Origin of the sequence: Aureimonas ureilytica, from assembly GCF_001475935.1 — a bacterium.
Classification (GTDB): Bacteria; Pseudomonadota; Alphaproteobacteria; order Rhizobiales; family Rhizobiaceae; genus Aureimonas; species Aureimonas ureilytica_A.
Map to the genome: position 1 here is coordinate 57,201 of NZ_LDQA01000025.1, position 56,638 is coordinate 113,838.

Consider the following 56,638-nt stretch of genomic DNA (forward strand, 5'->3'; position numbering starts at 1 on the left):
CGGACCGTTCGGCACGCGCTTCACCGTGATGGAGCAGGTGTCGGGGCGGGTCGGGGAGGCCGAGATCGTGTAGCAGCGGTAGATGGTCTCGCCGTCGATCTCGAACTCGAAGGTGAGAAACTGGCCGGGGTCGAAGACGAAGCGGCGGCGGGTGCGCGGGGCGAAGACGAAGGTCTTCACATCGTGCGTTTCCTCGCGCACCGCGCGGCAGACGAGGATGTCGTCCTCTTCGGGGTCCCAGAGATGGAAGCCGGTGGGCGCGGGAGCGGTGGCCTGATCCATGGCGGCCTCTCAGAGCGACGGAGAGGTCGTGTCGAAATGCGCGCGCATCCGGCCGATATACCAATTGCAGAATTTCTCGACGAGCATCTCGGTGTGGGGCGAGTAGGGGCCGGGCTCGTAGGCCGCCGTGCGCGCGCCGGACTGGCAGAAGCCGACCAGCTCGGAGTCCTGCGCGTTGGTCGACATCCAGACGCTGATGAGATTCTCGAGGTCGTAATCGACGCCTTCCACCGCGTCCTTATGGACCAGCCATTTGGTGCGCAGGAGCGAGCGCTCGGCATCCAGTGGGATCACCGAGAAGGTGACGGCATGATCGCCCATGAAGTGATGCCAGGAATTGGGCTGCGTCCAGAAATGTAGCCCGCCCATCTTCGCGCTGGGGAAGCGTCCCATCGGAATGCGGCAGGCGGCCTTGGTGTCCATCGTGTGGGACTCGCCGTCGCCGTCGAGCGGCAGGCGCTCTGTGCGATAGCCCGTCACCATGTCATCGAGATGCTCCAGCATCCGGCTGGGAATGCCTTCGTTTTCCCATGCCCGATGGCTGTCGGTCACGAGGCAGCCGTAGCGCGCGGCCTGCTCGCGTTCGGCTTCATCGAGCTCTTCCGGCGCGAAGCCGAAGCCATAGGCAAACAGCGGCACCGTCAATTCGGGATGGTTGGCCCCGCAATGGTAGCACTCGCGGTTGTTCTCCATCGTGAGCTTCCAATTGCCCGGCTCGATCAGATCGTGCTGATAGGCAATCTTGGCCTCGCGAATGTTATGCGGCGCTATATAGGGGCCCATCGCCGCCGCCATCTCGTCGAAATCGGCCGGCGGCTCCTCCGCAAGGCAGATGAAGATCAGGCCTTCGAGCGAGCGGACATGAACCGGCTTCAGCCCGTGGCATTTGCGATCGAATCCTTCGCCCATATGCTCGGCGTGAATCAGTGCGCCCGAGAGGTCGTAGGTCCAGGAATGGTAGCGGCAGACGAGATTGCCGACCGTCGTCTTCTCGTCATGCACGAGGCGCGCGCCGCGATGGCGGCAGACATTGTGGAAGGCGCGGATCTCGTTATCGTCGTCACGCACGATAAGGATCGCATTCGCCCCGATGTCCACGGTCATCGCATCGCCGGGCTCCGGCACATCGGGCTCGACGCCGACGAAGATCCAGGTCTGCTCGAAAATCGCTTCCAGATCGGCCGCGAAAATCTCGGGGCTGGTATAGAACGGCGCTTCCAGCGAATAGTTCGGCCGGCGTCGACGGATCAGCGACAGGAGCGGCGTGGTGGTGCGGTCGAGCATTGACGGTTCCCCGTGAGAGGGTGGCGACATCACTCAGTCTGGAACCATTCCGAAGTCATAACTTCCATGTTTGCGACACAAACTGTCAAAAACGCGACATGCTCGAACATAGTCACATCGCTAATTCTTTGTGCAATGCGAAGGGCTTAGCAGTTGCGAGGGGCTCGAAATGCAAGCGGCGCCGGCCCTAAGGCCAGAGCCGCCGAATGGAGCGTGATATTTCGCCTGTCAGTCGTAGGAGCGAGCTGCTTCGATGAGATAGCCGAGCGTGTAATTGGCGAAGGATCGCCAGACGTCGATCTGGAATTCCTCCGCACCGATTCGCTGCAGGATGATCTCCGTCTTGGCCAGAACCGTGCGGGTCGCCATGCCGACCGGGAAAGCGCGCAGGTCGAGATCGAGGGGGCAGCCGGAGGCGAGGACGCTGGCGGCTTTCGGACCCGTCAGTGCGAAGCCGAGCGAGCGATGGCTGACCTCGACCATCGAATGTGGAATACCCGCCAGCGCGGCCTGGACCTCGGTGACGATCGCGCCGGCCTGATCGTAAGGCGCGACGAGCAGCCATTCGTCCGGCCCGAGCCACAGGGCGCGCCGATCCGCTCCCTCGTTGAAGCGGCAGGCCTCCCGCGGCAGGGCGAGGCCGAAGCTTTCCTCTACGCGGGCGAAGCCATGGTCCTGGCGCAGGCGGAGCGCGAAGCGGGCGCGCGGGCCGAGGCTCTCGATTCGGACGGGCGAACCGGGGCCGCCGAAAGGCAGGGCGATCGGCGCGGGGCCGGGGGAAATCGCGGCGTCAAGCATTGAGGCGCTCATTCGCTTTGTCGTGGAACACGGGATCGACGATGGTCGCGGCGATACGCCCGCCCGGCATCGGAATATCGACCGTCTCGCCGATCCGGGCGCGACCGTTGCGCACGAGAGCGATCGCGATGGAGCGGCCAAGCGTTTCGGAGCGATAGGACGAGGTGACATGGCCGAGCGCGGGGATGGAGGCGGGAGCGGCGGGATCAGTCACGTGATTCACGACCTGCGCGCCTTCTTCCAAAACCGTCTGCGGCTCCAGCGTCAGAAGGCCCACCATCTGCTTGCGACCGGATGCCGAGAGGGCGGGACGCGCCAGAGAGCGCATGCCGACGAAATCATGCTTCTTCTTCGCAACCGCCCAGGTGAGGCCGACATCGTCGGGGACGGCCGTGCCGTCCGTTTCCTGGCCGACAATGATGTAGCCCTTTTCGGCGCGCAGAACGTGCATCGTTTCCGTGCCGTAGGGCGTGATCGCGAAGCTCTGGCCCGCCTGATGAACGGCTTCCCAGACCTTGCGCCCTTCGCTGGCCGGCACGTTGATTTCGAAGCCGAGTTCGCCGGTGAAGGACACGCGCCAGAGCCGCATCGGCACGCCGGCGATCCGCCCTTCGCGCCAGGTCATATGCGGCATGGCCTCTTTGGAAAGATCGACCCCGTCCACCAGCGGCTCGATTACCCGCCGCGCATCCGGCCCCTGTACGGCGATGACGGCCCATTCCTCGGTGGTCGAGGTCAGCCAGACATCAAGATGCGGCCATTCGGTCTGGAGATAATCTTCCATATGGTTGAGAACGCGCGGCGCGCCGCCCGTTGTCGTCGTGATGTGGAAGCGGTCTTCCGCGATGCGGGCGATCACGCCGTCATCCATCACGAACCCGTCCTCACGCAGCATGACGCCATAGCGCAGGCTGCCGACGGCGAGTTTCTTGAACGGGTTGGTGTAGAGCCGGTCCACGAACTCGGCGGCATCCGGTCCGACGACCTCGATCTTGCCGAGCGTGGAGGCATCGAACATGCCGACCGACGTGCGCACGGCGCGGCATTCGCGGGCCACCGCCGCATGAATGTCCTCCCCCCCGCGCGGGAAGAAATGCGCGCGCTTCCAGATGCCGACATCCTCGAATTTCGCGCCATGCTCCACCGCCCAGCCGTGGATCGGCGTGGTGCGCACGGGGTCGAAAAGCGGCCCGCGCGCGATACCGGCGAAATTCCCGAAGGTCGTGGGCGAATAGGGTGGGCGGAAGGTGGTGAGGCCGATCGCGGTTTCCGGCCGCTTCAGTTCCTTCGACACGATGGCGAGCGCGTTGATGTTGGACAGGCGCCCTTGGTCGGTCGCCATGCCCGTCGTCGTGTAGCGCTTCACATGCTCGATGGAGCGGAAGCCTTCCTGCGTCGCGAGGCGAACGTCCTTCGCCGTCACGTCGTTCTGGAAGTCCACGAAAGCCTTTACCTTGCGCAGATCGCCCGCATGGAAAGTCGCGCCCCGGAACGCGCCATGGCCGACCGGCATCTCCTCGACCCTATAGGGGGAGGCGCCACCGCCGCCCGCCGCGTGCCCGTCCGCCAGCGCGCCGGCCAGATCGAACACGCCCCGGCAGGCGCCGGCCGAGCGTTCCTGCTCGACCGATTCGGCCGGGATATAGGCTTCGATCGTCTCGTCCCAACGCATCTTGCCGCGCGACTGCGAGAAGAGCGAAATGGTCGGCGTGAAGCCGCCCGACATCAGAAGGCAATCGCATTCCAGCGTTTCGCCCGTCTGCTGACCCTCGCGAACCAGGGTCGCGGAGCGGATGCGAAGACGGCCCGAGGTCGCCGAAACGGCGGTGCCAGGATGGATAGCGATGCCGGCTTCGCGCGCCTTCTGCACATAAGGCCCATCGGGCGCGGCGCGCAGATCGGCGATGGCGGCGATGGTGACGCCGCGTGCCTTGAGGTCGAGCGCCGCGCGATAGGCGCTGTCGCCCGCTGTGACAATGACGGCGCGGTGGCCGGGCAGGACGCCGTAGCGCACCGCATATTGACGCGCGGCCTCGGCCATGATCACGCCCGGCCGGTCATTGCCGGGGAAGACGAGCGGGCGCTCGATGGAGCCCGTGGCGAAGACGACGCGGCCGGCGCGCACCTGCCACATGCGCTCGCGCGGCAGATGGCCGGGCGGGTTCGCCAGATGTTCGGTCACCCGCTCGGCGAGGCCCAGCAGATTGTGCGGGTAGAAGCCGAAGGCCGTGGTGCGCGGCAGAAGCGTCACATTCGGGCGCGAGCGCAGCTCATGCAGCATGTGCATAGCCTGGATCGGCGCGGTGTGCCCGTCCACCACCGCCTCACTCTCGTGCAGAAGCGAGCCGCCCATTTCGCTCTGCTCGTCGCATAGGATCACACGCTGCGACGGGTCTTCGGATGCTGCCAGCGCGGCGGCAAGGCCCGCCGGGCCGGAGCCGACCACGAGCACTTCGCAATGGGCGAAGATCTGCGCGTAGCGATCGGGGTCGGGCAGGGTCGGGGAATGGCCGAGACCGGCCGCGCGGCGGATGATCGGCTCGTAAAGCTTCTCCCAGGCCGAGCGCGGCCACATGAAGGTCTTGTAGTAGAAGCCGGCCGAGAAGAACTTGCCGAGAATGTCGTTCGCCGCGCCGACGTCGAAATTCAGCGACGGCCAACGGTTCTGGCTCAGCGCGTTCAAGCCGGAATAAAGCTCCACTTGCGTCGCGCGCAGGTTGGGCGCGACCCGCGCCGCGTCACGGCGGATATCGACCAGCGCGTTCGGCTCTTCCGAGCCCGCCGTGACGATGCCGCGCGGGCGATGATATTTGAACGAGCGGCCGACGAGATGGACGCCGTTGGCAAGCAGCGCCGAGGCCAGCGTGTCGCCCTGATAGCCGCGATAGCTCTGCCCGTCGAAGGTGAAGCCGAGCGAGGCCGTGCGGTCGATCCGGCCGCCGGAGGAGGTGCGAAAACGGTTCATCGAGCAACCTCCCCGGACCATGTGCCGACATTGTCTCCGCTGAGCGCCGGGCGATGCTCTTCGACGCCGTCCGGTCGGGGCTCGCCGATCTTGTAGGTCGTCACGAAGAAGTCGGTTCTCGTATCGCGCACGGCGTTGAAGAAGCGCGCGCAGCCATGGATATGGCGCCAGCGCTCGGCATGAAGCCCGCGCGGGTTGGAGCGTGTGTAGAGGAAGGCGCCCCAATCGTCCGCACCCACGTCCGACGGCGTTTCCGCGCGCATCACATGCGCTTCGCCAGCGTAGCGGAATTCGAGTTCGGGGCGGGGGCCGCAATAGGGGCAGGTGATCAGAAGCATTGGTCGGCCTCGCGGGGGAGCAAAGGGCGGGTCAGTGCGCGACGGCGGCGGCCGCCGCCTCGTCGATCAGGACGCCGTCGCGGAAGCGCTCGATCGTGAAAGGCGCGTTGATCGGATGCGGCTCGTCGCGGGCGATCGTGTGGGCGAAGAGATTGCCGGAGCCCGGCGTCGCCTTGAACCCGCCCGTGCCCCAGCCGCAATTGACGTAGAGACCTGGGACCGTCGTCTTGGCGAGAATGGGCGAACGGTCGGGCGTGACATCCACGATGCCGCCCCAAGAGCGCAGCATCCGCACCCGGCGAAAATCGGGAAAGAGATCGCAGATCGCATCCAGCGTGTGATTGGCGATATGGAGCCCGCCGCGCTGCGTATAGGACGTGTAGGCGTCCGTTCCCGCGCCGATCACCAGCTCGCCCTTGTCGGACTGCGAGATATAGGCGTGGATCGTGTTGGACATGACGACGCAGGGCACGACGGGCTTCAACGGCTCCGAGACAAGAGCCTGCAGCGGGTAGCTTTCGAGCGGCATCCGCAGACCGGCCATGTCCATGACGACCGAGGTATTGCCAGCGGCCACGACGCCGATCTTGCCGGCCTCGATCGCGCCGCGCGTCGTCTCGACGCCCGTCACCGCGCCGCTGGCCCCGCGCCGGATGGCCGTCACCTCGCAGTTCTGGATGATGTCGACACCCAGCGCCGAGGCCGCGCGGGCATAGCCCCAGGCGACGGCATCGTGCCGCGCCGTGCCGCCGCGCCGCTGCAGCGCGCCGCCGAGCACCGGATAGCGCATGGTCGAGGCGTCGATATTGAGCGGCGGGCAGTAATCCTTGCACTCCTGCGCGCTCAGCCATTCGTTGTCCACACCCGCCAGACGGTTGGCATGGACGTGGCGTTTGAAGACCTGAATGTCGTGAATGTTATGGGCGAGCATGAGCACGCCGCGCGGGCTGAACATGACGTTGTAGTTCAGATCCTGCGACAGGCCTTCCCAAAGCTTCACGGCATGGTCGTAGAGCGCCGCCGACTCTTCGAACAGGTAGTTCGAGCGGATGATCGTCGTGTTTCGGCCCGTATTGCCGCCGCCGATCCAGCCCTTTTCCAGAATCGCCACATTGCGGATGCCGTGCTCCTTGGCGAGGTAATAGGCCGTCGCCAAGCCATGGCCGCCACCGCCCACGATCACCACGTCGTAGCGGCTCTTGGGCGACGCGTCGCGCCATTGCGCTTGCCAGCCCTTGTTGGAGCCGAGCGCCTTGGCGATGATGGAAAAGCCGGAAAACTTCTGCATGGATCGATCCGATCTGCGGTGTCGGACATCACACTCGCACCCGCGAAACCGCCGCCGCGATGACGGATGCGGCGTCGGCTTTGTACGAATCCGACATGTGTCTTGTCTGCGACATCGGGCTCCGGGCAAGGTGCCGACAGGGTGAGCGGTGGCACCCGAAAAACCCTTCGTTCGAAGCGTCTTTTCTGCTGCATCGGCCGGCCCCATCGCCTAACACCGAAGGGTTGCCGCGACACTGGAGTCGTTTCAAACGCCGGGAGCCGTCGACCATGCTGCACGACATGCCGCTGATCGAAACCATCGTCGCGGGTCTGGGCCTTGCCTTTCTCCTGGGCACGCTGGCGCATCGGCTCGGCGCGTCCCCGATCGTCGGTTATCTCCTGGCCGGTGTCGCGGCCGGCCCCTTCACGCCCGGCTTCGTGGCGGATCAAGGCCTGGCGGGCGAGTTGTCTGAGCTGGGCGTCATTCTTCTGATGTTCGGTGTCGGTCTGCATTTCTCGCTGGGCGATCTCCTGTCCGTGCGGGCCATCGCGCTGCCGGGCGCCATCGCGCAGATCGCGGCGGCGACGCTCTTCGGCATGGCGCTGTCCTGGCTTCTGGGCTGGGGGCTGGGGGCGGGTCTCGTCTTCGGCCTCGCCCTTTCGGTCGCCTCCACGGTCGTGCTCTTGCGGGCCATGCAGGAGCGACGGTTGATCGAGACCGCGCGCGGGCGCATCGCCGTTGGCTGGCTGATCGTGGAAGACCTCGCAATGGTTCTGGCGCTGGTGCTGCTGCCGGCCTTCGCGGGGCCGCTGGGGGGTGACCCGTCCGCCGTGCATGGCGCGAGTTCCGATCTGGGCTTCGGCGTTCCCGGCATCATTCTCGTGACGGTCTTCAAGCTCTGCATCTTCGTGGTCTTGATGCTGGTGGTCGGCCGGCGGGTCATCCCTTGGCTCCTGCAACTCACCGCTGCCTCCGGCTCGCGCGAGCTGTTTCGCCTGGCTGTGCTCGCCATCGCGCTCGGCGTCGCCTTCGGCGCGGCCTCGCTCTTCGGCGTTTCGTTGGCGCTCGGCGCCTTCTTCGCCGGCATGATCATGAGCGAATCGGAGCTCAGCCATCGCGCGGCCGAAGATTCGCTTCCCCTGCGGGACGCCTTCGCCGTCCTGTTCTTCGTCTCGGTCGGCATGTTGTTCGATCCGGCCTCGCTGATCTCCGATCCGCTGCCGGTTCTGGCGACGCTGCTGATCATCGTCGTCGGCAAGTCGCTCGTCGCCTTCGCTCTCGTGCGGCTGTTCGGTCATCCGACCTCGACGGCGCTCACCATTTCCGTCTCGCTGGCGCAGATCGGCGAGTTCTCCTTCATCCTCGCCACGCTGGGCCTGAACCTGAAAATTCTGCCGCCCGAGGCGAAGAACCTGATTCTCGGCGGCGCGATCCTGTCGATCGTCCTCAATCCGTTTCTTTTTGCCTGGGTCGATCGCTGGCGGCAGGCGGAGGGCCGCTCGGCTCTCGAGGGCGGCGGTGACGAGGGGAAGGATACGACTTCGGGTGAGACGAGTGAGAGGCAGACGCATATTCCGAGCGGCAGTGTCGCCATCGAGGACGGCGCGCTGAGCCGCACGGAGCTAAGCGACCATCTTGTGCTCGTCGGCTATGGGCGTGTCGGCTCCAAGATCGCGCGTCGGCTGGCTGACGCCGGTCGGGCCTTCCTGGTGATCGAGGACGCCGATAAGCGCGTCGCGCGGGTGCGCGCGGCCGGGTTCGAAACGGTTGTGGGGAACGCCGTGAAGCCCGAAGTGCTGGACGCCGCGCATATCGGCGGCGCGCGGGACCTCGTACTCGCCTTTCCCAACAGTTTCGAGGCCGTCGCCATGATCGCGGCAGCCCGCACCGCCAATCCCGACATTCGCATCACCGCCCGCGTTCATTCCGGCGAACAGCGCGAACGCCTGATCGATGCGGGGGCCGATACGGTGGTCAATGGCGACGAGGTGACGGCGCAGGCGATCGCCGATCATGTCCTCTCCTTCGGGCCGGATGCGCCGGGCGCAAAAGGGCCGATCTTTGCCGATGACCACGGGCCGCTGCCGGAACCGTCCGATGGTGATGAGTTGACAGAGCCAGCCGAACGCTTACCCTGAGAAGCATCCAGGGGGAGTTCCAGCAGCGGAACTGAGAGGCCGGAGCACGATCCGGCGACCCCACGAACCTGATCCAGTTCGCACTGGCGTAGGGATGGAGCGTTTGCGCCTCCGACAGGGATGCACCGCTCGGCCAAGAGGCCGACGCCGCGCGTGGACCTGTTGGAGCGAGCGTTCCGCTCCCGTCCTGCGAGCGGCTCGCGCTTTGGCGGAGACGATGATGGCCTCGACGCAACGCTCTTTCGTTTTGGACGCTCGTTCGCGCGCATGGTGATCCATGTCCTGGGGGCCGGTGTCGCCGGGCTGACGACAGCCGTTCGGCTGGCCGAAGAGGGGCGCGCCGTCGTCGTGCACGAGGCCGCAACGGAACTCGGCCAGCGCGCGGCCTCGTGGCTCGCGGGGGGAATGCTCGCGCCCTATTGCGAGGCGGCGACGGCGGACCCCGCCATCATCGAGCCGGGTCTGCGCGGCATCGACTTCTGGGCGGACCGGGTGCCGGTCGAGCGGCGGGGAACGCTTGTTCTGGCCGCGCCGCGCGATGCGGCCGATCTTCGCCAGTTCGCCGCCCGCACAGAAGCTCACCGCCTGCTGGATGCGGACGGCATTGCCGCGTTCGAGCCCGATCTCGCCGGGCGGTTTCGCCAGGGATTGTTCTTCGAAGACGAAGCGCATCTCGATCCGCGCCAAGCCATGGCCACGCTCGTTCGGCGCATTCAGGATCTCGGCGGTACGTTGCTGTGGGGCTCGCAAGCCGAACCTGCCGCGTTGTCGAGCGAGACCGTCGTCGACTGCCGAGGTCTCAAGGCTCACGCGCCGGGTCTTCGCGGCGTGCGCGGGGAGATGGTGCTGGTGCGCAGCCGCGACGTCAGTCTGGCCCGGCCGGTTCGCCTTCTGCATCCGCGCTGGCCGATCTATATCGTGCCGCGCGAGGACGGTGTTTTCATGATCGGCGCGACCATGATCGAAAGCGAGCGCGATGGGCCGATCACCCTCCGCTCGGCGGTGGAGCTTTTGACGGCCGCCTTTGCCTTGCATCCGGGGTTTGCCGAAGCCGAGATCCTGGAGACGGGCGCTGCCTGCCGCCCGGCTTTTTCCGACAATCTGCCGCGCGTGACGCAAAGCGGACGCCATGTCTGCTTCACCGGGCTCTATCGCCATGGGTTTCTCCTGGCGCCCGAGCTGTCGGGCCAAGCGGCCCGCGCCGTACTATCCCTCATGGAGGCCGCATGATCCTGCATTTGAACGGTGACCCGTGCGAGGTCGAGGCGGGCTCGCTCGATGCGCTGCTTCGGGAACTCGGAGTGGAGCCCGAAGCGGTGGCGACCGCGCTGAACGGCGAATTCGTGCCACGCGGCGAGCGGGCGGACACCCCGCTCACGGCGGGCGACAGGATCGAACTTCTCAGCCCGATGCAGGGAGGGTGACGCGATGCGCATCTACGATCGGACCTTTTCATCCCGCATGATGTTGGGCACGGCGCTTTATCCCTCGCCGGCGATCATGCAGGCGGCCATCCGCGCGGCCGAGCCGGCGCTGGTCACCGTGTCGCTTCGCCGCGAGCAGAATCTCAGCGCGCCGCGTGGGCCCGGCTTCTGGGACGAGCTGCGCGCGCTCGGCGTCGCCTTTCTGCCGAACACGGCCGGCTGCCACACGGTCAAGGAAGCGGTGACAACGGCGCGGATGGGCCGCGAGCTTCTGGGCACCGACCTCGTCAAGCTCGAGGTGATCGGCCATGCCGACACGCTGCAGCCCGATGTCTTCGGTCTGGTAGAGGCCGCGCGCGTCCTGTCGGGCGAAGGCTTCCGCGTCCTGCCCTACACGACCGAAGATCTGGTCGTTGCCGAACGGCTGGTCGAGGCGGGCTGCGAGGTGCTGATGCCTTGGGCCTCGCCGATCGGCTCGGGTCTCGGGCTCAACAATCGCTATGGGCTGCGCTCGCTGCGCGCGCAGTTCCCCGACGTGACGCTGATCGTCGATGCAGGGCTCGGCCGGCCGAGCCATGCGGCCGAGGCTCTGGAACTCGGCTATGACGGGGTTCTGCTCAACACCGCCGTTGCCACATCGGGCGATCCGGTCGCGATGGCACGCGCCTTCCGTCTGGCTGTGGAAGCGGGGAGGCTCAGCTTCGAAGCGGGCGCGATGGAGCCGCGTGACATGGCCGCGCCCTCGACACCCATTTTCGGAAAGGCGGTTCTATGAGCGCCTCTCGGCTCGTGCTCGACCCGTTCTACCCCGTGATGCCGGATGCCGCCTGGATCGAGCGGATCGTGCCGCTCGGGGTCAAGCTAGTGCAACTTCGCGCCAAGGATATGCCCGACGCCCGCCTGCGCGGGGAGATTCGCCGCTCGCTGGCGGTCTGCAAGGCCCATGGATGCCAGCTCGTCGTGAACGATCACTGGAGGCTGGCGGCCGAGGAGGGCGCGGATTTCGTGCATTTGGGCCAAGAGGATTTGGCGGAGGCCGATCTAGCCGCGATCCGTGCGGCCGGACTCAAGCTCGGTCTGTCGACGCATGACGAGGCCGAACTCGAAACCGCCCTGTCGGCCCGGCCGGACTATGTGGCGCTGGGTCCGGTCTGGCCGACCATTCTCAAACAGATGCCCTGGGCGCCGCAGACGCCGGAACGTCTGCTGACCTGGCGCAAGCGCATCGGCGATCTTCCCTTGGTGGCTATCGGTGGTCTCCGGCCCGAGCGTGCCGAAGCGGTGTTCCAGAATGGCGCGGACAGCGCCGCTGTCGTGACCGACATCACCCTGCACGCCGAACTGGAAACCCGTGTCCGGGAATGGTTGGCCATCACGCGCAGATGACATGTCGATGCAACCTGAATGCAGCTAATTAGCCAGCGGTTTGCACTTTTTAGTTGATCTTTCATGCAACCTAAAGCATGTTTCCTGCATAGGTTATCTATCAGGGGACGTAGATGTCGGTCGCGAAATCGTTCAACACCCGGCCGCTCTATCAGCAGGTGGCGGACGAGTTCGTCGCGCGCATCGTGTCCCGCACCTGGGCGCCCGGCCAACTCATCGAGAACGAAGCGGAGATCGCGCGATCGCTCGGCATCAGCTTGGGGACGGTGCGCAAAGCCTTCGACATCCTGACCGAAAACAAACTGCTGGAACGCCATCAAGGGCGCGGCACGGTCGTGGTGGATTACGAGGCGGAGAAGACTCGCAGCCGCTTTTCCAACATTCTCGATCGCTCGGGCAATCGCGTCTCGGGCGATGTCACCGTCTCGGGGCATGATCTGGCCGTCCCGCTGGCGCCGATCGCGGAGCGCTTGGGTCTATCGGAGCGTGTGCCGGTCCTGACCTTCGAGCGGCGCCGGACCTATGCCGGGCGCTTGTTTCTGATCGAGACGGTTTATCTCCGCGTCGCCGCTGCCACGGCAACGATGAGCCCGGCCGAAATGGTGCAGCTGTCGAAAAGCCGCTGGATGGGGCACGACATCGCGACCTACAAGGTGGAAAAGGTTGCCAGCGCGACGGCGGAGGACGAGGACCGAGCCGCGTTCGGTCTGAGCGGTGAGGCAGCGATCCTGACGCTGGACCGCGTGATCTACTCCTACCAGAACAAGGCGCTGGAACTGCGCATCGGCCGCTGCCATCTGGGCGCCGATCTCCTGTATTGCTCCGACTGACGTGACGTGCCCAAGAGCAGGGCAGGCGGTCAGGCGCCTTTCTGACGTCGCTGCCCGCTCGGCAAGAGGCAGCGATCGATAAAGGCGCGCAACTGCTCGACCGCTTCGCTGCGCATCGGCTCGATCTCCAGAAGCACCTCGTGCCGTGCGCCCGGCACGACATGGCAATGCACATCGAGACTGCCGGCTTGCTCCAGGCGAGCGGCGAGGGATCGGACCGCAGCGCCTTTCGCGGTGGCCGGGTCTTCGCTGCCGCCCAGACAATGGATCGGCAGGCGATGCGGCAGATCGCCGAGCGGAGTCACACTGGCTCCTGCGCTCTGCCAGTTCAGAATGTCTTCCACCATGGAAATGGTGGGCGTCCATCCGCAAAGCGGGTCCGCGATGTAGCGATCCACTTCGCTTTCGTCATGGGTCAGCCAATCGAAGGGCGTGCGTCTCGGCTGAACCGAACGGCTCCAAACGTCGAACGTGGCGCGCGCAAAGAGTGCGCTCGCGACATCCGAACCTTTCAGCGCCTTTTCCGCCTTGAACGCTACGGTACCGAGCCGCTCCGACCAACCGCGCTCGAAGCTGGCGTTCCAGAGAGCCAGCCCCGCCAGACCTTCGCCGAAGGTGCGCGCATGGTTGAGCGCGATATAGGCGCCCATCGAATGACCGAGCACCACGACCGGCTTTCCCGGACAGTCGGCTTCGGCCTGATGACGCACGGCCTGCACGTCGCGCAGGACCTTCGCCGCGCCATTGCGCCCTCCGAAGCGGCGGAGCGGCGCGTCGAGAGCGGTGGTCGATCCGTGTCCGCGATGGTCATGGGCATAGACGGCGATACCGAGATCCGCCAGTTCGTGCCCGAGCCTGACGTAGCGTCCCGAGTGCTCGGCGAGCCCATGCAGGATGAGAAGCACGGCTCGCGCCTCGCCCTCGGGAAGGAAACGATGAAGACGCAAGGCCGCGCCGGTCGGACTGTCGAGAAGGGTAGAACTGGCGAGCACGGGATAAAAGCCGATATGCAGACGGAAAACTGACGCAGACTTGGCGTAAGCGCGGAAAAACGCAATCCGCTGGTCTCAAACTCGGGGATGGATCATGGTTCGACGCTTGGGCTTCCTGCTGATGGGAGCCGGCCTCCTGTTCTCGGTCTCGTCCGCCAAGGCGCAGGTCCCCATGAGTGGGGAATTCGTGGCGGAGGCGAGCTGCTTCGCGACACCCTCCATCCGCTCGGACAACAATCCCGGTCGCATCGTGACCGAGCCCGGACGGCACTATGACCTCATCGGGCGAAACGCGATGCCGGGCAGTCATTACCTGATCCGCGTACCGGGGGCGGACCCTGAGCGGCGCTGGGTGCCTTACGGATGCGGGCGCGTGACGGATGGGAACTCGTCGGCTGATCGCGGCGCTTCGCCGCCACCGGCTGGAGGCAAGGCAGATTCCTTCGTTCTGGCCGCAAGCTGGCATCCCGCCTTCTGTGAAACGCGGCCGAAGCGCACCGACTGTCGCTCGGGCGGGGTAGCCGGTCATGGTTTATCGCTTCATGGACTATGGCCGCAGCCGCGCGGACGCGAATATTGCGGCGTGTCCGCTGCCGTTCGGGCCGCCGACGAATCCGGGCGCTGGCGCGATCTGCCACCGGTCGAGATCAGCGCGGCGACCCGGGAGGCGCTGGCGCGTGTCATGCCCGGCACGGTTTCTCAGCTCGACCGGCACGAGTATTGGACCCACGGCACTTGTTACGATGGCGATGCGGAGGCGTATTTCGTGCAGTCCATTCGACTGATCGATGAACTCAATGCCTCGCCCGTTCGCGATCTCTTCGCCAACGCGATCGGACGCGAATTGAGCGCGGCCGAGATTCGGGCGGCCTTCGACAAGGCGTTCGGTGCGGGGGCGGGGGCTCGCGTCCTCTTGGACTGCGAAAGCGACGCGGCGGGGCGCCGGCTGGTCGGAGAGTTGCGGATTTCGCTGCGCGGCGCACCGGGGCAGGGCGCGAGTCTGGGCGAACTCATCCGGGCCGGCGATGCCACCGCGCCCGGTTGCCGCGCGGGACGCGTGGACGCGCCCGGTTTCGGCTGAGCGTCACGCCCGGTCGGGCACTTCGTAATCGGCCGAATAACGGATCTCGCGTAGGGGACGGACGCTCCGCGTGGAGGCGTCGTAGATCGGGTCGGCCTTGTAGGCCGCGAGCGCTTCACGATCCTTGAACTCGGCATAGACGACCAGATCGACATCATTGCCCATCGGGTCGACGCGGGCGTTCTCGACGACCTCGAAATGCTCGTGATGCCGGATGGCACCGAGGGTTTCGAGCCCGGCTTTGATGCGAGGCAGGTCGGTCTTGTCCTTTGCACTGAAGAAGACGATGTGCCGGATCATGTCGGCTCCGCTTTCGAGAAATCGATCCCGCGCTGCATCCGCTCTTCGATGCGGTGCGTCAAGCGGGGAGTGGGGCGCAACCCGGCCCGACGCATTTTCCTTGCCGCCTTTGTTGCTCATCGGGACGCCATGGCTTACCTGTGCGCCAACTCTTGCCCAAGTCATTTCTACGGGGACGCGCGCTCGATGGCACGCCAATTCATCTACCATATGGCCGATCTCACGAAGGCCTACGGCACCAAGAAGGTTCTGGAGAACATCCATCTCTCCTTCTACCCGAACGCCAAGATCGGTATCCTGGGCCCGAACGGCGCCGGTAAATCGACCCTGCTGAAGATCATGGCCGGCGTCGACAGGGACTATACGGGCGAGGCCTGGGCCGCCGACGGCGCGACGGTGGGCTATCTCTCGCAGGAGCCCAAGCTCGACGAGTCGAAGACCGTCTTCGAGAACGTCATGGAAGGCGTCGCCGACAAGAAGGCGATCCTCGACCGATACAACGAACTGATGATGAACTACTCCGACGAGACCGCGGAGGAGGGTGCCAAGCTTCAGGACGTGATCGACGCGCAGAACCTCTGGGACCTGGAAAGTCAGGTCGAGATGGCGATGGACGCGCTGCGCTGCCCGCCGGGCGATGCTTCCGTCGCGCCCCTGTCGGGCGGTGAAAAGCGCCGCGTGGCGCTGTGCAAGCTGCTTCTGTCGAAGCCCGATATTCTGCTGCTCGACGAGCCCACCAACCATCTCGACGCCGAGACGATCTCCTGGCTCGAAAAGCACCTGCGCGAATATGAAGGCGCGGTGCTGATGATCACGCACGATCGCTACTTCCTCGACAATGTGACGGGCTGGATTCTCGAACTCGATCGCGGTCGGGGCATCCCCTACGAGGGCAACTACTCGGCCTATCTCGAGAAGAAGTCCAAGCGCATGGTGCAGGAAGGCCGCGAGGACGACGCGCGCGGACGCGCCATCGCCCGCGAGCGCGAGTGGATTCAGCAGGGCGCCAAGGCTCGCCAGACCAAGTCGAAGGCCCGCATCAAGGCGTATCACGAGCTGGTCGAGGCAGCTGAAAACCGCAGGCCGGCCGATGGTAAGATCGTCATTCCGACCTCGGAGCGCCTGGGCAACCGCGTCATCGAGGTGGAGAATCTATCCAAGAGCTATGGCGACCGGCTTCTGATCGAAAATCTCTCGTTCCGTCTGCCCGCCGGCGGCATTGTCGGCATCATCGGCCCGAACGGCGCCGGCAAGACGACGCTCTTCAAGATGATCACGGGCAAGGAAACGCCGGACTCCGGTGCCGTCCATATCGGCGAGACCGTGGATCTCGGCTATGTCGACCAGAGCCGCGACCATCTCGACGGATCGAAGACCGTCTGGGAGGAAATCTCGGGCGGCGTCGACATCATGAAGCTCGGCAAATACGACATGAACAGCCGCGCCTATGTCGGCAACTTCAACTTCAAGGGCCAGGACCAGCAGCAGAAGGTCGGCACGCTCTCGGGCGGTCAGCGCAACCGCGTGCACCTTGCCAAGATGCTGAAGTCCGGCGGCAACGTCATCCTGCTTGACGAGCCGACCAACGATCTCGACACCGAAACGCTGGCCGCCCTTGAGGACGCGCTGGAGGAATATGCAGGCTGCGCCGTGGTGATCAGCCACGATCGCATGTTCCTCGATCGTCTGGCCACGCATATCCTCGCCTATGAAGGCGACAGCCATTGGGAGTGGTTCGAAGGGAACTATGCCGATTACGAGCAGGACAAGATCCGTCGTCTCGGACCGGAATCGGTCAATCCCAAGCGCCCGACCTACAAGCGTCTGACGCGTTAAGCAGCTGAATGGGGGAAAGCCACTTTCCAAATCGGACTTCCCCCTTACGTCTGACAAATTGGCCTTGCCAGGGAGCAGGCGTAGGGGGAAAGGAGAGAGGAATTGGATCGCATCGGCTTTCAACAATTCTTCCAAGCTCTTCCCAGCCCGCATATGCTGCTCGACCGTGACTTGAACTTCGTCGCGGTCAATCGCGCCTACGAACTGGCGACCGAGCAGACCAGCTCAAGTCTGGTCGGCCGCTACCTGTTCGAAGCCTTTCCCAACGATGGGGACGCGGGCCGGCGCCTCCGGGAATCGCTCGATCGCGTTCTGGCATCGGGGGAGCCCGACACACTGGCCTATATCGAGTACGACATTCCGGTGCCCGCTTCGAAAGGCGGGGGGATGACGAAGCGATATTGGACGGCCATCCATGCTCCGCTGACCGACGACAGCGGTCAGGTCGCCTACATTCTCCAAAATACGGTGGACATTACCGAACTCGTGCAGTTGCGCGAGGCGGCGTCAGCGCCCAGCTCGCTGTTTTCTGGCGGCGTCGCTCTCGTCCAGCGCGCGAGAGAGGCGGAGAAAGTCATTCGCGACGGCGTGGGGCCGACACAACAGTTCCGCTCGCTGTTCGAGGACGCGCCGGGAATGGTGGCCCTGCTCTATGGGCCGGACCATGTGATCACCTATGCCAATGCGGCCTTGAAGCGTTTTTTCGGGCAGCGCGAGCTTCTGGGGCTTCCGGTTCGGAAGGCGTTTCCCGAATTGGAATGTGAGGAGCCGAGCGGGTTACTCGGCCGGCTGGACAAGACCTACCAAACGGGCGAGTCAGCGGTCGGGTTCGCGACGAGTATTCGACTGCGCGATCCAGGGTCGGATCGGCTCCGAGAGTATTTCGTCGATCTGTCGCACCATCCCGTGGCTTCGCCGACCGGTCAGGTGTCGGGCATCTTCATTCAAGGGTATGACAGAACCGATGCTGTACGCGGACAGCGTCACCAGAAGTTCTTGCTGGATGAACTGAATCATCGCGTCAAAAACACACTATCCACGGTGCAGTCTCTGGCCCGGCGAAGCTTCCGCGCGACGATCGACCGCGAGGATGCACGCCGTGTGTTCGAAGGGCGAATTCTGGCGCTTTCGAACGCCCATAATCTCCTGAGCCAGCATCATTGGGAGGCGGCCGATCTTGCCGCCATCGCTCGGCTGGAATTCGCGGCCCTGCCGCCCGAGCGAATTACCACAAAGGGCGGCCGTTTCGATCTCAGTCCGAAGGCCGCCATCGCCCTGGCGATGGTGTTCCATGAGCTGGCATCGAATGCCTTGAAATATGGATCTTTGGCGAAGAATGACGGCCGCGTCTGCGTGCGTTGGGAGACACGCGGTGAGACGCTGGAGTTGGTCTGGCGGGAAACCGGTCCGGATCTTCCTGAAACGCAGGATGAGTTGAAGCCCGGTTTTGGGATGCGCATGTTGGAGCGCATCGTGACGGGCGAGCTCGAAGGGCGACTGGAACTCGGCCTCGGACCGTCCAGCCTGACCTGGACGCTCGCCATCCCCCTGTCCGAACTCGAAGTGGCAAAGGCCCTCTTGGATGACTGAACCAAAGGGGCTCGAAGGGCTTCGCATCTTCGCGGTGGAGGACGAATCCCTCGTCGCCATGCAGCTCGAGGACATTCTGGACGAGCTGGGCTGCGTCGTGGCGGGGCTTGCGATGCGTGTCGATCGCGCGCAGGCCATGCTGGATGCAGAGCCCGGCATCGACGCCGCCATCCTCGACATGAACATCGCCGGCGTGAAGGTCTATCCTGTGGCCGAGCGCTTGCGTGAGCGCAACGTGCCGATTGTCTTCGCGACGGGTTACGGGCTGGAGGGGATCGAAATGGAGTGGCGCGTTTTTCCCGTCCTGCAGAAGCCCTACACCGCCGAGCAGATCGCGCGCGCTCTGCTGCAAGCTATTCCCTTGACGAACAAGTGATCTGAAGACCGCCGCAGGCTCGTGTTTCCGGCGTCTTGCTGACAGCTTTGCCATGTCCAAGCGGAACGGCCGTGCTATCTCAACGGCCAGTTCATCGCTTCGGCCAAGCTAGGATCGCATTCGCCTATGGATCAGTTCGTTCAGGGTCTCATGCAGGATTTCGGCGTGGTCGGAATCGCGTTCCTGATGTTTCTGGAAAACATCTTCCCACCTATCCCCTCCGAAATCATCATGCCTCTGGCTGGCTATCAGGCAGCCACGGGTGAGCATTCGATCTGGGCCGTTATCATTGCCGGGACGATCGGGTCACTCCTCGGCATCTTGCCCTGGTATTATCTTGGCCTTGTGGTCGGCGAACAGCGTATCGTGCGGCTGGCGGATCGGTTCGGCCGCTGGATCACGATGACCGCCGAGGACGTGGAGGCGGCGGACCGCTGGTTCCGTCGCTACGGAATCTGGGCCGTGCTGTTTGGCCGCCTCGTGCCGACGGTGCGAACGCTCATCTCCATTCCGGCCGGCCTCGCGCGGATGCCGCTCCTCACCTTTCTGGCCTTCTCGGCGATCGGCACGCTGGCCTGGACGGCGGGTTTGGCCTTTGCCGGATACCTTCTGGCGCAGCAATACGATCTGGTGGACCAATATATCGGCCCGGTCTCGAACTTCGTCATCCTTGCCGTGGTCGCGATCTATCTGTACCGCGTCATCACCTTCAAGCCGAGCCGGCGCACGCAGCCGATCGACCTGAAGTCCGATGAGCATCCGCATCGACAGGGCTGACATCACTCATGCGCAAGCCGGCCATCAAACTGAAGGGCACCGTCGCGGGCCTTTACCGGACCGAAGGCAAAGGCTTCGTGACATCTTCGGTCGATGGGCTGGACCTCGGCTTCGATGGGATTGCAGCCGATGCGCATGGCGGGCCGACCCGAAAAACGGGTGGCCGCGAGCCCTGGTATCCGCGTGGCACCGAAATTCGCAACGAGCGTCAGCTTTCGATCCTGAGCCTGAATGAACTCGCCGAGATCGCCGAGACCTTGGCGATCCCCGAGCTGCGGCCGGAATGGATCGGCGGCAATCTCACGCTGGAGGGCCTTCCGCGTCTCAGCGAACTGCCGCCGCGCACCCTCCTGTTTTTCGAGAATGGCGTCACGATCAAGATCGACGGCGACAACGGGCCTTGCCGTCTGTCGGGGCGATCCATCGCGCAGCATTATCCCGAGCGAACCGACATCGAATTCGGCTTCGTGAAGGCGGCCCAGCACAAGCGAGGCCTTGTGGCCTGGGTGGAGAAGCCTGGCAGCATCAGCCTGGGCGAGGCATTCGAGGCGCGTTTGCCGGAACAATGGATCTACGATCCGAACGAGCCGCGATGACGCCTTTCAATCCGCGTCCGGTCTCGGGCGCGCTTTGGGCGGCAGCGGAGGGGATGCGTCCTCGCTCGCATCTTCCTGCGGCTCACCGTCCTTATCGTCCCAACCTTCATCCTCGTCCGCTTCGGACACGAGGTGGCGTGTTGCGCCCCATCGATCGAGCACCTCGTTAATCGCCTCGACCACGAAGAACCGCGCCTCGTCCTTCTCGTAGCCCTCGTCGCGAAGCTCGTCATAATCGGTGTGCTGATGCCGGATATGGGCCAGCGTCGCCAGCCAGACAGCGCTGGCCGGCGACAGGCTCTTCATGTGGCGCGACCCCGCCGCCGTGCGGATGGCCTCCGCGTCGAGATAGGGGACGCGAGGGATCAGAAGCGTCAGGTTTCGCGCGATGGACTTCTGGCGTTCCGTGGCCATCAATCCTCGCTCGGACGATCGACGGTATCGAAATAGGGTTTGATGTCGAGAAGGGGCGTCCCGTCCAGAACATCGATCGCGTCGATCACCAGCTGCCCCGACGCCGGATCGACGTCCAGAAGACGCACGAGATGTAGGCCGATCGGGTTGGGGCGGACGGGGGACCGCAGAGCGAATGTGCCAGATGCGGTCTCGGCAGAGCGAGGCTTCTGCACGGCCAGATCACGCCGCGATTGATGCAGCCATGTCAGGAGATGGATGTGGCGTCCCGCTTCCAGGTTTTGCAGCGCGGCGCGGAACGGTGCGTCGATTTCGACCCTCGCCTTCTGGTTGGTTTCGCGGGCGACCCGCATGTTCTTGGGGCAGTCGGTTCGATCGGTCCAAGGGGAGCGGATGCGGCCGATAAAGGCCAGCCGCGCATCATCCGCCGTCGAGGCGTCGAAGGGCAGGGTCGTTTCGCCCGGCCGAATGGAGGTTTTCTCAAGAGTCATAGGCGAAAGAGTATCGGGCTCGTGAAGCCCGTGCAAACGCGATGGAACCCACTTGCATCTTTCGCCTGCAACACATAAACATATCTTTATGTGTTGGCGCGAAGGAGGCGCGTTCATGGCGGCGTCTTTCGATGCGACGGTGGAAATTCTGAAGGCTCTCGGAGAACCGACGCGCCTGCGCCTCGTCATGCTCTTGTCGAGCCACGATCTGACCGTTTCCGATCTCACTTCCATTCTCGGCCAATCGCAGCCGCGCATTTCGCGTCATTTGAAGCTCCTGGTCGAGTCGGGCGTCGTGCATCGCTATCAGGAGGGGGCCTGGGCCTATTTCCGGCGTAGCGACGATGCGCTGATCGCGACCCTGGTGGACGCGCTTCTGTCCGGCGTCGTGGACGAAGACGGGCGCTTGGCGGGCGACCGCGAGAAGCTCGAACATGTTCGCCTTGAGCGAGCGGAGCGCGCGGCCCATTATTTCAGCCGCAACGCCGAACAATGGGACCGGATTCGCTCGCTTCACGTGCCGGATGTCGAAGTCGAAAGCGCGCTTCTGGATGTGCTTGGCGACGAGAACATCGAGTCCGTCCTCGACATAGGCACGGGCACGGGCCGGCTTCTGGAGCTCCTGTCGCCGCGCTGCGAGCGCTCGCTGGGGATCGACGCGTCTCGCGAAATGCTGTCGATCGCCCGCGCCAAGCTCGACGCGGCGGGTCTCAGCCGCGCCAGCGTGCGGCAGGGCGATGCCTATCGTCTCCCGGTGCCGCGCGGCAGTTTCGAACTCGCGACGCTCCATCAGGTCCTTCATTATCTCGACGATCCTGCCGCTGCCATTCGCGAGGCGGCAGCGGCGCTGGCACCGGGCGGGCGTCTTGCCATTGTCGATTTCGCGCCGCACGGGCTGGAAACACTGCGCACGGAACATGCGCATCTGCGGCTCGGCTTCAGCATTGAGACACTCAGCGCCTATGCCCAAGCCGCCGGCCTTCGCGTCGAGACCATTCGCGCGCTTCCGCCGAAAGGCGAGAGGACTGACGCGCTCACCGTTCTCGTTCTCCTGGCCCGACGGCCGCACGCCGCCATCCCGCTCGATCCGGCCGCGCGCCCGGTCGAGGCAGCCTGAAGGAATGTCCATGATCCAGCGTCGTTCGCAGCGCTCGCCCTTCCGCGTGTCGTTCGAGTTCTTTCCGCCCAAGACACCGAAGATGGAAGAAGGGCTCTGGGACTCGATCCAGCGCTTGGCTCCGCTCTCGCCCGATTTCGTGTCCGTGACCTACGGTGCCGGGGGTTCGACGCGCGAGCGCACGCATCACACCGTCAAGCGCATCCTGAGCGAAACGCCGCTGAAGCCGGCGGCACATTTGACCTGCGTCGATGCGAGCCGCGACGAAGTGGATGCCGTCGTGCGTCAATATCGCGAAACCGGCGTGCGCCATTTCGTGGCCCTTCGCGGGGACGGTCAGGCGGGTGCGGGTGGTGCCTACGAGGCGCATCCGAACGGCTATCGCAATGCGGTCGATCTGACTGCCGGTATCAAGGCGATCGATCCCGAGATCGAGATTTCCGTTTCGGCCTATCCCGAGAAGCATCCCGAAAGCCCGGACTTCGCAACCGACATCGACCTCCTGAAGCGCAAGGTCGATAATGGTGCGACGCGCGCCATCACGCAGTTCTTCTTCGATAATGATGTGTTCGAACGCTATGTCGAGCGCGTTCGGCGGGCCGGCATTTATGTGCCGATCGTTCCCGGCATCGTTCCGATCCACGACTTCACCAAGATTTCGCGCTTCTCGGCCGCAACGGGCGCCTCCATTCCGCTCTGGCTGGCCGAGCGTTTCGAAGGCCTGGAGAACGATCCGCAGACGCATAGCCATGTGGCGGCGGCGGTCTGCGCCGAGCAGGTGCTCGATCTCGTCGAACGCGGGATCGGCGATTTCCATTTCTATACGATGAACCGGGCCGATCTCGTCTATTCGATCTGCCATATTCTCGGCTTGCGTCCGTCGGCCGGCGGCGATGACAGGACGGATCGTATCGAGCAAGCTGCGTAACGAGAAAGGGCCGGATGAACCGGCCCTTTCTGTTTCATTCGCACCCTGACGCTGCGATACGGCTTACGCGTAAACCGTCCGGCGTCAGGAAATGAAACCGACGACCATGGCACCGACAAAGGCGAAAGCCGCCGTCGCCATGATCAGATTCAGAGAGCGTACCCGTTCCATCACGATCTCCTCCTCACAGGATGTTACCAGTCTTCATGATCTGTTTAACATCGTAAAGAGGGATTCGTTTCCCAAGGCTCGTCCGAAAATATGCGGCTCGGTGAAGCCGATGAGTTTCAACGGCTTGAGCTGTCGTCGTCATGCTGAAAAAAGTGTGAAACGCTGTCATCGAGGGATCGGAGCAACGTTCTACAGGTCCTGAAGCTGCCGCTCCAAGAGAGCGGCACCGGCAAGCGCCCGCGCATCCTGCCCGAACCGGGCGATGATCGTGACGCCGAGAGGAAGGCCTTCCCGTGATCTGCCAGCCGGCACGTTGACGCAAGGCACGCCAGCGACGGTCCAAAGCCGGTTGAAGGCGGGATCGCCCATCCCGTCCTGCCGCAGGGGAGCGGGGCCGGGAGCGGAGGGGGCGAGGATGATGTCGCAGGCCTCGAACAGGCGCGTGACCTCTCGCCGTCCCGCGCGAGCTGCGCGGCGGGCGCTGTCATAGTCCGCTGGGGCGATCGCCGCGCCGGCCGTAAGAACGCTGAGGAGTCCCGCGTTGAGCTGTTCGGCATGGTACCGCCGTTCATGAAGCAGGGAGACCGCGCCTTCGAAAAGCTGGATGCGCTCCTGCGCGTCTCTCGCGGCGGCCAGAGCGTCGGTTTCGTCAATGTCCAGGATATCGCATCCCGCGCGCTCCAGCCTGCGCGCGGCGTGGGCCATGGCATCGATCATGCCCGGATGCAGAAGATGGTCGATCCGCGAGCGGTAGAGGCCGACGCGAAAGGGCGGCGTGTCGTCCGCAATCCGCATCGGGCGGCCCGACAGGATGTCGCCCAGCAGCGCGGCGCTCGGCACATCGGCGGCGAAGAGTCCGGCCGTGTCCAGCGACCAGGCGAACGGTTTCATGCCAACGGTCGGCAGAAGGCGAAAGCTCGGCTTGAAGCCCACCGTGCCGCAGAAGGCGGCCGGACGAATGATCGAGCCCGCCGTTTGCGAGCCTATAGCCGCCGGCAGGAGACCGGCCCCCACGGCGGCGGCCGAGCCGGCCGACGATGCGCCGGGGGTGTGCGCGGCACCATGCGGGTTCAGCGTCGGCACATCGCTGGCATGGGCGAATTCGGTCGTCACCGTCTTGCCGATGATGGCTGCCCCCAGCGCACGGGCCTGCGCGACGAGCGCTGCGTCCGCGCGCGGTCGGTGGCGGGCATAGAGTGGGGAGCCGTAGTCGGTCTCCAGATCGAACGTGTCGAACAGGTCCTTCACGCCGAGCGCCACGCCCGCCAGCGGTCCATCGCGCATCGAGGCGGAAAGGGACGCGCGGTCTGCGACTCGGGCAAAACTTCGAAGCTCCGGGTCGAGGGCCGTGATGCGCTCGAGAGCCCGATCGGTCTCGCGCATCGGGCTGGACCGGCCGGACGCAACCCGTTCGATGAGAGCGGTCAGGGACTGGGGAGCAAAGCCGGCCATGCGTTCGTCCTGTATCGACTGTGCGCTCTTGTGGCAGATGGTTCACAAGCCTGCCATGCGTTTCGGTGCAGATAGCAAGATGGCTTTTGCTGGATTCGCCGCGCCCTATCTGTCGCAGCGGTTCGGCCTGAAAGGAGTGCCTTGTTGCAGAAGTTCGAAACGGCCCGCGATGCGGCCCTCTCGCTCCGCCCGGACGTTCCGGTCTACTGCTTCCGTCCCGATGTGCTGCGCGCCGACGCGCGCGCCTTCATGGACGCGTTTCCGGGCGAGACCGCCTATGCAGTGAAGACCAATGGCGAGCCCATGGTTTTGGAAACGTTGGCACAGGCTGGGGTGAAGGTGTTCGACGTCGCCTCGCCCGGCGAGTTCGCCGCGGTGCGCGCCGTCGCGCCGAATGCCGAGATGCTGTACATGCATCCGATCAAGGCCCAGTCCGACATTCGACTCGCGCTCGAAACCTACGGTATCAGAACGCTTTCGCTTGATCACGAGGACGAGGTCGCCAAGATCTTGCGCATCGTGCGGGCTATGGATCTCGATCCCGCAACGCTCACTATTTTCGTGCGGCTCCAGACCAAGGGCCATGCGATGTACGAACTTTCGAAGAAGTTCGGCGCAGCGCCCGCCCATGCGGTTGAGCTTCTTCAGCGCTGCCATCGCATCGGCTTCAAGGTCGGCCTCTGCTTCCATGTGGGCTCGCAGATCGAAGACCCGGACACTTACGAGCGCGCGCTCGCCTCCGCCGACTGGGTGCGCAATCGCGCAGACGTGCCGCTGGCCGGGCTCGATGTCGGCGGCGGCTTCCCGGCGGAATACGGCCATGATCCGCGCCGCAAGAAGCCGGACATTCCGGGCATGGACGAAATCATGTCGCGCCTTCGCGCGGATATTTCCGAATGGGGCTTTGCCGACATGCCGCTCGTCGCCGAGCCCGGCCGCGTCGTGGTCGCCCGCGCCTTTTCGCTGATCGTGCGCGTGCTTCTGCGCAAGGGGCGACGTCTTTATATCAATGACGGGATCTGGGCGTCGTTGTCGGATTCCTGGACCGGCAAGATCACGCTGCCGGCCCGCTTCATTCCCGACCCCGCGCGGGTCGCGCGCAAGGGCGATCCGAAGGTGATCAGCGCGTTTCGCGTCTGCGGGGCGACCTGCGATTCCGTCGACATTCTATCCCGGCCCTTCTGGCTGCCGGAAACGGTCGATACGGGCGACTGGATCGAGATCGGCCATATCGGGGCCTATTCCCTCTCGCTGCGCACGCGCTTCAACGGGTTCTATCCCGACACGTTCGTGGAAGTGGCCCGGCCCTTCGAGGAGGGCGGGGCCGTCGAGGGCTTTGCGAGCCTCGAAACCATGGCGGACTGAACGTCCGTCAATGGCGCTGCGGCGTGACGTCCTTCATGATGTCGCGCCGCGCGAGGTCGAAATGATCCAGAATGATCTGGATGTTTCGCTTGTGCGCCTTGAAGTAGACGTCGAACATGTCGCCGGCGAGCGGCACCGCACCGACCGCCGCGTCCAGTCCAAGATTGGCCACCATGCGCGCGAGCTTGCGCTTGGGCAGGCCGAGGCGGCGCGCCTCGTTGACGATGAAGAGGCCGATCAGCGCGCCGCCCGCGTCGCCGATGCCCGGCACCAGGCCGATCAGCGCATCCGCGCCGAACCGGATATTGGTGCCGGGAACTCTGAGTGCCGTGTCCATCAAGCGCGCGAGGCCGTTCAGCCGCGCCAGGCGACGGGTCAGGTCCAGCTCTCCCGCTGCGGTTTCGAAGCCAGACGCATAAGCGGTGGCGATCATCGTCTTTGTTCTCCAAGGGCGCGCGAAGGGCGCCAATCAAACAAGAGATGGTAGGTCGCCGCCCGGGTTGCGAGGGGTTCGATTTGTAAGCCATTCCCGATCCGTAAGGGCCGCCTATCTCACTCGTCACGAAAACGCGAAGGGCGAACGGGGAGAGCGACCATGGAATGGCGAGGCCGACGCGAAAGCAGCAATATCGAGGACCAGCGTGGCAGCGGCGGTGGCTTTGGCGGTGGGGGCGGCGGAATGCGCATTCCGATCCGTGCCGGGGGCGGTGGCATCGGTCTGCTGATCATACTTGGTATCCTCTGGATTGGCTTCGGCATCAATCCGATGTCGGTGATCGGCATGGACGACGGAACATCCTCCAGCCAGACGCAGACCGCGCAGCGCGGACCTGGCGTCGATGGCACGGCCGACGAGACCGACAACTTCATCGCCGTGGTGCTCGGCGATACCGAGGATGTCTGGAACCGCCGCTTTCAGGACATGGGCCGTCAGTACCGCGACCCGACATTGGTGTTGTTCACCGATCGCGTCTCGTCTGCCTGCGGCAATGCCAGTTCCGCGTCCGGCCCCTTCTACTGCCCGAACGACCAGAAGCTTTATCTCGACACGAGCTTCTTCCGTCAGCTCGATCGCGATCTCGGCGCGTCCGGCGACTTTGCGCAGGCCTATGTGATCGCGCACGAGGTCGGCCATCACGTCCAGAACATGACCGGTATCCTTCAGCGCACGACCGAGATGCGCCAGCGCATGTCGGAGGCCGAAAGCAACGCCGTCTCCGTCCGCGTCGAGCTTCAGGCCGATTGCTATGCCGGCATCTGGGCACATGACACGCAGCAGGCCGGCTATCTCGAAAAGGGCGATCTCGAGGAAGCACTGAACGCCGCCAGCCGGATCGGCGACGACACGTTGCAGCGCCGCTCACAGGGCACGGTCGTTCCCGATAGCTTCACCCACGGCACCTCGGCCCAGCGCGTCGAATGGTTCCGCCGGGGCGCGACCTCGGGCGACATGAACCAGTGCGACACGTTCAACGGGCGGATTTGACCGCTCGAAACGGCTATCGGCTTGCAATCGGAAGATCGGCATGGTGAGACGCGGCCAAACGCGATCCAGCCACGAAGCGAACCATGCCCGATCTTCTTCTTGAACTCCGCTCCGAGGAAATCCCCGCACGCATGCAGCGCAAGGCGGCGGGCGATCTTCGCAAGGCGGTGACGGATGCTCTGGTGGAAGCGGGCCTCACCTACGAGGGCGCGCGCGAATACTGGACGCCACGCCGCCTGACGCTCGACATTCGCGGCCTCGACGCGCGCTCCAAGGACGTGCACGAAGAGCGCAAGGGGCCGCGCACCGACGCCAACGAGAAGGCGATCGAGGGCTTCCTGCGCTCCGCCGGCCTCACATCGATCGATCAGGCTCACAAGCATTCGGATGGCAAGAAGGGCGAATTCTTCGCCGCCCATATCGTAAAGCCCGGCCGCGCGGCAGAAGAGATCATCGCCGAGATCATGCCGGCGATCATCCGCGAATTCCCCTGGCCGAAATCCATGCGCTGGGGCGCGGCCTCGCGCGAGCCGGGCTCGCTGCGCTGGGTCCGCCCGCTCCAGTCGATCCTCTGCGTCTTCGGGCCCGAGGTCGGCGAGACCGTCGTGGTGGATTTCGAAGTGTCCGGCATCCGTTCGGGCGACCGTACGGTCGGCCATCGCTTCCATGCGCCCGCTGAGATCAAGGTTCGCCGCTTCGAGGACTACGCCCAGAATCTCGAGCGCGCCAAGGTCGTGCTCGACGCCGAGCGCCGGAAGGACATCATCCGCACCGACGCGCAGAACCTCGCCTTCGCGCAGGGGCTGGAACTGGTCGAGGACGAGGGTCTTCTCGAAGAGGTGTCCGGCCTCGTGGAATGGCCGGTCGTGCTGATGGGCGAGTTCGAGGAGGCCTTTCTCGCCATCCCGCCCGAAATGATCCAGCTGACGATCCGCACCAACCAGAAATGCTTCGTCACGCGGCGTCGGGGCCAAGCGGGTCTGGCGAACCGTTTCCTGCTCGTTTCCAACATTGAGGCGGTGGACGGCGGCACCGAGATCGCGCGCGGCAATGGCAAGGTCGTGCGCGCGCGCCTGTCGGACGCGCTCTATTTCTGGCACACGGACCAGGGCGCGCTTCCCGATCTGGCTTCGCTCGAAGCGTCCGCCGGCCGTTTCGGGCTGAACTTGGCCAAGCCGCTGGATCAGCGCATGGCCAAGCTCGACGCGCTCGGCGTGACCTTCCATGCCAAGCTCGGCACGCAGGGGCAGCGTGTTGCGCGGATCGCGGACCTTGCGGCCGTCATCGCACCGCTGGTCGGCGCGGATGCAACGCTCGCGCGCCGCGCGGCGGTTCTGGCCAAGGCGGATCTCACGACCGAAGCGGTCGGCGAGTTCCCCGAGCTTCAGGGCCTGATGGGCCGCAAATATGCGCGGCTTCAGAACGAGCATACGTCGGTTCAGGCCGCCGTCGAGGATCATTACAAGCCGCAGGGGCCTGGGGATCGCGTTCCCAAGGACGCCATCGCCATCGCCGTCGCGCTGGCCGACAAGCTTGATACGCTGGTCGGATTCTGGGCCATCGACGAAAAGCCGACCGGCTCGAAGGACCCTTATGCGCTGCGCCGTGCCGCGCTCGGCGTGATCCGCATCATTCTGGAAAACGAACTGCGGCCCCGTCTGGGGACGCTGATCACGTCCGGCGATCTTCTGTCCTTCTTCCATGACCGGTTGAAGGTCCAGCTTCGCGATTCCGGCGCGCGGCATGATCTGGTGGACGCCGTGCTCGCGGGCGGAACCGACGGCGCGGTGAAGGACGATCTCCTCGACATCTCGCGCCGCGTCGCCGAGCTCGGCCGCCTTCTGGAAACCGAAGATGGCCGCAACCTTCTGGCGGCCTATCGCCGGGCCGCCAATATCTTGGCCGCCGAAGAGAAGAAGGGAACGCGCGTCGCCGAAGCGGTCGATCCCGCGCTTCTGACGGAGGACGAGGAGCGGGCGCTGGTGGGCGCTGTGGACCGCGCGGAAGGTGAACTCGACACTGCGCTCTCGACCGAGAATTACGCGCAGGCGGCCGCTGCCTTGGCGCGTCTGCGCGGCCCCGCCGACGCCTTCTTCGAGAAGGTTCTCGTGAATGCAGAAGATGAAGCCGTGCGGGCTAACCGCTTGGCTTTGCTCGCTCGCATTCGCGCGGCGACGCAGCGCGTCGCGGACTTCTCCAAGATCGCGGGCTGATCTTGGCGGTCTGGAGCGATAGCCGCCGGATCGGCGAGATCCAGTGGCTTCGGGCGATCGCCGCCATCATGGTGGTGATTGCCCATATCAAGATCGCGATAGACCTACGCTTCTACGGGCTGAGCTTCGCCGAGTTTCCGCTCAGCCCGTTTCCCTTCGTGGCTGGCGTCGACATCTTCTTCGTCATCTCCGGCTTCGTCATGGCCCATTCCTCGCGCGGCCTGCATGGCAAGGTGGGCGCCTGGAAGAGCTTTCTCCTGCGCCGCTTGGCGCGCGTCGTGCCGCTCTACTGGCTGATGACGGCGCTGGTGATCGTGCTCCTGGACGTCATGCACGTGCCCGTTTGGGCCGATACGACGCTTACCCAGATCGTCGCGTCGTTCTTGTTCTTCCCCGCCGCCAATCCTGACGGGGTTCCGCTGCCCGTCCTCGATATCGGCTGGAGCCTCAATTACGAGATGCTCTTCTACGCCGTTTTCGCGCTTTTCGTGGGTCTCAGGCAGCGCTGGGCCTTGGGCGGCGTGTTTCTGGTTCTGGCGCTGGGCGTGGCGGCCGGGCGTTGGTTTCCGCCCGCCAGCCTCGCGCTGCGCTTCTGGAGCGACCCGATCGTTCTGGAGTTTCTGCTCGGCATCATTGTCTATCTCCTCGTGTCGCGAGGATTTCGAATGCCGGACCCGGCTCGCTGGCTGGTGGGTCTTTGTGGCCTCGGCCTGTTCCTCGCCTATCCGCAAATCGACTTCACCTGGCGCTTCCTCCAATGGGGATGCCCGGCCGCGTTGATGGTTCTGGCCGCCGTGTCGGGCCGCCGCGAAACGCGCTCGAGTATCGCCGAATGGGCGGGGAACGTGTCCTATGCGGTTTATCTCTCGCATTTCTTTGTGATCCGCGCGCTTCTCTTCGCGCTGGAGCGTGGCGGCATTCGCCATTCCGGCGCGTGGCTCGTCGGGTTTCCGCTGGGCGTTGTCCTTGGAACGCTCGCCGCCTCCACTGTCCTTCATTACGCGTTCGAGCGTCCGGTGCTGCGCTGGATCAGGCGCCATGCCGACCGCGACCTTCTGACCGGCGTCGGCGCTCCGACCGGGCCTTGATCGCTGAATTTTCCTGTGGCGTCAGGCTGGGGCAAGGCGGGAATCGTTTTCTAAAGACTGGCGAGCGAACTGTTCGTCGAAGAGACGACCGCCGGATCGCAGCGATGATCGCTTCGACGGCGTCAAGGATCCTTTGCGGTTGCCTGTTCGGAACCGCGGTCGATCCCTGACGAGGAAGCGATTGGGTCTTGAGCCGAACGCTTTTTCAGGTGGTCGCTAAGTCATGAGAAAGCCTAGTTTTCTCATTTTATGACGAACGCTCATGATGAGTGATCTCCATCGCCTTCGGCCCGCCCGATTGGTTGTGGAAAACGGTTCCGGTTGGCGAAGGGGACGCGCCCCTTCAGGACTTGAGGGACAAGCGACGCATTCTCGGCGTCGTTTCGCGCACATTGTATCGCCCAATGCCGGCCTGCGGGCCTGCTGGGTGACGACGAGGGGACGAACCCGAATGCCTGACCTGAGCGCCGCTCACGCGGCTGCCCTGCGCTTGGTGACTGCAATTGCTTTCGGCGCGATTTTTTTGGGTGCGATGCCTGCCAGCGCCGACTGGAACAAACCATGGAAAGATAGCGAGCGCGCGCTCGTGATCGATGCCTACGAGTTCAATCCCATCAACTGGAAGCAGATGACCAGCGACAAGCGCATCGCGGGTTTCATCAGCAAGGCCTCCGATGGTCTGCCGCCGGAATGGTCCTGCGCCAAGCTGTCGGGCGATCTGCTCAATCTCTGCAAGAACCGCTGGTGGAAATATTCCGTCACGCAGGAACTCTACATGACCCGCCGCGAGATGGCGAAGACGCTGGGTCTGAAGTGGGGAGCCTATCATCTCGGGCGTCCCGGCAATCCGCGCGAGCAGGCCGATCATTTCGTGGATTTCGCCCAGCCCGAGCCCGATGATTTGATCGCGCTCGACATTGAGGACAACACGTCGGACTGGATGTCGCTGGCCGACGCCGAAATCTTCGCGCAGCAGATCAAGATCAGGCTAGGCCGCTATCCCGTGCTTTATACGAACGGCAACACCGCCGATTACGTCGCCCGCAACAAGGCGCAATATCCGCTTCTGTCGCGACTGCCCCTCTGGTACGCGCGCTATCGCGACGACATCACGGGCGTGTTCCCGAACGGGAACTGGGACAATTACGCGCTCTGGCAGTTTTCTTCGATGCACAATTGCGGCTCGCGGTCCTGTCCGTATCGCGTGGCGGGCGCCAAGAATGACATCGACGTCAACGTTTCGCCGCTCACCGTCGCCGAACTCCAGAAGGCTTGGCCCTTCGACGGATTGGTTGGACAGGACCCTGCGCCGAGCGAGGACCCGGGTGCTTTGATCGCCTCAGTCTCGCAGGGCACGAAGCAGGCTGTAGCCACCGACGATGAGACGGAACTGGCGGCCAAGACCGACAACGCCGCCGTGCCGGGCACCTTTGCCGCCGCCTTCGGTCCGAGTGGGCGGGCGACGATCGATCCGCTGGCGCTACTGACCGAGACCGCGCGTCAGGAACATGCGGGTAAATCGGCTTCTCCGGTGCTTTCGGCTTTGACCGACAGTCGCAAAGTCAATCCACCCATCCCGGGCGATCGGCCAGCTGCAACCGAGATCGTTTCGACTCAGCCGGGCAATATCGCCGATGCGGTGACGCAGCTGCGCGAGGAAATGCAGGCCGTCCGGGACATTCTTCAGGATACGGCGGAGCCGTCTCCCGCGCCGGAGCGGCGGTCGGACTTGCCTGATCATTTGAAGTCCCATCTGGCGACCCTTCTGGAGAAGGCCGCCGTGACGGTGAAACGGGTTCCCATGATCGGGCCGCAGCGGCCCGACAAACGCGCGGAGCTTAAGGACGGCCGCGACAGCTGGACGTCGCTGGCGTCTCTGACGCTCGCCGATCGCCGCGTCGTCAAGGCCTTCGATACGACGCGCTGACGAGTTTTCGCGCTTCGCGCCTGCAGTCCTTGTTTGTCACTCCCGCAACCGCCTTGCATCCGGCAGAGGCGGTTTTAATTTTTCTCACAGATGGGTTCAAAGGGGGCGGGCGGGCCTGCGATGGCGCCGCTTGCACCGCCCTGTTACCATTCCCGGCGAGTTTCCTTGGCACGGGACGCGCGACGTCATAGGTGTTGGGCCATGCGACAGACCAGACGGATCGATCTGAGGGACGACGGCGCGGGAGCGGCCGTTCTGATGTGCCTCCGCGAAGGCGGCCTTGCGGCGGTGCCGACCGAAACGGTCTATGGTCTGGCGGCGGACGCTGCCAATGGTGTGGCGGTTGCCTCGATCTTCGAGGCGAAGGGCCGGCCCCGCTTCAATCCCTTGATCTGCCATGTGTTCGATCTGGCCATGGCCGAGACCTATGCCGAGTTCGATCCGATCTCGCGACGGCTCGCTGCGCGGTTCTGGCCGGGGCCTCTGACTCTCGTTCTTCCGGTGCGTCCCGAGTCCGGTTTGCATCCTCTGGTGATGGGTGGGCTCGACACGGTGGCTCTTCGCGCGCCGCAAGGCCCGCTGCGCATGGTCATCGATTCGCTCGGTCGCCCGATCGCAGCTCCCAGCGCCAACCGATCCGGCCGCGTCAGCCCGACCAGCGCCGAGCATGTCCTGAAGACGCTCGACGGCCGAATCGATCTCGTCGCCGATGGCGGCGCCTGCGAACAAGGGCTCGAATCCACGATCATCCGCGTGATGGACGATCACATCCTGCTCCTGCGGCCGGGAACGCTGACGGCCGCGCGCATCGAGGAGGAGGCGGGTCTGCCTGTTCGCCGACGTGAGGAAGGCGACGCCATTTCCGCGCCGGGTCAGCTCCTGTCGCATTACGCGCCAAGTGGACGCGTGCGGTTGGGCGCAAGCGCGCCGGAGCCGGGCGAATATTGGATCGGCTTCGGCCCCGATAGCCCGGACGATCTGACGCGGGCAGGGGGCGTCTTCAACCTGAGCGAGACGGGCGACTTGAAGGAGGCTGCGAGCCGTCTGTTCGCCGCGCTTTCCGCCTTCGACGCACCCGATATCGAGGCCATCGCTGTCGCCCCGATCCCTGACGACGGGCTGGGCGAGGCGATCAACGACCGACTCCGCAGGGCCGCCGCCGAGCGCTGACCTATCGACGTTAACCTTGATCGAGGCTAGCGTCTGATCATGGACACGATCGATTCTTCGCCCCTTTCCGACACGCTTCTCAGCGAGTTCGCCGCCCTGCTTCCGGCCGGGCGCGCCCTGACAGAGGCCAGCGACATCGCGCCCTTCGTGCATGAAGAACGCGACAAGTTCAAAGGCCGGACGCGGCTGGTCCTTCGCCCGTCCACGGTGGAGGAAGTCTCAGCCATCCTGCGCCTGGCCTCACAGACGCGCACGCCCGTCGTGCCGCAGGGTGGCAATACCGGATTGGTCGGCGGGCAAGTGCCGCGTTCCGACGCCGAGATCGTTCTGTCGCTGTCTCGGATGGACCGTATCAGAGAGATCGATCCGTTGGGCCGGACGATGACGGTGGATGCCGGGGTCGTCCTGAAGCGGGCGCAGGAAGCAGCCGATGATGCGGGCTTCCTTTTCCCATTGTCCCTCGGGTCCGAAGGCTCGTGCCAGATCGGCGGCAATCTGGCGTCGAATGCGGGGGGAACCGCTGTTTTGGCCTATGGGAACACGCGCGATCTCTGCCTCGGCGTCGAGGCCGTGCTCCCTTCGGGCGACATCTTCCACGGGCTGCGGCGTCTCAAGAAGGACAATCGCGGCTACGATCTGCGCCATCTCCTGATCGGGTCGGAAGGCACGCTCGGGATCATCACCGGCGCGGTGCTTAAGCTCTTTCCCAAGCCCGCCGGCCGCGAGGTCGCCTATGTCGGTCTCGCCAGCCCGCAACAGGCGCTGAACCTTCTGGCAAGGGCCGAGTCGCTGGCTGGAGGGCGTCTCACGGCCTTCGAGCTCATGCCGCGAATCGGATTGGAATTCACCGTCCGGCATACGCAGGGCGCGCGCGATCCCATGGCTGAGCCCCATGCCTGGTATGTACTAATCGAGATTTCCTCGCCGCAATCGGGGGAGGACGCGCGCGCGGTGCTGGAGTCCATCCTGGAGGTCGCCTTCGAATCGGGCGAGATCGAAGACGCCGCCATTGCACAGTCCCTCGCCGAGGCTGCGTCCTTCTGGCGCATGCGCGAAGAAATGAGCTGGGCGCAGAAGCCGGAGGGCGGGTCGATCAAGCACGACGTGTCCGTGCCCGTCGCTCTGGTGCCCGAATTTCTGGATCGTGCAAACGCGCTGGTGCTGGAGGCCATACCGGGCGCGCGCATCGTGTCGTTCGGCCATCTGGGCGACGGCAATATCCACTACAACATCTCTCAGCCCGTAGGCGCCGATAAGGAAGTCTTCCTGGCTCGCTGGACCGAGATCAACACGTTGGTGCACGGCGTCGTGGCCGAACTCGGCGGCAGTTTCTCGGCTGAGCACGGCATCGGCCAGCTCAAGCGCGAGGAACTCGCGCGCACCAAGGACGCGGTCGAACTGGGGCTGATGCGCGGTATCAAAGGGCTTTTCGATCCTTTCGGGATTATGAACCCGGGCAAGCTCCTTTAAAGTTTTATTTGAAGTTACGGTTTGAAAACCTTGGCGAAGGTCAGGAACACTTAACCGCATTTGTTAGGTGAGGCGAAACAAGCGTCGGATAGTCTCCAAGCATCGAAAGCCGGGATACATCGGCTAATCAGGAAGTATCTCTCAATAGGGAGCTTCCGGCAGAGAGACGGAAGGCGCGATCATGAGCCTGGTTACCAATCCGACGTCGTTGAAGCCCGAGTGGGCCCGTATGCCGATCCGCGTGGATCCCGCGCATGCCGACCGCAAGCAAGTTTTCGAAGTGCAGGACGGGGAGGAGACCGTCACCTACCGCGTGGATCATCGGGGCGCAGTGGTCCATCGCCGGCTGGAGATGTCGGGTATTCCGGTCGCCATCGCTCTGGCGCCGCGCTCCTTCAAGGGTATCGCCGCCCGCGCGATGGAAGACAGCAATGGCGAAGTGACCGTTACCCTCGAGATGCACCATGAGAATCCGAAGCTGTCGGTTCCGCTTCTGGTGGCCTGCGATCTGTTCGACGTGGCCGCCGACTGGCGCAGCTGGTCGGAGCTGTTCGATCTGCCCATGCTGATGGTCGAGTCGGATGGCCGTGTGACGGCTCTCGAGGAAACCTTCGGCAAGCTGCGCACGAGCGAACCCGCCTCGCGTCGCCGCTCCAGCCATCGCGGACGCCGCCCGCGCTTCTTGGCACGTCGCAAGCCCGGCGGCCTCGGGATGCGCATGATGTTGGAAGGCGAAGAGATCATCGCCCGCAACTAAAGGCGTCAGACGGGTTTGGGGAAGGACAGGACCCAGAGGCTGGAAAAGACCAGCCCGAGGAAGATGATCCACCCGAACAGTCCGTTTGATTTGAACAAGCGCAGGCACTGATCGACATCGTCGATATCGAGGCGCTGTATCTGCCAAGCCATGTGGACCGCGCCCATCGCCAGTGCGGCATAGGCTGGCCAAGCCGGCCCGGACGCGTCTGTTCCCGTCGCGATGAAGGCGAGCGTAAAGCAGAGGATCGTTCCGCCGTAGAGAAGGGTGAGGGCTCGTTTGGTGTGGTGCCCGAACAGCCGCGCGGTGGAGCGTACGCCGACCAGCGCATCGTCCTCGCGGTCTTGGTGCGCGTAGATCGTGTCGTAGCCGATCGTCCAGAAGACCGAGCCCACATAAAGGAGAATCGGCGCCAGCCCGAGCGTGCCCCAGAAGGCGGCCCAGCCCATCAGCGCGCCCCATGAAAAGCACAGCCCGAGGCCGAGCTGCGGCCAGTCCGTGACCCGCTTCAGGAACGGGTAGGTCGCGACGATCAGAAGCGAGGCGATGCCTAAGCCGATCGCGAACGTGTTGAACTGGATCAGCACCAGCAAACCGATCAAGGCCTGCGCGACCAAGAAAAGCTTGGCTTGGCGGCTCGTGACGCGCCCCGAAGGGAGCGGGCGGGAGCGAGTCCGCGCGACTTTCATGTCGATGTCGCGATCCACCAGATCATTATAGGTGCAGCCCGCGCCGCGCATGGCGATCGCCCCGATCAGGAACAGCGCGAGATGGCGCAGGTCCGGCAGGCCCGTATGAACGGCCGAAGGCGCGGCCCATTGCGGTGCCAGCGCCGCCGACCAGAGGCAGGGCCACAGTAGCAATTGCCAGCCGATCGGTCGGTCCCAGCGCGCCAGCTGCGCATAGGGCCAGAGCGCGCGGGGAAGGACGCGGTAGACGAAATTGTCGGACGGTGCGTCCGAAACGCGGTCTGCCGAACCGTTGGGTGATGCGTCGGGTCTTTGCATAGAGCGGAGAAGCCCCGCAGCGCGCCCGTCGTCAAGCCCTTTGGGCCTGCGTCTCAGGCTTGACCCTGCCTATCCCGGCCCCGTAATCGAGCCCTCGAGAACGCGGCCTCGGCCGCCGGCACGATAGGGCCCTGCGGAGGCGAGAATGACCATGGATGTTCTTCTGATCGGTTCGGGTGGTCGCGAGCACGCGTTGGCCTGGAAACTGGCCCGCTCGCCGGATCTCGGCAAGCTCTTCGCCGCGCCCGGCAATCCGGGGATCGCCGCTGTCGCCGAATGCGTCGCGCTCGACCCCGCCGATCATGATGCCGTGATCGCTTTCTGCCGCGAGAAAGGCATCGGCTTCGTGGTCGTCGGCCCCGAAGTGCCTCTCGTCGCCGGCCTTGCCGATGCCCTGACTGATGCCTCGATCCCGGTCTTCGGCCCGAGCGCGGCCGCCGCGCGTCTGGAAGGGTCGAAGGGCTTCACCAAGGATCTCTGCACACTCCAGAACATCCCGACCGCGCGCTATCAGCGTTTCACCGAGTCGGATGCCGCGAAGGATTATATCCAGCGCGAGGGCGCTCCGATCGTCGTGAAGGCGGACGGACTCGCGGCCGGCAAGGGCGTGACGGTGGCGGCGACGATCGAAGAGGCTTTGGCGGCGATCGACGATTGCTTCGCCAGCGCTCTGGCCGGCGCGGGGATCGAGGTCGTGGTCGAGGAGTGCATGGAAGGGCCGGAAGCTTCGCTCTTCTGCCTCTGCGATGGTGAGCGGGCGATTCTGTTTGGAACCGCCGAAGACCACAAGCGCGCTTATGACGGCGACAAGGGACCGAACACCGGCGGCATGGGCGCTTATTCGCCCTCCTATCTCATGACGCCCGAAATGACCGAACGCGCCATGGCCGAGATCGTGCGCCCGACGCTGGCGGGAATGCGCGCGCATGGCGCGCCCTTCCGGGGCGTTCTCTATGCCGGGCTGATGCTGACGAAGGACGGTCCGAAGCTCATCGAATACAATGTGCGCTTCGGCGACCCGGAGTGTCAGGTCTTGATGATGCGCTTGGAAAGCGACCTCCTGCCGGTTCTCTTCGCGGCGGCGACGGGCTCGCTCGACGGTGTGTCGCTCGACTGGTCGAACGAGCCGGCCGTGACGGTGGTTCTAGCCTCCAAGGGCTATCCCGGCGCTTACGAGAAGAACACACCGATCCGTTCGCTCCCCGATGTCGGCGAAGGGGAAATGATCTTCCATGCGGGAACCAGCCTGATCCATGGCGAGTTGGTCGCCAATGGCGGCCGCGTCCTCAACGTGACGGCGCGCGCGGCGAATGTGGCTCAGGCCGTCGAAAAGGCCTACGCTCTGGTGGATCGTGTCGAGTGGAGCGAAGGCTTCTGCCGCCGCGACATCGCGCACCGTGCGCGCCACTGACAAAGGCTTGATTGCCCATCTCGCGATGGACGCTTGGTGATCGTCTGTTTGACGATTACGTAAGATGCAGCCATGGTGAGGCGGAGTGCTTCAGGCGAGGGAGGAAGCTTATGTCGTTCCGCAAGGACCGTTTGACCCGGCCGATTTTCCGTTGGGCCAAGACGGCCCTGCCGGCCATTTCCGAGACCGAGGAAAAGGCGATCGGCGCTGGCACCGTCTGGTGGGACGGCGAGCTTTTCAGCGGCGCGCCGGAATGGGACAAGCTCCTGGCCATGGCGCCCGCGCGTCTGTCGGACGAAGAGCAGGCCTTCATGGACGGGCCGGTGGTGGAGCTCTGCTCCATGCTGGACGATTGGCAGATTACCTGGAAGGATCGTGATCTTTCGCCGGAGGTCTGGGATTTTCTCAAATCCCGCAAGTTCTTCGGCATGGTCATCCCCAAGCAATATGGCGGCTTGGGCTTCTCCAACACGGCGCATTCGGAAGTGGTGCGCAAAGTGTCCTCCGCCAGCGTGGCGGCGGGCGTCACGGTCATGGTTCCCAATTCGCTCGGACCCGGCGAGTTGATGCTCCATTTCGGCACGCAGGCGCAGCGCGACCACTGGCTGCCGCGTCTGGCCGACGGACGCGAGATTCCGTGCTTCGGCCTGACCTCGGCGGATGCGGGTTCGGACGCGGCCGCGATGAAGGATCACGGCATCGTCACCTATGGCGAGCATGAGGGCCAGCGGGTGCTCGGCATCAAGCTGAACTTCGACAAGCGCTATATCACGCTGGCCCCGATCGCGACCGTGATGGGCCTTGCCTTCAAACTCTTCGATCCCGAGAATCATCTGGGCCGTGGCGAGAACCTCGGCATCACGGTCGCGCTGCTGCCGACCTCGACGCCCGGCGTGCGCCATGGCGACCGGCACATTCCCCAGTTCACCTTCTTCCAGAACGGACCGATTTCCGGCCGTGACGTCTTCGTTCCGCTCGACTGGGTTCTGGGCGGACCGGAGCGGATCGGCGAGGGCTGGACCATGCTGATGACGGCGCTCGCCGCCGGTCGCAGCATTTCGCTTCCCTCGCAGGCGGCCGCCGCCGCCGCGATGACCGCGCGTCTGACCGGCGCCTATGCCCGCGTTCGCTCGCAGTTCAACCTGCCGATCGGCCTGTTCGAGGGCATTCAGGAGCCCTTGGCGGAACTCGCCGCCAATGCCTACCAGATCGACGCGGCGCGCCGGCTGACGGTCGCGGCGCTCGACGAAGGACATCGCCCCTCCGTCATTTCGGCGATCATGAAATACAATGCCACCGAACTGATGCGCCGCTCGGTCGAGAAGGCGATGGATGTCCATGGCGGCAAGGGCATTATCGACGGCCCTTCCAACATGCTGGGTGGACAGCACAAGTCCGTTCCGATCGGCATCACGGTGGAAGGCGCGAACATTCTCACGCGCAATCTGATGATCTTCGGGCAGGGCGCCATTCGCGCCCATCCTTTCATGCTGTCGGAGATGCGCGCGCTTTCCAATCCCGATCGGGAAAAAGGGCTGGAGGAGTTCGACCGAGCCTTCTGGGGCCATGTGGGGCACTCACTGGCCAATGCCGCGCGCACGGCGCTGTTCGGCTGGACCGGGGGGCTCGCCGCGCCCGCGCCGCGCGGCTCGGCCTTCCTCAGCCATTGGCGGCAGCTATCGCGCTACAGCGCGGCCTTCTCGATGCTGGCCGACTTCGCTCTGTTGACGCTCGGCGGCGCGCTCAAGCGGCGCGAGATGATCTCGGCGCGGCTCGGCGATATCCTGTCGGAGCTTTATCTGCTCGGCGCGACGCTCAAACGCTTCGAAACGGATGGCCGCCCGGAAGCCGATCGTCCGATCGTCGAATATCTCATGCAGCGCGGCTACAACCGCATGGGGCTCGCCTTTAGCGGCGTCTTCGTCAACCTGCCGAGCCGCTGGGCGGCGGTGGCGGCGAGGCTCCTGTCCTTCCCGCTGGGCGTGCCACTACGCCCGCCGGCCGACGAGCTGGTGCGTGAAGTCGCCGACATTCTCATGCGGCCGTCGTCGCAGCGCGATCGGATTTGCCCCGATCTGTATCTGGGCGAAGGGCAGCCCGATCATCCCGTTTCCGTCCTGGAGCGGGCGTTCCGACTGGTGATCGAGGCCGCACCGATCGACAAGCGCCTGCGCGAGGCCAAGATCCGCGACGGAGCGGCCGCGCGCGAAGCCGGGCTCTTGTCGGACGAGGAATGGGCGCTGTTCCAGGAGCGGGACGAGGCCGTCGCGCGCGTCGTCGCGGTGGATGCTTTTACGATGGAAGACGTTTCGCCCATCGCGAGCCAGCACCGCAAGCCGCCCGAGGCGCAAGCCGACAAGTTGCGCGCGGAGGCCGCCGAATGACGCGAGCGGTTTATCTCGTCGATGGCGCGCGCACGCCGTTCATCAAGGCGCGCGGCAAGCCGGGACCTTTCACGCCGGTCGATCTGGCTGTCCAATGCGGACGGCCTCTCCTGATGCGGCAGCGGTTCGACCCGGCTCTGATCGATCTCGTGGTGCTCGGCTGCGTCAATGTCGTCGCGGAGGAAATGAACCCGGCGCGGGTCGCGGCGCTGCGTCTCGGTCTTCCCGAAGCGGTGCCGGCCTATACGGTTCAGATCAATTGCGGCTCGGGCATGTTGTCGATCGACGAGGCGTTCCGCGCGATCGAATCGGGGCGCTCGCAGATCGCGCTGGCCGGTGGCGCGGAAGCCCTCAGCCATTCGCCGCTCGTGCTCCGGCGCGGCGCAGTGGATTGGTTCGCACGTTTGAACGCCGCGCGTTCGACGGGTGCGAAGCTTCAGGTGCTGGGCGGCCTCCGTCCGGATTTCCTGAAGCCCGTCATCGGGCTGGAGCGTGGGCTGACCGATCCGATCACGTCTCTCAATATGGGCCAGACGGCCGAAAACGTCGGTCATCTCTTCGGTGTGACCCGGCGCGAGGCGGATGAATACGCCGCTGAAAGCCACCGTCGCTTGGCGCGGGCGCAGAGCGAGGGGTTGCTGAAGGACGAACTCGTTCCGGCTTTTGCGAAGGATGGCCGCGTCTACGACCATGACGATGGTGTGCGTGTGGATTCCACCGCCAAAGCGCTGGGAAATCTCAAGCCGGTCTTCGAGCGGCCCTATGGCAAGGTCACGGCCGGCAACAGCTCGCAGATCACGGACGGCGCGAGCTGGACGCTTCTCGCCTCGGAAGAGGCGGTTCGCGAGCATGGGTTGACACCTCTCGCGCGCATCGTGGACGCGCACTGGTCCGGGCTCGATCCCTCGATCATGGGGCTTGGTCCGGCCGTCTCCATGGCGGCGCTTCTCAAGAAGCGGGGCCTGACCTTGGGCGAGATCGATCTCTTCGAGATCAACGAAGCCTTTGCGGCGCAGGTTCTGGGCTGTCTTCGCGCCTTCGAGGACGGCGAGGTCAGCCGGACGGCGCTGGGCTTCGATGGGCCTTTCGGCGCGATCGCGCGCGACAAGCTCAATATCGACGGCGGGGCCATCGCGCTTGGGCATCCCGTCGGCACGAGCGGCAATCGAATCACGCTGCATCTGGCGCGCGCCATGCGCCGGCGCGGCGCAAAGCTTGGGCTGGCCTCGCAATGCGTGGGCGGCGGCCTGGGCGGCGCCATGCTGCTCGAAGCGGCCTGACCGGCCAAGACCCGCACCTGACCGGAGGGAGCCGATCATGGATCTGATGCTGACCGCACTGAAAGACCGCGAACTGGAACTCTCAGTCGCGCGGAACGCCGAGCCTGATGGCAATTGGCGCATGGCACGCGACGATGAGAATATCGTCTGGCTGGTGCTCGACAAGCCGGGCAAGTCCGTCAACACGATTGACCGGAGCGTTCTCGAAGAACTCGACGTCCATCTGGCGGCGCTGGAGGCGGATCGCCCGCGCGGGCTGGTTCTGCGCTCTGCCAAGCCAGCGGGCTTTGCGGCGGGGGCCGACATCAACGGTTTCGTCGGCGCGTCTCAAGCCGATGTTCGCACCATGCTGGAGGAGGGGCACCGTGTCCTCGACCGGCTGGCGGCCTTGCCTTGCGTGAGCGTCGCAGTTCTGCATGGTCATTGTCTCGGCGGCGGGCTCGAACTCGCGCTGGCCTGCCGAATGCGCATTGCCGTTCCGGACACGTCGCTCGGCTTTCCCGAGATCATGCTAGGCCTGCATCCCGGGCTCGGCGGGACGTTCCGCTCGATCCAACTGGCCGATCCGCTGGCAGCCATGAGCCTCATGCTGACGGGAAAGTCCATTCCGGCGCGCAAGGCTAAGTCGATCGGCCTCGTGGATGCCGTCGTGGAAGAGCGCCATATCGCGAACGCGGCCCATGCCGCAATCTTCGGCGATCTCGTGCGCCCTGATACGCGGTTTCGCTCCAAGGCCTTCGCGCTCAAGCCAGCGCGCAGTTTCGCCGCCCGGCAGATGCGTGCCAAGGCGCGGGAGAAGGCGAGCCCCGAGACCTATCCCGCGCCGTTCCAGCTGATCGACCTCTGGGAGCGCCATGGCGGTCAGCCGGAACGGATGCGCGACGCCGAGCTTGAAAGCTTTGCAGCCCTTGTCGAGAGCCCGACGGCGCGGAGCCTCGTGCGCGTGTTTTTCCTGCGCGAGGCCATGCGCGTGCTTCGCTCGGGCAAGAGCGACATCCAGCGTGTTCATGTAATCGGCGCCGGTGCCATGGGCGGCGATATCGCCGCTTGGGCCGCGAAGGAAGGCTTCCTCGTCTCCCTTCAGGACATAGCGCTGGAGCCCATCGGCCGCGCCATGAAGGCGGCGTCGAAAATGCTGGAAGCTGTGCTCAAGGACCCGTTGAAGGTTCGCGATGCGCTGGATCGTCTGATGCCGGATCCTGACGGGGCCGGGCTCGCTTCCGCCGATCTCGTGATCGAGGCGGCGCCTGAGAAGCTGGATCTGAAGCGGCGCATTCTGCAGGACGCCGAAAACAGGATGAAACCGGGCGCGATTCTCGCCAGCAACACCTCCGCCCTGCCGCTGCCCGATCTCGCCTCGGCTTTGGTCGATTCCTCGCGCTTTGTCGGTATTCACTTCTTCAATCCGGTGTCGCGGATGCAATTGGTGGAAATCGTCCGCCATGATGCCGCGTCGGACGAGACTTTGCGGCGCGCGATCAATTTCGTTGTCGAGCTGTCGCGTCTCCCCGCGCCGGTTCAGCCGACCGCCGGCTTCCTCGTGAACCGCGCGCTGACGCCCTATATGGCCGAGGCGCTCAAGCTCGTGGACGAGGGTGTTCCGAAGGAACGGATCGACGCGGCCGCTGAAGCCTTCGGGATGCCGATGGGACCGGTGGAACTCGCCGATCAGGTCGGCCTCGACATCGCCGTCGAAGTCGCCGAGACGCTGCGCGAGCGCATCGCCATGCCGCTGCCCGAAACTCCGACTTGGATCAAGGACATGGTTCAGGACGGTCGTCTCGGCCGCAAGAGCGGGCGCGGGCTTTATGAGTATGACGAGACCGGCAGACCGAAGAAGATCGCGCTCGAAGCGCTACCGGACGGATCGAAGACCGATGCCGATCTCACCGACCGCCTGATCCTGCCGATGCTGAACACGCTGGTCGCGTGCCTGCGGGAGGGCGTGGTGGATAGCGAGGAGATCGCTGATGGTGCCATGGTGTTCGGAACGGGTTTCGCGCCCTTCCGAGGCGGTCCGCTGCGCTATGCTCGCCAGCGTGGCGTCAACGAAATCGTCGCCCGGCTTCGTGACCTTGAGGCGCGGCATGGCGAGCGCTTCCGGCCCGACATAGGCTGGGAGGACTTGCGCTAGCAATCCAGGCGCCGCCCCAGCCTATCGAGCCGGGGCGGTGCCGGATCTTTATCAGCCCTGAATACAGACGTAATCCTGATGACCCAGGCCGTCGCAGCCCAACACCATACGATCGCCCGGCGCGAGAAAGCGGGGCGGGTCGTGCGACAGGCCGACGCCGGCGGACGTTCCCGTCATGATGACGTCGCCAGGCTCCAGACGCAGAAAGCGCGAGATATAGGAGATCAGGTAGGGCACCTTGAAGATCATCCGGTTGGTCTCGCCCTCCTGCATCCGTTCGCCGTTCACGTCCAACCAGAGATGGAGGTCGTGATATTCGGGCAATTCGTCGGGCGTGACGAGCCACGGGCCGATCGGCGCGAACGTATCGTGCGACTTGCCCTTGAACCATTGGCCGCCGCGCTGGAGCTGGAAGTTGCGCTCGGTCAGGTCGTTGGAAAGGGTGAAACCGGCCACATGCTGCATCGCCGCTTCGACGCTGACATATTTCGCCGTGCGGCCGATCACGACGGCCAGTTCCACGCCCCAGTCGGTGCGGGTGGAAAGGCGCGGAATCTCGATGGGGTCGTTCGGGCCGCTGACGGCTGTCGCCGCCTTCATGAAGAGCGTCGGCTCGGGATTGACCTTGAAGCCCGCGAGCCGGGCGCTTTCGTGATAATTCGGCCCGACGCCGATGATCTTGCGAACTTCGCTCACGGGCGGGCCGAGCCGGACATCGGCCGGCGCTTCCGGCAACGCGGTCAAATCCGTTGCGGCCAGCTTTTCCAGATGCGCGGGGTCGATGAAACTGTCCCGCCAATCCTCCACGAGCGTGGAGAGATCACGGATGCGACCCTCGCCATCCAAAGCCCCTGGCTTCTCGACACCTCTCGCGCCGAACCGGACCAGCCGCATTCGCTCCACTCCTACGCTGCCACGCAGCGGGAAATGGAACAGACATTTGGTTCTTCCAACCTTTTGTTTTGACGTTTACGTTCGAGTTGAAAAAGGAGCTGGATAGCCAGCGTCCTGACTGCCGCGCTCGGGAGGAGCCTATGACCTATCAGCCGCCGATCGAGGAGATCGAGTTCACGCTTCGCCATGTGGTCGGCTTGGATCGCGACATGGCCGAAGGCAGGGCCGGCGACCTGTCGGACGACCTGCTGACGGCCATCCTTGCGGAAGCAGGGCGATTTGCGAGCGATGAAATCGCGCCGCTCGCCGCAGGGGGAGACAAGGAGGGCGCGCGATTCTCGGACGGCCGAGTCACCATGCCGAAGGGCTGGACTGCCCTCTACAAGGCTTGGCGGGAGGCCGGTTGGAACGGCTTGGCCGCGCCCGCCGAGCATGGCGGGCAGAACCTGCCCGTTTCACTCTCCGTCGCCATCGCGGAATTGTGGAACGGCGCGTCCATGGCCTTCGGCATCGGCCCGACGCTGACGATGGGCGCGGTCGAGGCGCTGGAAGCGCATGGCTCGGACCATCTGAAAACCCTGTATCTGCCCAAACTCGTGTCCGGCGAATGGATGGGCACGATGAACCTCACCGAGCCGCAGGCGGGCTCCGACCTTTCCACGCTGCGCACGCGGGCCGAGCGGCAAGGGGACGGCACTTACCGCATCTTCGGCCAGAAGATCTACATCACCTATGGCGAGCACGATCTGACGGACAATATCGTCCATCTGGTGCTGGCGCGCCTGCCGGACGCCCCGGAGGGTGTGAAGGGCATTTCGCTGTTCCTGGTGCCCAAGTTCCTGCCCGACGAAGCCGGAAACCCCGGGCCGAGGAACGACGCCTTCTGCCATGCGATCGAGCACAAGCTCGGCATCCATGCCTCGCCGACCTGCACGATGATCTTCGGCGATGGGCGCGGCGAAAGCGGAGAGGCCGGCGCGGTCGGCTGGCTGGTGGGCGAGGAGAACAAGGGCCTTGCGTGCATGTTCACGATGATGAACTCGGCGCGTCTCATGGTCGGCATCCAAGGCCTCGGCGTGGCGGAAGCCGCCTATGGCAAGGCGCTGGCCTATGCTCGCGAACGGCGGCAGGGACGGGCCAATCTTCTGGCCAAGGACCGGGCCGAGCCGGCCTCGCGCGAGATGGTGCCGATTATCGAGCATCCCGATGTCGCGCGGATGCTTCTGCGCATGAAGGCACTCGTCACCTCTGCTCGCGCCATTGCCTATTGCTGCGGCCACGCGATCGATCGTGAACGGCATGCGCAAACCGAAGAAGAGGCGCGCTTCTGGCGTGAGCGCGCCAATCTGCTGACGCCGCTCGCCAAGTCGTTCCCGACGGATGTCGGCGTGGATGTCGCGTCGCTCGGCGTCCAGATCCATGGCGGCATGGGTTACGTGGAAGAGACGGGCGCTGCGCGCCTGCTCCGTGATGCACGCATCGCGCCGATCTACGAGGGCACCAACGGCATCCAGGCCATTGATTTGGTGACTCGCAAGCTGCCGCAGTCCGGCTCGCAATCGGTTCGCGCCTATCTCGCCGAACTGCGCGAAGTGGCGGAGCGCGCGAGCGAACGCAACGAAGCTGGCTTTGGCGCCCTCGCGGAGCGATTACATGAGGCGCTGGGCGATCTGACGGAGACGACCGACCAGCTTCTCCAGTGGCTGAACGAAGGGCGAATGGGCGATGCCCTGGCTGTCGCGACGCCCTACCAGCGCCTCTTCGCCCTGACGGCGGGCAACGTCTATCTCGCCAAAGCCGCCCTTGCGGATGAGGCCGGCAGCGCTCGGCTCGCTTTGGCCGTCTTCATGGCCGACAGTCTTTTGACCGAGACCAGCGGTTTGAAGCGTGAGATCCTGCAAGGCGGCGAAAACCTTTCGGCAGCGCGGGAGGCGCTCCAGTGAGCCATATCGATCGCGCCGTTGCGGAGGGTGTTCTCACCCTCCGTATGAACCGCCCGGAAAAGAAAAATGCGCTGAACCGCGCCATGTATCAGGTCTTGGCGGAGGGCGTGGAAGCCGCGCAAGCCGACCACGCCGTGCGCTGCGTTCTCCTTCTGGGCAGTGAGGGTTGTTTTTCGTCGGGCAATGATCTCACCGACTTCGCCGATTTCGATGAGGCAGCGGGGCTCTCGGAGGTTCAGCGCTTTCTCCGGGCGCTGGTGCGCCTAGAGAAACCACTGATCGCCGGGGTCGATGGGTTGGCGGTGGGTATAGGAACCACCGTGCTCTTCCACTGCGATCTCGCCTATGCCACGCCGCGTTCGAGCTTCCGCACGCCCTTCCTCGATCTCGGCCTCGTGCCGGAAGCCGGCTCCAGCCTTCTGGCGCCCCGAACCATGGGATATCAGCGCGCCTTTTCCCTACTCGTGATGGGCGATTCGCTTTCGGCGGAAGCCGCAGTCGAGGCGGGACTGATCCTGGCTGTCAGCGATCATGCCGAAGAGGAGGCGAGGCAGGCCGCCGTGAGGCTGGCCGCCAAACCGCCCGAAGCGCTGAGGCTCGCGCGTCGGCTCATGCGCGGCGACACGGCGCCTCTGGCCGAGCGGGTGGACGCCGAATCCGCCACCTTCGCCGAACGGCTCACCTCAGCCGAGGCTCGGGCCGCCTTTGCCGCCTTCTTCGGACGAAGAGTCCGTTGAATCAGCGGCTTGCGCCAAAGATTTCGCGCTCTTGCGAAACTTGAGGATGGTCGTGGCCGTGAACAGAAGAAACACGGCCGCGATCGCCGCGTAGGCCCAGGGGCTGCCATGCAGATAGGTGTCGATCCGGTCACCCAGGATATACGAGCCGAACCCATAGGCGCCGGACCACAGCGCCGCGCCCAGTGCATTGAAGAGCAGAAACTCCCACCAGGGAAAGCGAAGCGTTCCCGACACGAAGCCTGCGAGTTGGCGCAGAATGAGGATGAAGCGCGCGATCAGCACGATCGGCGGGCCGACCTTCTGGAACCGCGCCTCGACCATCTGGAACTTTTGGGGCGTGATGCCGAAACGCGATCCATAGCGGGCGACAAAGCGCCGGCCAAAACGATGGCCGATATAATAGCCGAGATTGTCGCCCATCGTGCCGCCGAACCAGGCGGCCCCGACAACGCCCCAGATATTCAACTCGCCATGCCCGGCCATGATCCCGGCCGCGATCAGGATGCTTTCGCCGGGAAATGGCAGCCCTGTCGATTCCAGAAAGATGGAAATGAAGACAGCCACATAGCCGTAAGTCTGAAGAAGATTGTTGAGCGTTTCCAGCATGGAGCGCTAAGCCTTTTGGAGGCGAAATGGAAGCTCAGCGTTCGAACAGCGCCACGGCTTCGACATGGTGAGACCAGAGAAACTGGTCGATCGGCGTAACGGACTGGAGCTTGTACCCGCCCTCCACCAGAATCGCCGCATCGCGGGCCAGACTGGCCGAGTTGCAGGACACGGCTGCGACGCGCTTCACAGTGGATTTGGCGAGTTCGCGGCATTGCGCCTCGGCCCCCGCGCGGGGCGGATCGAAGAGCACACCGTCGAAGCGGTTCAGTTCCTTTGTGGTCATTGGGCGACGAAACAGATCGCGACGCTCCGTCGTCACCGGCTTCAAACCGGGAATGCCGCGTCTGGCGTGGTCGAGCGCGGCGAGGGCCGGGCTGTCGAACTCCACACCATGGACCGGGTGACGCCGCGCCAGCCGCAGTGTGAACGTGCCGATGCCGCAGAAAAGATCGGCCACCTGATTGGCCTTGCCGAAATGCGGAAGCGCGATCTCGGCCATCGCACCTTCGGCGCTCGCCACGGCCTGAAGAAAGGCACCGGGCGGAAGCGGAACACCGATTCCATCCACGTCGATGCGCGGCGCCTGCGGCTCGACGATGGTTTCCCCGTCGATCGCCAAGCGCGCGACGCCCGGCGCGAGCGCAAGGCTCAGAATCCTTTGACGGAGCTTGTCGTCCAGACGCGCCGCGTCCGACACCGCAATGTCCAGCCCGGCCGCCGTATGGGTCACCACCATGCGAAGCTCACGCTTGCGGTCGATCATCGCGACGGCGAGCTTCTCGAAAAAGTCGAGCCGGCTTGCGATCTCGGGCACGGTCACGAGGCAGGTCGAAATGGGCGCGATGCGATGGCTCAGCGCTTCATGAAAGCCGAACAGAACCCGGCTATCGACGCGAAGCGCCGAAAACACGGCGCGCCGGCGCGAATGCGGCGCGCAGGGCACCAGATCGGCGACCTGAGGCTCTAGACCGACGCGCCGGAAGGCCTCGACCACCGTCTCGCGCTTGAAGGCGCGGTAGGCCGCCTCGCTCATATGCTGAAGCTCGCAGCCGCCGCAGCGGCCGAAATGCCGGCAGGGCGCTTCCACCCGCTCGGGCGACGCGGTCTCGACCTGCAGGAGCCGACCGCGCTCGCCCTGCCGCTCGATCTCCACAATCTCGCCCGGCAGCGTGAAGGGTACGAAAACGGCCGCGCCGCCGACATGGGCGATGCCATCGCCCTTCTGTCCAAGCGTTTCGATGGTCAGCCGTTCGGTCATGCCTTGTGTCCTATCACGAGATATTCGCGGTTCCCGTCGCCCCCTTCGATGGGTGAGGCGATGGGCGGCTCGGCAATCCAGCCCTGTTCCTGCGCCAGCCACAGCGCCATATCCCTGGCGATCCGCTCGCCCAGCGCGCTGTCGCGCAGGAGGCCATTCTTGCCGATCGCGTCCCGCCCCGCCTCGAATTGCGGTTTGACGAGAAAGACGCCATCCGCGCCGGAGCGCGCCAGACGCAGCGCGGGCGGCAGCGCGAGCGTCATCGAAATGAACGAGACATCGCAGACCACGAGATCCACAGCGCGCCCTTGCAGATGTTCCGCTGCCAGTTCCCGCGCGTTCAACCCTTCGAGAAGCGTGACACGAGGATCGTTCCGAAGGCTCGGATGAAGCTGATCGTGTCCGACGTCCACGGCGACCACATGAGCCGCGCCGCGCTCCAACAGAACCTGCGTGAAGCCGCCTGTGGACGCGCCGACATCGAGCGCGGTTCGACCTCGCACATCGATGTCGAACCGATCGAGCCCGGCAACGAGCTTCAGGGCCGCCCGCGAAACGTATCGCGCCGCCGGGTCATCGAGCGCCAGTTCAGCATCCGCGCGCACCAGCTGGCCGGGCTTGGAAACAGCAGTTCCATCGACGCGCACATGCCCGCGCAGGATCGCGTCGCGCGCTCGCGCGCGGCTCTGCGCCAGGCCGCGTTCGGCGACCAGCTGGTCGAGCCGCACGCGCGCACCGGAGGCGATCTCAGCCATCAGATGCCAGCGGGCAGGGCGAGCGATGCGAGGCGCATCACGCCTGCAACACGCGCCGCGCGCCGGTTCCCAGCGCCCGGAAGACCGCATCCACAATACCGGCGCGGTCGAGACCGGAGGCCTTCACCATCGCCTCGGGAGAGGCATGATCGACGAAGAGGTCTGGCATGGTCAGTGGGCGAACCTTGAGCCCATGATCCAGGAGGCCGTTGCGTGCCAGATGCTCCAGAACCTGCGCGGCGAAACCGCCGGACGCGCCTTCCTCCAGAAGAATCAGAACCTCATGATGGCGCGCGAGCTGCGCGATCAACTCTCCGTCGAGCGGCTTGGCGAAACGCGCGTCGGCCACCGTGGTGGAAAGGCCGAAGCCTTCGAGATCCTCGGCGGCCGCCAGAGCCTCCGTCAGGCGCGAGCCGAATGACAGGATCGCGACTTTCGTGCCCTCTTTCAGGATACGGCCCTTGCCGAGCGCCAGCACGGAACCGCGCTCGGGAAGATCGACGCCCGTGCCGTTGCCGCGCGGATAGCGGAAGGAGATCGGCCCTTCCTCATAGGCGACGGCCGTGCGGACCATATGGCGCAATTCCGCCTCATCGGAGGCCGCCATGACCACCATGCCGGGAAGCGGGCAGAGGAAACCCGTGTCGAAGGAGCCCGCATGGGTCGGCCCATCCGCGCCCACGAAGCCGGCGCGGTCGATGGCGAAGCGAACCGGCAGGTGCTGGATCGCGACATCATGCACGATCTGGTCATAGGCGCGCTGCAGGAAGGTCGAATAAACCGCGACGAAGGGCTTGTAGCCTTCGGTCGCCAGACCGGCCGCGAAGGTCACCGCATGTTGTTCGGCGATACCGACATCGAAAGTGCGTTTTGGAAAGGCCTGCCCGAACAGGTCGAGCCCGGTCCCATCCGGCATGGCCGCATGAATCGCGACGATCTTATCGTCCGCGTGCGCTTCCTGAACGAGACTCTCGGCGAAAATCTTGGTGTAGGTCGGCGCGTTGGCCTTGGGCTTGGACTGAGCACCGGTCACGACGTCGAACTTTGACACGCCATGATATTTGTCGGCGCTGGCCTCGGCGGGCGGATAACCCTTGCCCTTCTTGGTCACGACATGGATGAGCACCGGCCCGTTGTTCGTATCACGCACATTGCGCAGGACCGGCAGAAGGTGGTCGAGATCGTGCCCGTCGATCGGGCCGACATAGAAGAAGCCGAGCTCTTCGAAGAGCGTTCCGCCCGTCAGCAGGCCGCGCGTGTATTCCTCGGTGCGGCGCGCGCCCTCGCGCATGAATTCGGGCAGGTGGCGCGTCATCGCCTTGGCCCGCTCGCGCAGCGAGCGATAGGCCTTGCCGGACACAAGCCGTGCCAGATAGGCGCTCATGGCGCCTGTCGGCGGGGCGATGGACATGTCGTTGTCGTTGAGGATGACGACGAGACGCGCGTCCAGCGCGCCGGCATTGTTCATCGCCTCGTAGGCCATGCCGGCGCTCATCGCGCCGTCCCCGATCACCGCGATCACATTGTTGCGCCGCCCGTCCATCTCACTGGCGACGGCCATGCCGAGGCCGGCCGAAATCGACGTCGAGGAATGGCCCGCGCCGAACGGGTCGTATTCGCTTTCCGTGCGCTTGGCGAAACCCGACAGGCCGCCTTCCTGGCGCACCGTGCGCATGGCCTCGCGCCGGCCGGTCAGGATCTTGTGGGGATAGGCCTGATGGCCGACATCCCAGATCAACCGATCGCGCGGGGTGTCGAACACGGCATGGATCGCCACCGTCAGTTCCACGACGCCGAGGCCCGCGCCCAGATGCCCGCCCGTGCGCGAGACGGCGTCGATCAGATCGGCGCGCAGCTCGTCGGCCACCTGGCGCAGGTCCGTTGAGGGCAGGCGGCGCAGGTCTTCGGGGGATGCGATCTGGTCGAGAAGCGGCGTCGAAAGGGTGCTGGACAAAGCGGCGGTCTCCTGCGGAACGGGTGCCTCGCATGGACCGAACATGCAACGGCTGACAATCGGGCGGTTAGAGCCATTTCAACTAGGGTTGTCCAGCCGCCGATTCCAGCGGGCGCGGCGATCAGGCCGGGTCGAGCGGCTCGGTGCCCGTCGCCTTGCCCGCGCGCGACAGCTTGATCTTTTCCACCTTGTCTTCGGCGGCGGATAGAAGCCGGTCGCAATGGCTCTTGAGCTTCTCGCCGCGCTCATAGATGCGGATCGACATTTCCAAGGGGACGTCGCCGCGCTCCAGGTCCGAGACGATGCGCTCCAGCGCCGCCAGGGCTTCCTCGAAGCTCATGCGCTTGATGTCGGAATCGTCGGCCGGAATCTGATGGGCGGTATCGGACATGAAGATCACTTTCGTTGCGATGCCGGATCAGCCGACCATCAAACGCTTCACATGGGCCGCGGCGGATTGCGACAAGCCCTGGAGGTCGTATCCCCCCTCCAGAACGCTGACGAGCCGGTGCTGGCTGAAGCGGCCGGCGATGTCCAGAAGCTGTCCCGTCGCCCAGTCGAAATCCGCTTCGATGAGATTGAGACCGCCCAGCGGATCGCGGTGATGGGCGTCGAAGCCCGCCGAGACGATTACGAGATCTGGGCGAAAATTCTCGAGAGCCGGAAGCACGGCGTCGCGGAACGCCGTACGGAATTCGTCCGTGCCGTCATCCTCGCGCAGCGGGACGTTGACGATATTGCCCGCGCCCACCTCGTCCTTCGCGCCGCTGCCGGGGTAAAGCGGCATCTGATGCGTCGAGACGTAGAGAACGGAAGGATCCGCCCAGAAGATATCCTGCGTGCCGTTGCCGTGGTGAACGTCCCAATCGACAATCGCCACCCGCTCCACACCATGCACGGCCTGCGCATGGCGCGCCGCGACGGCGGCCTGGTTGAACAGGCAGAAGCCCATCGCCGTTTCGCGCTCGGCATGGTGCCCTGGAGGGCGCGCGGCGACGAAGACGTTGCGCGCCGCGCCTGACATCACATCGTCCACGCCCGCACAGGCCGCGCCCACGCCGTGCAGCGCGGCGGTAAAGCTGCGAGGACTCACCACCGTGTCGCCGTCGATCCGGGCGAGACCCTCTTCGGGAATCGTGCGCGCGATCCGCTGCACATAGTCGAAGCTGTGGCAGCGATAGATCGCCTCCAGCGAGCCCTCCGATGCCATGGCGCGATCGAGATTTTGAAAGGCTTCCGCCTCGAACGCGGCCTCCACAGCCGCGATTCGCTCCGGCCGCTCGGGATGGCCCGGCGGCGTCAGATGTTCCCGAAAGACCGGGTGATGATACAGGCGCGTCAGCATGGCAGCCTCCCGGCGATTGCGTCGCGTCAGATGCGGCCGGTCTGGCCGCGATGGCGCAGATAATGATCGGCGATGGCGCAGGCCACCATGGCCTCGCCGATGGGCACCGCGCGAATGCCGACGCACGGGTCATGCCGGCCTTTGGTCATCACGTCGACCTCATGCCCATCGGCATCGATCGAGCGGCGCGGCGTCAGGATAGAGGAGGTGGGTTTCACCGCGAAGCGCGCCACCACCGCTTGTCCGGTGCTGATGCCGCCGAGAATGCCGCCGGCATGGTTGGACAGGAAGACGGGCCGGCCGTCATTGCCCATCCGAATTTCGTCGGCATTCTCTTCGCCCGAGAGCGTAGCCGAGGCGAAACCATCGCCGATCTCGACGCCTTTTACGGCATTGATCGACATGAGATTGGCTGCGATGTCGGCGTCCAGCTTGCCATAGAGTGGCGCCCCGAGCCCGGCCGGAACGCCTTCCGCCACCACTTCGACGACGGCCCCGATGGATGAGCCGCTTTTGCGCGTCGCATCGAGCAGTTCCGCCCAACGCTCGGCGATTTGCGCGTCCGGGCAGAAGAAGGGGTTGCGGCGTGTCTCGTCCCAGTCGAACCGGGACCGATCGATGGCGATGCTGCCGATCTGCACCAGCGCGCCGCGCACTGACAGGCCGGGGACGATCTGCCGGGCGATAGCGCCGGCCGCCACGCGCATCGCGGTTTCGCGCGCGGACGAACGCCCGCCACCTCGATAATCGCGAATGCCGTATTTGATGTCATAGGCGATATCGGCATGGCCCGGCCGGTAGCGACGGGCGATGTCGCCGTAATCCTTGGAGCGCTGATCGACGTTCTGAATTTCCAGCGCGATCGGCGTGCCGGTGGCGATCAGTTCGCCCTCCGCCTCGCCCGGCATGGTACCGGAGAGAATGCGGACCTGATCGGGTTCCTGGCGCTGCGTCGTGTAGCGCGATTGGCCGGGGCGGCGCTCGTCCAGAAAATGCTGGATCATCGCTTCGGACAGTTTCGTGCCCGGCGGCGTTCCATCCACGACGCAGCCGATCGCCGGCCCATGACTCTCGCCCCAGGTCGTGACGCGGAACAGGTGGCCGAAGCTGTTGTGAGACATGAATGACGCGGGTCCGATGGAAAGACGGTTGGCTCGTTTACGACCTGCTAACCGGCGGCGTCAAATCGCGGATCGATGATTGGCGGCGCGGTCTGGAATAAACCATAATCGAGATGGAATTTTTCCAGACTATGGCCGCGAATCGTCCTCCAAACGCCGCCCGAAAGAGATTGCTTGATGACCCGACGAATCGTCGCCTTGTTCGCCTGCTCCGCTCTCTCCGTCTCGATGAACATCTCAGCGCAGGCGGAAGAAACCGGAGGCGTGGTGGAGAAGGTCGATCACGAGCGTCCGGCTCTGAAGCTGAGCGATGGAAGCAGCTATCTTCTATCGCACGACATCCAGGTCGAGGCGATCACACCGGGCATGATGGTCCACATCATTCACGAACCGCTTATCTGAGGGCAGGGACGCCCCGCAGACTATCTCCGGTGATTTCGGATTCGCTGGAAATGCTTCGGCATATTGATGTCGCCGCATCGCTCGACCACGGCGCGCGCCAGCGTCTCTCGAAATCTCTCGGCGGCACATAGAGTTGGCTGACGGCCTATCAGACCCAGGCGACTTCACCATTCTCGAAACGCAGGATACGATCCTGCGGAATGTCCATCTCCGCCGCGTCCCCTCGCGAAACTCCCGCGAAGCGCTGAAGGAAGGCGCGCGTCACGCCGCCATGGGCCGTCACGATGCTCGGGCCGCGCAGGTTCTCAAAAACCGGCGCGACGCGATCCGCCAGGCTTTCATAGGTTTCCGCGCCATCGCCCGGCGGCTGGAAGTTCCACTTGTCTTCGTGCCGTTTCGCCAGCCGTTCCGGGTCGCTTTGCCCGAGCTCGCGCAGCGTATAGCCCTGCCAGTCGCCGAAATGAATTTCGCTCAGCCGCTCGTCCTGCGAGAAGGCCTCCGCGTCCAAACCCATCTCATTCCGGATGATCCGCATCGTGTCCGCCGCGCGCTGCATCGGGCTTGAGATGAACTCGAAACCCGATGCGGACGCGCCCAGAACGTTTCGCAGATACCGGCCGTTGCGGCGCGCTTGCCCGCGTCCGTAACTGTTGAGGGGGATGTCGCTCTGTCCCTGAAGGCGACGCTCGGCGTTCCAGTCCGTCTGACCGTGACGGCAGAGATAAAGAAGCGGCATGCTCACGAATGATACTCGCTATCAGTCCTTGATGACCGAAATGTCGGGAGCGTCAACCGCCTTCATTCCAACGACGTGGTAGCCGGAATCGGCGTGGTGCACTTCGCCCGTCACCGAGCGCGACAGGTCGGACAGAAGGTACAGACCGACATCGCCGACTTCCTCGATCGTCACGGTGCGGCGCAGCGGAGCGTTATATTCGTTCCACTTGAGGATATAGCGGAAATCGCCGATCCCGGAGGCCGCCAGAGTCTTGATCGGCCCGGCGGAGATCGCGTTGACGCGGATGTTCTTCGGGCCGAGATCGACCGCCAGATATTTGACGCTCGCCTCCAGCGCGGCCTTGGCGACAC

General features: G+C 64.7%; 52 protein-coding genes and 1 riboswitch (2 of these 53 only partly in view). Of the genes, 29 read left to right on the forward strand and 23 right to left on the reverse strand.

Going from position 1 to position 56,638, the window contains the following annotated elements; genetic code table 11:
• The 6 genes from NS365_RS11750 to NS365_RS11775 form a co-directional block, all read right to left on the reverse strand.
• Nucleotides 1-282, reverse strand: the start of a protein-coding gene (locus NS365_RS11750) for a hybrid-cluster NAD(P)-dependent oxidoreductase (RefSeq protein WP_058600479.1). 822 nt of this gene lie to the left of the window's left edge; the window shows 282 of its 1,104 coding nt (coding positions 1-282); it begins with the start codon at nt 280-282; its stop codon lies beyond the left edge, outside the window.
• A 9-nt stretch (nt 283-291) separates the two neighbouring features.
• On the reverse strand, nt 292-1,566 hold the full coding sequence (locus NS365_RS11755) for an aromatic ring-hydroxylating oxygenase subunit alpha (protein WP_058600480.1): 1,275 nt from the start codon (nt 1,564-1,566) through the stop codon (nt 292-294).
• 228 nt (nt 1,567-1,794) lie between these two features.
• On the reverse strand, nt 1,795-2,364 hold the full coding sequence (locus NS365_RS11760) for a sarcosine oxidase subunit gamma (protein WP_082684567.1): 570 nt from the start codon (nt 2,362-2,364) through the stop codon (nt 1,795-1,797).
• A complete protein-coding gene (locus NS365_RS11765) occupies nt 2,357-5,329 on the reverse strand; it encodes a sarcosine oxidase subunit alpha family protein (RefSeq protein ID WP_058600481.1) in 2,973 nt (990 codons plus the stop codon). Before NS365_RS11765 ends, NS365_RS11760 begins: the two co-directional genes overlap by 8 nt.
• Nucleotides 5,326-5,667 (reverse strand): sarcosine oxidase subunit delta, encoded by a 342-nt coding sequence (locus tag NS365_RS11770; RefSeq protein ID WP_058600482.1) that lies wholly within the window; start codon nt 5,665-5,667, stop codon nt 5,326-5,328. Before NS365_RS11770 ends, NS365_RS11765 begins: the two co-directional genes overlap by 4 nt.
• 31 nt (nt 5,668-5,698) lie before the next feature.
• On the reverse strand, nt 5,699-6,955 hold the full coding sequence (locus tag NS365_RS11775) for a sarcosine oxidase subunit beta family protein (RefSeq protein ID WP_058600483.1): 1,257 nt from the start codon (nt 6,953-6,955) through the stop codon (nt 5,699-5,701).
• 269 nt (nt 6,956-7,224) lie between these two features.
• Between NS365_RS11775 and ybaL the strand changes: the two genes are divergently transcribed.
• From ybaL to NS365_RS11805, 6 genes are all read left to right on the forward strand, one after another.
• A complete protein-coding gene (ybaL, locus tag NS365_RS11780) occupies nt 7,225-9,075 on the forward strand; it encodes a YbaL family putative K(+) efflux transporter (RefSeq protein ID WP_058600484.1) in 1,851 nt (616 codons plus the stop codon).
• A riboswitch (TPP riboswitch) is annotated at nt 9,076-9,187 on the forward strand.
• 155 nt (nt 9,188-9,342) lie between these two features.
• Entirely contained in the window at nt 9,343-10,305 is a 963-nt protein-coding gene (locus NS365_RS11785; protein WP_058600543.1) for an FAD-dependent oxidoreductase, read from the forward strand.
• On the forward strand, nt 10,302-10,499 hold the full coding sequence (thiS, locus tag NS365_RS11790; protein WP_058600485.1) for a sulfur carrier protein ThiS: 198 nt from the start codon (nt 10,302-10,304) through the stop codon (nt 10,497-10,499). Before NS365_RS11785 ends, thiS begins: the two co-directional genes overlap by 4 nt.
• A 4-nt stretch (nt 10,500-10,503) precedes the next feature.
• On the forward strand, nt 10,504-11,274 hold the full coding sequence (locus NS365_RS11795; protein ID WP_058600486.1) for a thiazole synthase: 771 nt from the start codon (nt 10,504-10,506) through the stop codon (nt 11,272-11,274).
• Complete coding sequence (locus NS365_RS11800) at nt 11,271-11,885, forward strand: thiamine phosphate synthase (protein ID WP_058600487.1); 615 nt, start codon at nt 11,271-11,273, stop codon at nt 11,883-11,885. The genes NS365_RS11795 and NS365_RS11800 overlap by 4 nt, the downstream gene beginning before the upstream one ends.
• A gap of 113 nt (nt 11,886-11,998) precedes the next feature.
• Nucleotides 11,999-12,715, forward strand: a complete 717-nt coding sequence (locus NS365_RS11805) for a GntR family transcriptional regulator (RefSeq protein WP_058600488.1) — start codon at nt 11,999-12,001, stop codon at nt 12,713-12,715.
• A 29-nt stretch (nt 12,716-12,744) separates the two neighbouring features.
• Here NS365_RS11805 and NS365_RS11810 read toward each other — a convergent pair whose 3' ends face one another.
• Entirely contained in the window at nt 12,745-13,707 is a 963-nt protein-coding gene (locus tag NS365_RS11810; protein ID WP_058600489.1) for an alpha/beta fold hydrolase, read from the reverse strand.
• Nucleotides 13,708-13,801: 94 nt separating this feature from the next.
• On the opposite strand from NS365_RS11810, the gene NS365_RS11815 reads away from it, so the two are divergent.
• Complete coding sequence (locus NS365_RS11815; RefSeq protein WP_153003740.1) at nt 13,802-14,788, forward strand: ribonuclease T2 family protein; 987 nt, start codon at nt 13,802-13,804, stop codon at nt 14,786-14,788.
• 3 nt (nt 14,789-14,791) lie between these two features.
• Here NS365_RS11815 and NS365_RS11820 read toward each other — a convergent pair whose 3' ends face one another.
• On the reverse strand, nt 14,792-15,088 hold the full coding sequence (locus NS365_RS11820; protein WP_058600490.1) for a Dabb family protein: 297 nt from the start codon (nt 15,086-15,088) through the stop codon (nt 14,792-14,794).
• A gap of 186 nt (nt 15,089-15,274) precedes the next feature.
• Here NS365_RS11820 and ettA point away from each other — a divergent pair, with 186 nt between their 5' ends.
• The 5 genes from ettA to NS365_RS11845 all read left to right on the forward strand — a co-directional run bounded on the left by ettA (nt 15,275) and on the right by NS365_RS11845 (nt 20,263).
• Nucleotides 15,275-16,924: an energy-dependent translational throttle protein EttA gene (ettA, locus tag NS365_RS11825; protein ID WP_058600491.1), complete on the forward strand. Its 1,650-nt coding sequence runs from the start codon at nt 15,275-15,277 to the stop codon at nt 16,922-16,924.
• A gap of 102 nt (nt 16,925-17,026) precedes the next feature.
• The gene (locus tag NS365_RS11830; RefSeq protein WP_058600492.1) at nt 17,027-18,514 is read left to right on the forward strand and encodes a sensor histidine kinase; all 1,488 of its coding nucleotides are present in this window, start codon (nt 17,027-17,029) and stop codon (nt 18,512-18,514) included.
• Nucleotides 18,507-18,890 (forward strand): response regulator, encoded by a 384-nt coding sequence (locus tag NS365_RS11835; RefSeq protein WP_058600493.1) that lies wholly within the window; start codon nt 18,507-18,509, stop codon nt 18,888-18,890. The genes NS365_RS11830 and NS365_RS11835 overlap by 8 nt, the downstream gene beginning before the upstream one ends.
• A gap of 126 nt (nt 18,891-19,016) precedes the next feature.
• A complete protein-coding gene (locus tag NS365_RS11840; protein ID WP_058600494.1) occupies nt 19,017-19,667 on the forward strand; it encodes a DedA family protein in 651 nt (216 codons plus the stop codon).
• Between the two features lie 8 nt (nt 19,668-19,675).
• Nucleotides 19,676-20,263 carry an MOSC domain-containing protein gene (locus NS365_RS11845; protein WP_058600495.1) on the forward strand — a complete coding sequence of 196 codons (588 nt, stop codon included), beginning with the start codon at nt 19,676-19,678 and terminating at the stop codon, nt 20,261-20,263.
• Nucleotides 20,264-20,269: 6 nt separating this feature from the next.
• On the opposite strand, the gene NS365_RS11850 is transcribed toward NS365_RS11845, so the two are convergent.
• Nucleotides 20,270-20,677 carry a DUF2293 domain-containing protein gene (locus tag NS365_RS11850; RefSeq protein WP_058600496.1) on the reverse strand — a complete coding sequence of 136 codons (408 nt, stop codon included), beginning with the start codon at nt 20,675-20,677 and terminating at the stop codon, nt 20,270-20,272.
• Nucleotides 20,677-21,168, reverse strand: coding sequence for a tRNA (N6-threonylcarbamoyladenosine(37)-N6)-methyltransferase TrmO (tsaA, locus tag NS365_RS11855; RefSeq protein WP_058600497.1), 492 nt, complete (start codon nt 21,166-21,168; stop codon nt 20,677-20,679). Before tsaA ends, NS365_RS11850 begins: the two co-directional genes overlap by 1 nt.
• 115 nt (nt 21,169-21,283) lie before the next feature.
• On the opposite strand from tsaA, the gene NS365_RS11860 reads away from it, so the two are divergent.
• Both NS365_RS11860 and metF read left to right on the forward strand, forming a co-directional pair.
• A complete protein-coding gene (locus NS365_RS11860) occupies nt 21,284-22,285 on the forward strand; it encodes an ArsR/SmtB family transcription factor (protein ID WP_058600498.1) in 1,002 nt (333 codons plus the stop codon).
• Nucleotides 22,286-22,295: 10 nt separating this feature from the next.
• Nucleotides 22,296-23,213: a methylenetetrahydrofolate reductase [NAD(P)H] gene (gene metF, locus NS365_RS11865; RefSeq protein WP_058600545.1), complete on the forward strand. Its 918-nt coding sequence runs from the start codon at nt 22,296-22,298 to the stop codon at nt 23,211-23,213.
• A gap of 360 nt (nt 23,214-23,573) precedes the next feature.
• On the opposite strand, the gene NS365_RS11870 is transcribed toward metF, so the two are convergent.
• Nucleotides 23,574-24,836, reverse strand: a complete 1,263-nt coding sequence (locus NS365_RS11870) for an amidase (protein WP_153003741.1) — start codon at nt 24,834-24,836, stop codon at nt 23,574-23,576.
• Nucleotides 24,837-24,980: 144 nt separating this feature from the next.
• On the opposite strand from NS365_RS11870, the gene NS365_RS11875 reads away from it, so the two are divergent.
• On the forward strand, nt 24,981-26,201 hold the full coding sequence (locus tag NS365_RS11875; RefSeq protein ID WP_058600546.1) for an alanine racemase: 1,221 nt from the start codon (nt 24,981-24,983) through the stop codon (nt 26,199-26,201).
• A gap of 7 nt (nt 26,202-26,208) precedes the next feature.
• Here NS365_RS11875 and NS365_RS11880 read toward each other — a convergent pair whose 3' ends face one another.
• On the reverse strand, nt 26,209-26,634 hold the full coding sequence (locus tag NS365_RS11880) for a DUF4112 domain-containing protein (protein WP_058600500.1): 426 nt from the start codon (nt 26,632-26,634) through the stop codon (nt 26,209-26,211).
• Between the two features lie 162 nt (nt 26,635-26,796).
• Between NS365_RS11880 and ypfJ the strand changes: the two genes are divergently transcribed.
• The 7 genes from ypfJ (at nt 26,797) to NS365_RS11915 (ending at nt 36,312) form a co-directional block, all read left to right on the forward strand.
• Nucleotides 26,797-27,687, forward strand: coding sequence for a KPN_02809 family neutral zinc metallopeptidase (gene ypfJ, locus NS365_RS11885; protein ID WP_058600501.1), 891 nt, complete (start codon nt 26,797-26,799; stop codon nt 27,685-27,687).
• Between the two features lie 83 nt (nt 27,688-27,770).
• Nucleotides 27,771-29,900, forward strand: coding sequence for a glycine--tRNA ligase subunit beta (gene glyS / locus NS365_RS11890; RefSeq protein WP_058600502.1), 2,130 nt, complete (start codon nt 27,771-27,773; stop codon nt 29,898-29,900).
• Between the two features lie 2 nt (nt 29,901-29,902).
• Nucleotides 29,903-30,988 carry an acyltransferase family protein gene (locus NS365_RS11895; RefSeq protein WP_058600503.1) on the forward strand — a complete coding sequence of 362 codons (1,086 nt, stop codon included), beginning with the start codon at nt 29,903-29,905 and terminating at the stop codon, nt 30,986-30,988.
• Between the two features lie 586 nt (nt 30,989-31,574).
• On the forward strand, nt 31,575-32,915 hold the full coding sequence (locus NS365_RS11900; RefSeq protein ID WP_244498434.1) for a glycoside hydrolase family 25 protein: 1,341 nt from the start codon (nt 31,575-31,577) through the stop codon (nt 32,913-32,915).
• Between the two features lie 201 nt (nt 32,916-33,116).
• Nucleotides 33,117-34,085, forward strand: coding sequence for an L-threonylcarbamoyladenylate synthase (locus NS365_RS11905; protein WP_058600505.1), 969 nt, complete (start codon nt 33,117-33,119; stop codon nt 34,083-34,085).
• Between the two features lie 39 nt (nt 34,086-34,124).
• Entirely contained in the window at nt 34,125-35,555 is a 1,431-nt protein-coding gene (locus NS365_RS11910; RefSeq protein ID WP_058600506.1) for an FAD-binding oxidoreductase, read from the forward strand.
• 181 nt (nt 35,556-35,736) lie between these two features.
• Complete coding sequence (locus NS365_RS11915) at nt 35,737-36,312, forward strand: DUF6101 family protein (protein WP_058600507.1); 576 nt, start codon at nt 35,737-35,739, stop codon at nt 36,310-36,312.
• Between the two features lie 5 nt (nt 36,313-36,317).
• Here the strand turns inward: NS365_RS11915 and ubiA are convergent, their stop codons facing one another.
• Nucleotides 36,318-37,319 (reverse strand): 4-hydroxybenzoate octaprenyltransferase, encoded by a 1,002-nt coding sequence (gene ubiA / locus NS365_RS11920; protein WP_058600508.1) that lies wholly within the window; start codon nt 37,317-37,319, stop codon nt 36,318-36,320.
• Between the two features lie 151 nt (nt 37,320-37,470).
• On the opposite strand from ubiA, the gene purD reads away from it, so the two are divergent.
• From purD to NS365_RS11940, 4 genes are all read left to right on the forward strand, one after another.
• Nucleotides 37,471-38,730, forward strand: coding sequence for a phosphoribosylamine--glycine ligase (purD, locus tag NS365_RS11925; protein WP_058600509.1), 1,260 nt, complete (start codon nt 37,471-37,473; stop codon nt 38,728-38,730).
• 110 nt (nt 38,731-38,840) lie between these two features.
• Complete coding sequence (locus tag NS365_RS11930; protein ID WP_058600510.1) at nt 38,841-41,114, forward strand: acyl-CoA dehydrogenase; 2,274 nt, start codon at nt 38,841-38,843, stop codon at nt 41,112-41,114.
• Entirely contained in the window at nt 41,111-42,394 is a 1,284-nt protein-coding gene (locus NS365_RS11935) for an acetyl-CoA C-acetyltransferase (protein WP_058600511.1), read from the forward strand. The genes NS365_RS11930 and NS365_RS11935 overlap by 4 nt, the downstream gene beginning before the upstream one ends.
• Before the next feature lie 37 nt (nt 42,395-42,431).
• A complete protein-coding gene (locus NS365_RS11940; RefSeq protein WP_058600512.1) occupies nt 42,432-44,528 on the forward strand; it encodes a 3-hydroxyacyl-CoA dehydrogenase NAD-binding domain-containing protein in 2,097 nt (698 codons plus the stop codon).
• 51 nt (nt 44,529-44,579) lie between these two features.
• On the opposite strand, the gene NS365_RS11945 is transcribed toward NS365_RS11940, so the two are convergent.
• A complete protein-coding gene (locus NS365_RS11945) occupies nt 44,580-45,422 on the reverse strand; it encodes a fumarylacetoacetate hydrolase family protein (RefSeq protein WP_058600513.1) in 843 nt (280 codons plus the stop codon).
• 140 nt (nt 45,423-45,562) lie between these two features.
• On the opposite strand from NS365_RS11945, the gene NS365_RS11950 reads away from it, so the two are divergent.
• Both NS365_RS11950 and NS365_RS11955 read left to right on the forward strand, forming a co-directional pair.
• The gene (locus NS365_RS11950; protein WP_058600514.1) at nt 45,563-47,365 is read left to right on the forward strand and encodes an acyl-CoA dehydrogenase; all 1,803 of its coding nucleotides are present in this window, start codon (nt 45,563-45,565) and stop codon (nt 47,363-47,365) included.
• Nucleotides 47,366-47,409: 44 nt separating this feature from the next.
• Nucleotides 47,410-48,102, forward strand: a complete 693-nt coding sequence (locus tag NS365_RS11955; protein WP_058600547.1) for a crotonase/enoyl-CoA hydratase family protein — start codon at nt 47,410-47,412, stop codon at nt 48,100-48,102.
• On the opposite strand, the gene NS365_RS11960 is transcribed toward NS365_RS11955, so the two are convergent.
• From NS365_RS11960 to aroC, 7 genes are all read right to left on the reverse strand, one after another.
• Nucleotides 48,049-48,711 carry a DedA family protein gene (locus tag NS365_RS11960; RefSeq protein ID WP_058600515.1) on the reverse strand — a complete coding sequence of 221 codons (663 nt, stop codon included), beginning with the start codon at nt 48,709-48,711 and terminating at the stop codon, nt 48,049-48,051. The two genes, NS365_RS11955 and NS365_RS11960, sit on opposite strands and share 54 nt — an antisense overlap.
• 34 nt (nt 48,712-48,745) lie before the next feature.
• A complete protein-coding gene (locus tag NS365_RS11965; protein ID WP_058600516.1) occupies nt 48,746-49,972 on the reverse strand; it encodes a class I SAM-dependent RNA methyltransferase in 1,227 nt (408 codons plus the stop codon).
• Complete coding sequence (locus NS365_RS11970) at nt 49,969-50,727, reverse strand: TlyA family RNA methyltransferase (RefSeq protein ID WP_058600517.1); 759 nt, start codon at nt 50,725-50,727, stop codon at nt 49,969-49,971. The genes NS365_RS11965 and NS365_RS11970 overlap by 4 nt, the downstream gene beginning before the upstream one ends.
• Nucleotides 50,728-50,764: 37 nt before the next feature.
• Nucleotides 50,765-52,681 (reverse strand): 1-deoxy-D-xylulose-5-phosphate synthase, encoded by a 1,917-nt coding sequence (gene dxs / locus NS365_RS11975; RefSeq protein ID WP_058600518.1) that lies wholly within the window; start codon nt 52,679-52,681, stop codon nt 50,765-50,767.
• A 121-nt stretch (nt 52,682-52,802) separates the two neighbouring features.
• Nucleotides 52,803-53,072 carry an exodeoxyribonuclease VII small subunit gene (locus NS365_RS11980; RefSeq protein WP_058600519.1) on the reverse strand — a complete coding sequence of 90 codons (270 nt, stop codon included), beginning with the start codon at nt 53,070-53,072 and terminating at the stop codon, nt 52,803-52,805.
• Between the two features lie 27 nt (nt 53,073-53,099).
• Nucleotides 53,100-54,026 (reverse strand): histone deacetylase family protein, encoded by a 927-nt coding sequence (locus NS365_RS11985; RefSeq protein WP_058600520.1) that lies wholly within the window; start codon nt 54,024-54,026, stop codon nt 53,100-53,102.
• Between the two features lie 26 nt (nt 54,027-54,052).
• Complete coding sequence (gene aroC, locus NS365_RS11990; protein ID WP_058600521.1) at nt 54,053-55,147, reverse strand: chorismate synthase; 1,095 nt, start codon at nt 55,145-55,147, stop codon at nt 54,053-54,055.
• A 177-nt stretch (nt 55,148-55,324) separates the two neighbouring features.
• Between aroC and NS365_RS11995 the strand changes: the two genes are divergently transcribed.
• On the forward strand, nt 55,325-55,549 hold the full coding sequence (locus NS365_RS11995; protein WP_058600522.1) for a DUF1344 domain-containing protein: 225 nt from the start codon (nt 55,325-55,327) through the stop codon (nt 55,547-55,549).
• 148 nt (nt 55,550-55,697) lie between these two features.
• Here the strand turns inward: NS365_RS11995 and NS365_RS12000 are convergent, their stop codons facing one another.
• The gene (locus NS365_RS12000; protein WP_058600523.1) at nt 55,698-56,285 is read right to left on the reverse strand and encodes a histidine phosphatase family protein; all 588 of its coding nucleotides are present in this window, start codon (nt 56,283-56,285) and stop codon (nt 55,698-55,700) included.
• Nucleotides 56,286-56,306: 21 nt separating this feature from the next.
• Nucleotides 56,307-56,638, reverse strand: partial view of an enoyl-ACP reductase FabI gene (gene fabI, locus NS365_RS12005; RefSeq protein ID WP_058600524.1) — the end only. It continues 487 nt past the right edge of the window; the window shows 332 of its 819 coding nt (coding positions 488-819); the start codon falls outside the window, past its right edge — the gene reads right to left on this strand; it ends in the stop codon at nt 56,307-56,309.

What these genes read in the sequence shown, in the direction of transcription:
- NS365_RS11970 (WP_058600517.1), bottom strand. Translation starts at nt 50,727, where the DNA reads ATGGCTGAGATCGCCTCCGGTGCGCGCGTGCGGCTCGACCAGCTGGTC.
- ybaL (WP_058600484.1), top strand. Translation starts at nt 7,225, where the DNA reads ATGCTGCACGACATGCCGCTGATCGAAACCATCGTCGCGGGTCTGGGC.
- NS365_RS11880 (WP_058600500.1), bottom strand. Translation starts at nt 26,634, where the DNA reads ATGATCGCCACCGCTTATGCGTCTGGCTTCGAAACCGCAGCGGGAGAG.
- tsaA (WP_058600497.1), bottom strand. Translation starts at nt 21,168, where the DNA reads ATGACTCTTGAGAAAACCTCCATTCGGCCGGGCGAAACGACCCTGCCC.
- NS365_RS11960 (WP_058600515.1), bottom strand. Translation starts at nt 48,711, where the DNA reads ATGCTGGAAACGCTCAACAATCTTCTTCAGACTTACGGCTATGTGGCT.
- NS365_RS11840 (WP_058600494.1), top strand. Translation starts at nt 19,017, where the DNA reads ATGGATCAGTTCGTTCAGGGTCTCATGCAGGATTTCGGCGTGGTCGGA.
- aroC (WP_058600521.1), bottom strand. Translation starts at nt 55,147, where the DNA reads ATGTCTCACAACAGCTTCGGCCACCTGTTCCGCGTCACGACCTGGGGC.
- NS365_RS11985 (WP_058600520.1), bottom strand. Translation starts at nt 54,026, where the DNA reads ATGCTGACGCGCCTGTATCATCACCCGGTCTTTCGGGAACATCTGACG.
- metF (WP_058600545.1), top strand. Translation starts at nt 22,296, where the DNA reads ATGATCCAGCGTCGTTCGCAGCGCTCGCCCTTCCGCGTGTCGTTCGAG.
- NS365_RS11945 (WP_058600513.1), bottom strand. Translation starts at nt 45,422, where the DNA reads ATGCGGCTGGTCCGGTTCGGCGCGAGAGGTGTCGAGAAGCCAGGGGCT.
- NS365_RS11905 (WP_058600505.1), top strand. Translation starts at nt 33,117, where the DNA reads ATGCGACAGACCAGACGGATCGATCTGAGGGACGACGGCGCGGGAGCG.
- NS365_RS11805 (WP_058600488.1), top strand. Translation starts at nt 11,999, where the DNA reads ATGTCGGTCGCGAAATCGTTCAACACCCGGCCGCTCTATCAGCAGGTG.
- glyS (WP_058600502.1), top strand. Translation starts at nt 27,771, where the DNA reads ATGCCCGATCTTCTTCTTGAACTCCGCTCCGAGGAAATCCCCGCACGC.
- NS365_RS11770 (WP_058600482.1), bottom strand. Translation starts at nt 5,667, where the DNA reads ATGCTTCTGATCACCTGCCCCTATTGCGGCCCCCGCCCCGAACTCGAA.
- NS365_RS11995 (WP_058600522.1), top strand. Translation starts at nt 55,325, where the DNA reads ATGACCCGACGAATCGTCGCCTTGTTCGCCTGCTCCGCTCTCTCCGTC.
- NS365_RS11860 (WP_058600498.1), top strand. Translation starts at nt 21,284, where the DNA reads ATGGCGGCGTCTTTCGATGCGACGGTGGAAATTCTGAAGGCTCTCGGA.
- NS365_RS11765 (WP_058600481.1), bottom strand. Translation starts at nt 5,329, where the DNA reads ATGAACCGTTTTCGCACCTCCTCCGGCGGCCGGATCGACCGCACGGCC.
- NS365_RS11955 (WP_058600547.1), top strand. Translation starts at nt 47,410, where the DNA reads ATGAACCGCCCGGAAAAGAAAAATGCGCTGAACCGCGCCATGTATCAG.
- NS365_RS11835 (WP_058600493.1), top strand. Translation starts at nt 18,507, where the DNA reads ATGACTGAACCAAAGGGGCTCGAAGGGCTTCGCATCTTCGCGGTGGAG.
- thiS (WP_058600485.1), top strand. Translation starts at nt 10,302, where the DNA reads ATGATCCTGCATTTGAACGGTGACCCGTGCGAGGTCGAGGCGGGCTCG.
- ubiA (WP_058600508.1), bottom strand. Translation starts at nt 37,319, where the DNA reads ATGCAAAGACCCGACGCATCACCCAACGGTTCGGCAGACCGCGTTTCG.
- NS365_RS11845 (WP_058600495.1), top strand. Translation starts at nt 19,676, where the DNA reads ATGCGCAAGCCGGCCATCAAACTGAAGGGCACCGTCGCGGGCCTTTAC.
- NS365_RS11785 (WP_058600543.1), top strand. Translation starts at nt 9,343, where the DNA reads ATGGTGATCCATGTCCTGGGGGCCGGTGTCGCCGGGCTGACGACAGCC.
- NS365_RS11950 (WP_058600514.1), top strand. Translation starts at nt 45,563, where the DNA reads ATGACCTATCAGCCGCCGATCGAGGAGATCGAGTTCACGCTTCGCCAT.
- NS365_RS11820 (WP_058600490.1), bottom strand. Translation starts at nt 15,088, where the DNA reads ATGATCCGGCACATCGTCTTCTTCAGTGCAAAGGACAAGACCGACCTG.
- NS365_RS11800 (WP_058600487.1), top strand. Translation starts at nt 11,271, where the DNA reads ATGAGCGCCTCTCGGCTCGTGCTCGACCCGTTCTACCCCGTGATGCCG.
- NS365_RS11850 (WP_058600496.1), bottom strand. Translation starts at nt 20,677, where the DNA reads ATGGCCACGGAACGCCAGAAGTCCATCGCGCGAAACCTGACGCTTCTG.
- NS365_RS11965 (WP_058600516.1), bottom strand. Translation starts at nt 49,972, where the DNA reads ATGACCGAACGGCTGACCATCGAAACGCTTGGACAGAAGGGCGATGGC.
- NS365_RS12000 (WP_058600523.1), bottom strand. Translation starts at nt 56,285, where the DNA reads ATGCCGCTTCTTTATCTCTGCCGTCACGGTCAGACGGACTGGAACGCC.
- NS365_RS11915 (WP_058600507.1), top strand. Translation starts at nt 35,737, where the DNA reads ATGAGCCTGGTTACCAATCCGACGTCGTTGAAGCCCGAGTGGGCCCGT.
- NS365_RS11760 (WP_082684567.1), bottom strand. Translation starts at nt 2,364, where the DNA reads ATGCTTGACGCCGCGATTTCCCCCGGCCCCGCGCCGATCGCCCTGCCT.
- NS365_RS11910 (WP_058600506.1), top strand. Translation starts at nt 34,125, where the DNA reads ATGGACACGATCGATTCTTCGCCCCTTTCCGACACGCTTCTCAGCGAG.
- NS365_RS11935 (WP_058600511.1), top strand. Translation starts at nt 41,111, where the DNA reads ATGACGCGAGCGGTTTATCTCGTCGATGGCGCGCGCACGCCGTTCATC.
- NS365_RS11775 (WP_058600483.1), bottom strand. Translation starts at nt 6,955, where the DNA reads ATGCAGAAGTTTTCCGGCTTTTCCATCATCGCCAAGGCGCTCGGCTCC.
- NS365_RS11755 (WP_058600480.1), bottom strand. Translation starts at nt 1,566, where the DNA reads ATGCTCGACCGCACCACCACGCCGCTCCTGTCGCTGATCCGTCGACGC.
- NS365_RS11815 (WP_153003740.1), top strand. Translation starts at nt 13,802, where the DNA reads ATGGTTCGACGCTTGGGCTTCCTGCTGATGGGAGCCGGCCTCCTGTTC.
- ettA (WP_058600491.1), top strand. Translation starts at nt 15,275, where the DNA reads ATGGCACGCCAATTCATCTACCATATGGCCGATCTCACGAAGGCCTAC.
- ypfJ (WP_058600501.1), top strand. Translation starts at nt 26,797, where the DNA reads ATGGAATGGCGAGGCCGACGCGAAAGCAGCAATATCGAGGACCAGCGT.
- NS365_RS11930 (WP_058600510.1), top strand. Translation starts at nt 38,841, where the DNA reads ATGTCGTTCCGCAAGGACCGTTTGACCCGGCCGATTTTCCGTTGGGCC.
- NS365_RS11940 (WP_058600512.1), top strand. Translation starts at nt 42,432, where the DNA reads ATGGATCTGATGCTGACCGCACTGAAAGACCGCGAACTGGAACTCTCA.
- NS365_RS11870 (WP_153003741.1), bottom strand. Translation starts at nt 24,836, where the DNA reads ATGGCCGGCTTTGCTCCCCAGTCCCTGACCGCTCTCATCGAACGGGTT.
- purD (WP_058600509.1), top strand. Translation starts at nt 37,471, where the DNA reads ATGGATGTTCTTCTGATCGGTTCGGGTGGTCGCGAGCACGCGTTGGCC.
- NS365_RS11980 (WP_058600519.1), bottom strand. Translation starts at nt 53,072, where the DNA reads ATGTCCGATACCGCCCATCAGATTCCGGCCGACGATTCCGACATCAAG.
- NS365_RS11795 (WP_058600486.1), top strand. Translation starts at nt 10,504, where the DNA reads ATGCGCATCTACGATCGGACCTTTTCATCCCGCATGATGTTGGGCACG.